The sequence below is a fragment of the Archangium lansingense genome, from assembly GCF_026626635.1.
Taxonomy (GTDB): Bacteria; Myxococcota; Myxococcia; order Myxococcales; family Myxococcaceae; genus Archangium; species Archangium lansingense.
This window is the reverse complement of the sequence record NZ_JAPNKA010000001.1, coordinates 12,572,380-12,626,441: the sequence shown is the minus strand read 5'-3', so window position 1 is coordinate 12,626,441 and position 54,062 is coordinate 12,572,380. Positions and strand designations below refer to the sequence as shown.

The 54,062-nt window shown below is 68.3% G+C and carries 56 protein-coding genes and 2 pseudogenes (2 of these 58 only partly in view); 28 read left to right on the top strand and 30 right to left on the bottom strand.

What is annotated here, in order from left to right:
* Together OV287_RS50710 and OV287_RS50705 are read right to left on the bottom strand one after the other, a co-directional pair.
* On the bottom strand, positions 1-699 hold the 5' portion of the coding sequence (locus OV287_RS50710) for a hypothetical protein (RefSeq protein WP_267541310.1). It extends 228 nt beyond the left edge of the window; 699 of the gene's 927 nt are visible here — the first part of the coding sequence; it begins with the start codon at positions 697-699; the stop codon falls past the left edge of the window.
* Between the two features lie 113 nt (positions 700-812).
* Positions 813-1,616, bottom strand: coding sequence for a LysM peptidoglycan-binding domain-containing protein (locus tag OV287_RS50705; RefSeq protein WP_267541309.1), 804 nt, complete (start codon positions 1,614-1,616; stop codon positions 813-815).
* 237 nt (positions 1,617-1,853) lie between these two features.
* Here OV287_RS50705 and OV287_RS50700 point away from each other — a divergent pair, with 237 nt between their 5' ends.
* The 3 genes from OV287_RS50700 to OV287_RS50690 are packed head-to-tail and all read left to right on the top strand — an operon-like array spanning position 1,854 to position 5,252.
* Complete coding sequence (locus OV287_RS50700) at positions 1,854-2,525, top strand: Isoquinoline 1-oxidoreductase subunit (protein ID WP_267541308.1); 672 nt, start codon at positions 1,854-1,856, stop codon at positions 2,523-2,525.
* A complete protein-coding gene (locus OV287_RS50695; protein WP_267541307.1) occupies positions 2,522-2,983 on the top strand; it encodes a (2Fe-2S)-binding protein in 462 nt (153 codons plus the stop codon). Before OV287_RS50700 ends, OV287_RS50695 begins: the two co-directional genes overlap by 4 nt.
* A complete protein-coding gene (locus tag OV287_RS50690; protein ID WP_267541306.1) occupies positions 2,976-5,252 on the top strand; it encodes a xanthine dehydrogenase family protein molybdopterin-binding subunit in 2,277 nt (758 codons plus the stop codon). The genes OV287_RS50695 and OV287_RS50690 overlap by 8 nt, the downstream gene beginning before the upstream one ends.
* Before the next feature lie 66 nt (positions 5,253-5,318).
* On the opposite strand, the gene OV287_RS50685 is transcribed toward OV287_RS50690, so the two are convergent.
* Both OV287_RS50685 and OV287_RS50680 read right to left on the bottom strand, forming a co-directional pair.
* Positions 5,319-6,128, bottom strand: a complete 810-nt coding sequence (locus tag OV287_RS50685) for a phytanoyl-CoA dioxygenase family protein (protein WP_267541305.1) — start codon at positions 6,126-6,128, stop codon at positions 5,319-5,321.
* Between the two features lie 29 nt (positions 6,129-6,157).
* Positions 6,158-7,204, bottom strand: coding sequence for a hypothetical protein (locus OV287_RS50680; protein WP_267541304.1), 1,047 nt, complete (start codon positions 7,202-7,204; stop codon positions 6,158-6,160).
* A 120-nt stretch (positions 7,205-7,324) separates the two neighbouring features.
* Here OV287_RS50680 and OV287_RS50675 point away from each other — a divergent pair, with 120 nt between their 5' ends.
* The gene (locus tag OV287_RS50675) at positions 7,325-8,191 is read left to right on the top strand and encodes a hypothetical protein (RefSeq protein WP_267541303.1); all 867 of its coding nucleotides are present in this window, start codon (positions 7,325-7,327) and stop codon (positions 8,189-8,191) included.
* A 14-nt stretch (positions 8,192-8,205) separates the two neighbouring features.
* Here OV287_RS50675 and OV287_RS50670 read toward each other — a convergent pair whose 3' ends face one another.
* Positions 8,206-8,556 carry a hypothetical protein gene (locus OV287_RS50670; protein WP_267541302.1) on the bottom strand — a complete coding sequence of 117 codons (351 nt, stop codon included), beginning with the start codon at positions 8,554-8,556 and terminating at the stop codon, positions 8,206-8,208.
* A 148-nt stretch (positions 8,557-8,704) separates the two neighbouring features.
* On the opposite strand from OV287_RS50670, the gene OV287_RS50665 reads away from it, so the two are divergent.
* Positions 8,705-9,586 (top strand): NAD(P)-dependent oxidoreductase, encoded by an 882-nt coding sequence (locus OV287_RS50665; RefSeq protein ID WP_267541301.1) that lies wholly within the window; start codon positions 8,705-8,707, stop codon positions 9,584-9,586.
* On the opposite strand, the gene OV287_RS50660 is transcribed toward OV287_RS50665, so the two are convergent.
* Both OV287_RS50660 and OV287_RS50655 read right to left on the bottom strand, forming a co-directional pair.
* Positions 9,579-10,448 (bottom strand): AraC family transcriptional regulator, encoded by an 870-nt coding sequence (locus OV287_RS50660; protein ID WP_267541300.1) that lies wholly within the window; start codon positions 10,446-10,448, stop codon positions 9,579-9,581. The genes OV287_RS50665 and OV287_RS50660 overlap by 8 nt on opposite strands.
* 40 nt (positions 10,449-10,488) lie before the next feature.
* Positions 10,489-11,445: a LysR family transcriptional regulator gene (locus OV287_RS50655; RefSeq protein WP_267541299.1), complete on the bottom strand. Its 957-nt coding sequence runs from the start codon at positions 11,443-11,445 to the stop codon at positions 10,489-10,491.
* 67 nt (positions 11,446-11,512) lie between these two features.
* On the opposite strand from OV287_RS50655, the gene OV287_RS50650 reads away from it, so the two are divergent.
* The 7 genes from OV287_RS50650 to OV287_RS50620 all read left to right on the top strand — a co-directional run bounded on the left by OV287_RS50650 (position 11,513) and on the right by OV287_RS50620 (position 21,248).
* Positions 11,513-12,502 carry an MBL fold metallo-hydrolase gene (locus OV287_RS50650; RefSeq protein ID WP_267541298.1) on the top strand — a complete coding sequence of 330 codons (990 nt, stop codon included), beginning with the start codon at positions 11,513-11,515 and terminating at the stop codon, positions 12,500-12,502.
* A 115-nt stretch (positions 12,503-12,617) separates the two neighbouring features.
* Complete coding sequence (locus tag OV287_RS50645) at positions 12,618-16,496, top strand: G8 domain-containing protein (RefSeq protein ID WP_267541297.1); 3,879 nt, start codon at positions 12,618-12,620, stop codon at positions 16,494-16,496.
* 182 nt (positions 16,497-16,678) lie between these two features.
* The gene (locus OV287_RS50640) at positions 16,679-17,716 is read left to right on the top strand and encodes a DUF6607 family protein (RefSeq protein ID WP_267541296.1); all 1,038 of its coding nucleotides are present in this window, start codon (positions 16,679-16,681) and stop codon (positions 17,714-17,716) included.
* A 36-nt stretch (positions 17,717-17,752) separates the two neighbouring features.
* Positions 17,753-18,148 (top strand): type II toxin-antitoxin system PemK/MazF family toxin, encoded by a 396-nt coding sequence (locus OV287_RS50635; protein WP_267541295.1) that lies wholly within the window; start codon positions 17,753-17,755, stop codon positions 18,146-18,148.
* 21 nt (positions 18,149-18,169) lie between these two features.
* Positions 18,170-18,985, top strand: a complete 816-nt coding sequence (locus OV287_RS50630; RefSeq protein WP_267541294.1) for a class I SAM-dependent methyltransferase — start codon at positions 18,170-18,172, stop codon at positions 18,983-18,985.
* Positions 18,986-19,230: 245 nt separating this feature from the next.
* Positions 19,231-20,574 (top strand): AAA family ATPase, encoded by a 1,344-nt coding sequence (locus OV287_RS50625; RefSeq protein ID WP_267541293.1) that lies wholly within the window; start codon positions 19,231-19,233, stop codon positions 20,572-20,574.
* A complete protein-coding gene (locus OV287_RS50620) occupies positions 20,571-21,248 on the top strand; it encodes an HNH endonuclease (protein WP_267541292.1) in 678 nt (225 codons plus the stop codon). The genes OV287_RS50625 and OV287_RS50620 overlap by 4 nt, the downstream gene beginning before the upstream one ends.
* Positions 21,249-21,303: 55 nt before the next feature.
* Here OV287_RS50620 and OV287_RS50615 read toward each other — a convergent pair whose 3' ends face one another.
* The 6 genes from OV287_RS50615 to OV287_RS50590 form a co-directional block, all read right to left on the bottom strand.
* Positions 21,304-22,047 carry a protein kinase gene (locus OV287_RS50615; RefSeq protein ID WP_267541291.1) on the bottom strand — a complete coding sequence of 248 codons (744 nt, stop codon included), beginning with the start codon at positions 22,045-22,047 and terminating at the stop codon, positions 21,304-21,306.
* A 72-nt stretch (positions 22,048-22,119) separates the two neighbouring features.
* Positions 22,120-23,085, bottom strand: a complete 966-nt coding sequence (locus tag OV287_RS50610) for a thrombospondin type 3 repeat-containing protein (protein WP_267541290.1) — start codon at positions 23,083-23,085, stop codon at positions 22,120-22,122.
* On the bottom strand, positions 23,085-24,062 hold the full coding sequence (locus OV287_RS50605) for an esterase/lipase family protein (RefSeq protein ID WP_267541289.1): 978 nt from the start codon (positions 24,060-24,062) through the stop codon (positions 23,085-23,087). The genes OV287_RS50610 and OV287_RS50605 overlap by 1 nt, the downstream gene beginning before the upstream one ends.
* Positions 24,063-24,173: 111 nt before the next feature.
* On the bottom strand, positions 24,174-25,508 hold the full coding sequence (locus OV287_RS50600) for a DUF1552 domain-containing protein (protein ID WP_267541288.1): 1,335 nt from the start codon (positions 25,506-25,508) through the stop codon (positions 24,174-24,176).
* A complete protein-coding gene (locus tag OV287_RS50595) occupies positions 25,505-27,202 on the bottom strand; it encodes a DUF1592 domain-containing protein (protein ID WP_267541287.1) in 1,698 nt (565 codons plus the stop codon). Before OV287_RS50595 ends, OV287_RS50600 begins: the two co-directional genes overlap by 4 nt.
* Positions 27,203-27,415: 213 nt before the next feature.
* Complete coding sequence (locus OV287_RS50590; RefSeq protein WP_267541286.1) at positions 27,416-28,801, bottom strand: hypothetical protein; 1,386 nt, start codon at positions 28,799-28,801, stop codon at positions 27,416-27,418.
* Positions 28,802-29,065: 264 nt separating this feature from the next.
* Between OV287_RS50590 and OV287_RS50585 the strand changes: the two genes are divergently transcribed.
* The 5 genes from OV287_RS50585 (at position 29,066) to OV287_RS50565 (ending at position 33,184) form a co-directional block, all read left to right on the top strand.
* On the top strand, positions 29,066-29,893 hold the full coding sequence (locus OV287_RS50585) for a CheR family methyltransferase (protein WP_267541285.1): 828 nt from the start codon (positions 29,066-29,068) through the stop codon (positions 29,891-29,893).
* A gap of 98 nt (positions 29,894-29,991) precedes the next feature.
* A complete protein-coding gene (locus OV287_RS50580) occupies positions 29,992-30,882 on the top strand; it encodes a hypothetical protein (protein ID WP_267541284.1) in 891 nt (296 codons plus the stop codon).
* Positions 30,882-31,268, top strand: coding sequence for a hypothetical protein (locus tag OV287_RS50575; RefSeq protein ID WP_267541283.1), 387 nt, complete (start codon positions 30,882-30,884; stop codon positions 31,266-31,268). The genes OV287_RS50580 and OV287_RS50575 overlap by 1 nt, the downstream gene beginning before the upstream one ends.
* Positions 31,269-31,310: 42 nt before the next feature.
* On the top strand, positions 31,311-31,877 hold the full coding sequence (locus OV287_RS50570; RefSeq protein ID WP_267541282.1) for a hypothetical protein: 567 nt from the start codon (positions 31,311-31,313) through the stop codon (positions 31,875-31,877).
* A gap of 227 nt (positions 31,878-32,104) precedes the next feature.
* A complete protein-coding gene (locus OV287_RS50565; protein ID WP_267541281.1) occupies positions 32,105-33,184 on the top strand; it encodes a S1 family peptidase in 1,080 nt (359 codons plus the stop codon).
* 4 nt (positions 33,185-33,188) lie between these two features.
* Here OV287_RS50565 and OV287_RS50560 read toward each other — a convergent pair whose 3' ends face one another.
* From OV287_RS50560 to OV287_RS50535, 6 genes are all read right to left on the bottom strand, one after another.
* A complete protein-coding gene (locus tag OV287_RS50560) occupies positions 33,189-33,692 on the bottom strand; it encodes a hypothetical protein (protein WP_267541280.1) in 504 nt (167 codons plus the stop codon).
* Positions 33,693-33,789: 97 nt separating this feature from the next.
* Entirely contained in the window at positions 33,790-34,065 is a 276-nt protein-coding gene (locus OV287_RS50555; RefSeq protein WP_267541279.1) for a hypothetical protein, read from the bottom strand.
* An 86-nt stretch (positions 34,066-34,151) separates the two neighbouring features.
* Positions 34,152-34,382, bottom strand: coding sequence for a hypothetical protein (locus OV287_RS50550; protein ID WP_267541278.1), 231 nt, complete (start codon positions 34,380-34,382; stop codon positions 34,152-34,154).
* Positions 34,379-34,819: a hypothetical protein gene (locus OV287_RS50545; protein ID WP_267541277.1), complete on the bottom strand. Its 441-nt coding sequence runs from the start codon at positions 34,817-34,819 to the stop codon at positions 34,379-34,381. The genes OV287_RS50550 and OV287_RS50545 overlap by 4 nt, the downstream gene beginning before the upstream one ends.
* A 56-nt stretch (positions 34,820-34,875) precedes the next feature.
* Positions 34,876-35,142 (bottom strand): hypothetical protein, encoded by a 267-nt coding sequence (locus tag OV287_RS50540; RefSeq protein WP_267541276.1) that lies wholly within the window; start codon positions 35,140-35,142, stop codon positions 34,876-34,878.
* A 150-nt stretch (positions 35,143-35,292) separates the two neighbouring features.
* Complete coding sequence (locus tag OV287_RS50535) at positions 35,293-35,817, bottom strand: hypothetical protein (protein WP_267541275.1); 525 nt, start codon at positions 35,815-35,817, stop codon at positions 35,293-35,295.
* Positions 35,818-36,015: 198 nt separating this feature from the next.
* Here OV287_RS50535 and OV287_RS50530 point away from each other — a divergent pair, with 198 nt between their 5' ends.
* Positions 36,016-36,471, top strand: coding sequence for a DUF2267 domain-containing protein (locus OV287_RS50530; RefSeq protein WP_267541274.1), 456 nt, complete (start codon positions 36,016-36,018; stop codon positions 36,469-36,471).
* A 97-nt stretch (positions 36,472-36,568) separates the two neighbouring features.
* Here the strand turns inward: OV287_RS50530 and OV287_RS50525 are convergent, their stop codons facing one another.
* Positions 36,569-38,065, bottom strand: coding sequence for an HAD-IG family 5'-nucleotidase (locus tag OV287_RS50525; protein WP_267541273.1), 1,497 nt, complete (start codon positions 38,063-38,065; stop codon positions 36,569-36,571).
* Between the two features lie 113 nt (positions 38,066-38,178).
* Here OV287_RS50525 and OV287_RS50520 point away from each other — a divergent pair, with 113 nt between their 5' ends.
* Positions 38,179-38,850 carry an SRPBCC family protein gene (locus tag OV287_RS50520; protein ID WP_267541272.1) on the top strand — a complete coding sequence of 224 codons (672 nt, stop codon included), beginning with the start codon at positions 38,179-38,181 and terminating at the stop codon, positions 38,848-38,850.
* Between the two features lie 24 nt (positions 38,851-38,874).
* Here OV287_RS50520 and OV287_RS50515 read toward each other — a convergent pair whose 3' ends face one another.
* Entirely contained in the window at positions 38,875-39,687 is an 813-nt protein-coding gene (locus OV287_RS50515; protein WP_267541271.1) for a YwiC-like family protein, read from the bottom strand.
* Between the two features lie 247 nt (positions 39,688-39,934).
* Here OV287_RS50515 and OV287_RS50510 point away from each other — a divergent pair, with 247 nt between their 5' ends.
* Positions 39,935-40,276 carry a TraR/DksA family transcriptional regulator gene (locus OV287_RS50510; protein ID WP_267541270.1) on the top strand — a complete coding sequence of 114 codons (342 nt, stop codon included), beginning with the start codon at positions 39,935-39,937 and terminating at the stop codon, positions 40,274-40,276.
* Positions 40,277-40,295: 19 nt separating this feature from the next.
* Here OV287_RS50510 and OV287_RS50505 read toward each other — a convergent pair whose 3' ends face one another.
* Complete coding sequence (locus OV287_RS50505) at positions 40,296-42,086, bottom strand: YCF48-related protein (protein WP_267541269.1); 1,791 nt, start codon at positions 42,084-42,086, stop codon at positions 40,296-40,298.
* 560 nt (positions 42,087-42,646) lie between these two features.
* On the opposite strand from OV287_RS50505, the gene OV287_RS50500 reads away from it, so the two are divergent.
* Positions 42,647-43,780: a serine/threonine protein kinase gene (locus OV287_RS50500; protein ID WP_267541268.1), complete on the top strand. Its 1,134-nt coding sequence runs from the start codon at positions 42,647-42,649 to the stop codon at positions 43,778-43,780.
* Between the two features lie 31 nt (positions 43,781-43,811).
* Here OV287_RS50500 and OV287_RS50495 read toward each other — a convergent pair whose 3' ends face one another.
* Complete coding sequence (locus OV287_RS50495) at positions 43,812-43,886, bottom strand: hypothetical protein (RefSeq protein WP_373371941.1); 75 nt, start codon at positions 43,884-43,886, stop codon at positions 43,812-43,814.
* A gap of 51 nt (positions 43,887-43,937) precedes the next feature.
* A pseudogene (locus OV287_RS56655) lies at positions 43,938-44,160 on the bottom strand (Imm52 family immunity protein); the annotation flags it as partial.
* A gap of 232 nt (positions 44,161-44,392) precedes the next feature.
* Between OV287_RS56655 and OV287_RS56765 the strand changes: the two are divergent.
* The 3 genes and pseudogenes from OV287_RS56765 to OV287_RS50480 form a co-directional block, all read left to right on the top strand.
* Positions 44,393-44,632, top strand: a pseudogene (locus tag OV287_RS56765) (AHH domain-containing protein); the annotation flags it as partial.
* Between the two features lie 102 nt (positions 44,633-44,734).
* Positions 44,735-45,022: a CdiA C-terminal domain-containing protein gene (locus OV287_RS50485; RefSeq protein WP_267541266.1), complete on the top strand. Its 288-nt coding sequence runs from the start codon at positions 44,735-44,737 to the stop codon at positions 45,020-45,022.
* 36 nt (positions 45,023-45,058) lie between these two features.
* Complete coding sequence (locus tag OV287_RS50480) at positions 45,059-45,517, top strand: SitI3 family protein (RefSeq protein WP_267541265.1); 459 nt, start codon at positions 45,059-45,061, stop codon at positions 45,515-45,517.
* Positions 45,518-45,525: 8 nt separating this feature from the next.
* Here the strand turns inward: OV287_RS50480 and OV287_RS50475 are convergent, their stop codons facing one another.
* Positions 45,526-45,849, bottom strand: a complete 324-nt coding sequence (locus OV287_RS50475) for a type I restriction-modification enzyme R subunit C-terminal domain-containing protein (RefSeq protein ID WP_267541264.1) — start codon at positions 45,847-45,849, stop codon at positions 45,526-45,528.
* Complete coding sequence (locus OV287_RS50470) at positions 45,846-46,115, bottom strand: hypothetical protein (protein WP_267541263.1); 270 nt, start codon at positions 46,113-46,115, stop codon at positions 45,846-45,848. The genes OV287_RS50475 and OV287_RS50470 overlap by 4 nt, the downstream gene beginning before the upstream one ends.
* Positions 46,116-46,315: 200 nt before the next feature.
* On the opposite strand from OV287_RS50470, the gene map reads away from it, so the two are divergent.
* The gene (gene map, locus OV287_RS50465) at positions 46,316-47,314 is read left to right on the top strand and encodes a type I methionyl aminopeptidase (protein ID WP_267541262.1); all 999 of its coding nucleotides are present in this window, start codon (positions 46,316-46,318) and stop codon (positions 47,312-47,314) included.
* Between the two features lie 38 nt (positions 47,315-47,352).
* Here map and OV287_RS50460 read toward each other — a convergent pair whose 3' ends face one another.
* Positions 47,353-48,492, bottom strand: coding sequence for an EamA family transporter (locus tag OV287_RS50460; RefSeq protein WP_267541261.1), 1,140 nt, complete (start codon positions 48,490-48,492; stop codon positions 47,353-47,355).
* Positions 48,493-48,688: 196 nt separating this feature from the next.
* Here OV287_RS50460 and OV287_RS50455 point away from each other — a divergent pair, with 196 nt between their 5' ends.
* Complete coding sequence (locus OV287_RS50455; protein WP_267541260.1) at positions 48,689-50,128, top strand: aminotransferase-like domain-containing protein; 1,440 nt, start codon at positions 48,689-48,691, stop codon at positions 50,126-50,128.
* On the opposite strand, the gene OV287_RS50450 is transcribed toward OV287_RS50455, so the two are convergent.
* Together OV287_RS50450 and OV287_RS50445 are read right to left on the bottom strand one after the other, a co-directional pair.
* Positions 50,069-51,178 (bottom strand): MBL fold metallo-hydrolase, encoded by a 1,110-nt coding sequence (locus OV287_RS50450; protein ID WP_267541259.1) that lies wholly within the window; start codon positions 51,176-51,178, stop codon positions 50,069-50,071. The genes OV287_RS50455 and OV287_RS50450 overlap by 60 nt on opposite strands.
* Before the next feature lie 93 nt (positions 51,179-51,271).
* Entirely contained in the window at positions 51,272-51,730 is a 459-nt protein-coding gene (locus OV287_RS50445; RefSeq protein WP_267541258.1) for an Imm26 family immunity protein, read from the bottom strand.
* A 253-nt stretch (positions 51,731-51,983) separates the two neighbouring features.
* Here OV287_RS50445 and OV287_RS50440 point away from each other — a divergent pair, with 253 nt between their 5' ends.
* The gene (locus tag OV287_RS50440; protein WP_267541257.1) at positions 51,984-53,012 is read left to right on the top strand and encodes a hypothetical protein; all 1,029 of its coding nucleotides are present in this window, start codon (positions 51,984-51,986) and stop codon (positions 53,010-53,012) included.
* Positions 53,013-53,102: 90 nt separating this feature from the next.
* Here OV287_RS50440 and OV287_RS50435 read toward each other — a convergent pair whose 3' ends face one another.
* Complete coding sequence (locus OV287_RS50435) at positions 53,103-53,741, bottom strand: energy transducer TonB (RefSeq protein ID WP_267541256.1); 639 nt, start codon at positions 53,739-53,741, stop codon at positions 53,103-53,105.
* Between the two features lie 126 nt (positions 53,742-53,867).
* Between OV287_RS50435 and OV287_RS50430 the strand changes: the two genes are divergently transcribed.
* Positions 53,868-54,062, top strand: partial view of a hypothetical protein gene (locus OV287_RS50430; protein WP_267541255.1) — the 5' portion only. Its footprint extends 267 nt past the window's final position; only the first 195 of its 462 coding nucleotides appear in the window; its start codon is at positions 53,868-53,870; its stop codon lies off the right edge, out of view.

Genomic DNA, 54,062 nt, shown 5'->3' with positions numbered 1-54,062 from the left:
TCGCTCCGCGCGAGAGCTGCTGGGTGCATGGTCGCTCGGAGTCATTCGCGAGAAGGAATGCGTGAGCTTCACCGCGAACACGAATCGGGACGACTCCACCTCGAACTCATAGGGGATGTACGCGCCGTCTCCTTTCCCCACGACGTTTCCGAACCTGGCCAGGGTGGGGAGCCAGCCCGAGGACTCCTTGGGGGTCGCGATGTGGAGGTACCGGCGGCGCCGCAGGAAGGGGAGCCGCTCATCCCAGCGGTCGATGTGAGCGAGGACCTCCTCCGCCGTCGCGGTGAACGGGCGCTCGACGGCGGGGCGTGTCCCGAGCCGATGCAGTGGCCGCTTCATCATCTCGCGGAGGAGCGGATCGAGGATCTCGTGCCGGTCTGGCTGGGCGACGCTGTAGCGCACCCGGAAGGGGCGGGGCATCGCGAGCCCGTCGTACCACTCGGAGTGATGGCCCTTGCCCAGGACCCGGCCCCGCTCGTCCCACGGCGTGTCGTAGAAAAAGCAGTGCTCGAGCGCTCCCACGGTGTAGCCGTAGAGGAACAGCGTCTCGTCGTAATACTCCATCCAGCCATGGAGGACCGCGTGGACCTCCCGCGTGGGCCCGGTGAGTGGCTCGGCGTGCTGGTAGGGCAGCTTGCTGTACCAGTCGTTGAGGTCCGCCAGGATTGTCCGCGTATCGGGCAGGGGGGGATGGCTCATGGGTGAGGTCCGTTCACGAGCAGTCTGGCTCCAGGCGTGCGGACACGACAACGCCCCCGGGCCAACAGCCCCGGAGGCGAGGGGTGCGACGGTGCTCCGCGGTGCGGCGGGAGTCAGATCGTCGGCATGAAGACCTTGAAGCCGGAGCGGCCACCAGCGCCGAGCGTGTTGCGCTCGATGAAGTCGCTCACGGACGAGCGGCCGTCGCCGGTGGTGATGGCGGTGTGGCCGTAGATGCTGCCCAGGCGCGACGAGGTCTTCTCCCAGGTGAGGACGAGGCCCGGAATCTTCAGCGCCTCCTCGAGCGACATGTTGACCTGCTTGAACTTGTCGCGAGGCAGGTTGTTGTCGATCTGGTTGCCGTTGCCCCAGACCTTGAAGCCGAAGGCGTTCTGGATGGCCCTGCTCACGCCGGTGGCGCACAGGCCCTGGCTGTTGTACCCACCCATGCCCAGAGCGGCCGCACGGCCCGCGGCCGCGAGCTTGTGCATCGCGGGAGTCGCGCTGCCCGGCTTCCCGACGCCATTGCTCCCCCCGACCTGTCCACCGCCGCCGGTGGGCTTGGGGGCGCTGGTGCCGCCCTGACCGGGGATGCGCAGGGTCCTGCCCGCGTGGATGAGGTTCGGGTTGGCGATGTTGTTGAGGCGTGCCAGCGCCGAGACGCTGGTGTTGAACCGGGAGGCAATCCCCGAGAGGGTGTCGCCCGGGCGGATGCGGTAGGTGGAACCGCTCCCGCCACCCCGGGAGGGCTCGAAGCTGTCGTTCCGGGCCTGGCCGGGGATGTTCAGGGTCTTGCCGGCATAGATGAGGTTCGGGTTGGCGATCTTGTTGGCGCGCGCCAGCTCCGAGACGCTGGTGTTGAACCGGGAGGCAAGCGCCGAGAGGGTGTCGCCCGGGCGGATGCGGTAGGTGGACATGGAAAATCTCCTGAAAATGGTTATCGCGGCATCCGTCACAGAGTTGCGTCCGGATTTCTCGGGCTCTTGGAATCGTGCAGGGGAAGCTGCGATGGAGGCGCTTCAACCCGTGGTGAGGTGAGTGCCGCGGACCGTGAAGTTTCTCTTCATGGTGCGTGCACAACATGGGGGTTTCGTAGAGCCCGTTCCGGGCGCACGATGCCTCTTCCCCCCATCTCTTCCAGAGGTCTCCTCGCCATGTCTCATCGCCCGGACGTCCTCGCCACCTCACTGGGCGCGGGTGCCCTGTGCGCCGTGCTCGCGCTGGCGTGCAGTTCTGGCCGCGGCGGCGTGAACGCGACCCCCGCCACGTCGCTGCCCCCCGTGACCGCCCAGCAATTGCGCACGCCGGACATGTTCGCGCGCATTGCGTCCCGCCCGGAGCGCTCGCGCGCCCTCTTCCTGGAGGCCAGCCGCGTGATGCTTCATCCGCGCTGCACCAACTGCCACCCCGCCGGAGATACGCCCGCGCAGGGTGAGCATGGGCTCGCGCATGACCCGCCTGTCTTGCGCGGTGACAAGGACCAAGGCGTGCCCGGATTGGAGTGCACGTCTTGCCATCAGGACAGGAACCTCGCGTACGCGCGGGTGCCGGGGGCTCCCAAGTGGCATCTCGCGCCGCGCTCGATGGCTTGGGCGGGAGTGACGCCTCTCGCACTGTGCGAGCAGCTCAAGGATCGCCAGCGCAACGGCAACAGGAGCCTGGAGGAGATCATCGAGCACTCCGCGCACGATGAGCTTGTCGGGTGGGGGTGGTCGCCGGGGTGGGATCGGGTTCCCGCGCCCGGGACACAAGACCAATTTGGGGCCCTCATCGCCGCATGGGTGAATGAGGGTGCCGAGTGTCCGGAGGAGGAGGCACGGCCATGACCATCCACCTGAAGTTGAACGGAATCGAGCGCGAGCTCGAGGTTGACCCGGAGATGCCGCTGCTCTGGGCCCTGAGGGACATCCTCGGCCTGACGGGCACCAAGTACGGGTGCGGCCAGGCGCTCTGCGGCGCATGCGTCGTGCACCTGGACGGCGAGGCCGTGCGCGCGTGTGTCACCCCGGTACGCAGCGCCGAGGGACGTCACGTCACCACCATCGAGGGCCTGTCCGCGGATGGCTCGCACCCGTTGCAGAAAGCCTGGGTGGAGCTGGCGGTGCCTCAATGCGGCTTCTGCCAGGCCGGGCAGATCATGACCGCGGCGGCGCTGCTCGCGAAGAAGCCCAAGCCCAGCGATACCGAGATCGACCAGTCGATGAGCGGCAATCTCTGCCGGTGTGGCACCTACACGCGCATTCGCTGCGCCATCAAGAAGGCAGCGGGGATTCCCCATGAGTGAGCACGCCATGGACGGCAACCCCATCCGCCTGTCGCGCCGGTCCTTCCTGGAAGGGGTTGGACTGGTCACCGCGGGCCTGGCTCTCGAGCTGATGCCCACGAGCGCGTGGGCGGCCATGCCCACCGCGTACCCGCCCCTGCCCGAGCAGGGCTTCCGGCCCAACGTCTACGTGCACGTGGCGCCTGATGGCCTGGTGACAATCGTCTGCCACCGCTCGGAGATGGGGCAGGGCGTGCGCAGCTCCCTGCCCGTGCTCATCGCGGATGAGCTCGGTGCCGACATGGCCCGGGTGAAGGTCACCCAGGGCGATGGGGACAAGGCGTACGGAGACCAGAACACCGACGGCTCCAGCAGCGTGCGCAAGATCTTCACGGACCTGCGCTACGTGGGCGCCACGGCGCGCACCATGCTCGTCTCCGTCGCGGCCCGGCGCTGGGGCGTGCCCGCCAACACCTGCGTGGCCCGGGACCATGCGGTGTTCCACCCAGCCAGCAAACGCTCCCTCGGCTTCGGCGAGCTGGCGAACGACGCCGCGAAGCTCTCGGTTCCCGCGAGGAAGGACGTCACGCTCCGGCCCCGCTCGGAGCTGCGCCACCTGGGCAAGGAGCTGCCGCTGCTCGATGGGCCGGACATCGTCACCGGCAAGGCCGTCTTCGGCGCGGACGTGGTGCTGCCCGGCATGCTCACCGCGATGGTCGTCCGGCCCCCCGTCGCCGGTGGCCGGGTCTCGCGCTACGACGCGACGCGCACGCTTGCGGTGCCGGGCGTCAAGCGAGTGGTGGAGCTGCCCGCCCCCAAGCTGCCCTTCGCCTTCCAGCCGCTCGGAGGGATTGCCGTGGTGGCGGAGCACACGTGGGCGGCGATGCGCGGGCGCGAGGTGCTCGACGTCACATGGGAGAACGGGGACAACGCGGGCTACGACTCGGCCGGGTATCGGCAGGAGCTTGTGAAGGCCATTGGCTCGGCGGGCAAGGTCGTGCGCAACGTGGGCGATGCCGACGCAGCGCTCGCGAGCGCGCAGCGGAAGCTGGAGGCCGACTATCACACGCCGCACCTGGCCCATGCGCCCATGGAGCCGCCGGCAGCGGTGGCGAGGGTGGAGGGAGGCCGGTGCGAGGTCTGGGCCTGCACCCAGAATCCACAGGCCGCCCGTACCGAGGTGGCGCGGGCGCTCGGCATCGACGAGAGCCAGGTCACCGTTCACGTGACGCTGCTCGGCGGTGGCTTCGGCCGCAAGTCGAAGCCGGACTACGTGGCGGAGGCCGCCCTGGTGTCGCGTGCCGTGGGAGCTCCCGTGCGGATGCAGTGGACGCGCGAGGATGACGTGCGTCACGACTACTACCACTCGACGTGCGCGCAGCGGTTGACGGCCGCGCTCGACGACTCGGGCAAGGTCGTGGCCTGGCGCCACCGCATCGCGTTTCCGCCCATCGGCTCCATCTTCTCGGGCGCCACGTTCGCGGGCGACGGCGAGCTGAATCAGGGCATCCTGGATCTGCCGCTCGCCATTCCCCACGTGCGCATGGAGAACTGCGAGGCTCGCGCGCACACCCGCATCGGCTGGATGCGCTCGGTCGCCAACATCTACCACGCGTTTTCCGTGCAGAGCTTCATCAACGAGCTTGCCCACGCGCGGGGGATGGATCCCCGCGACATGCTGCTCGAGCTGCTCGGTCCCCCGCGAATCGTGACGCCTCGGGAGTTGGGCGTGGAGAAGGTGCCCAACCACGGCCAGTCCCTGGAGGAACACCCGATCGACACCGGGCGCATGCGCCGTGTCATCGAGCGCGTGACGGCGCTGTCGCGCTGGGACTCCCGGAAGCAGGAGGGACGCGCGTTGGGGCTCGCAGCGCACCGCAGCTTCTTGTCGTATGTGGCGGTGGTGATGTCCGTGGTGAAGGATCCAGACGACCGCATCCGCGTGGACGAGGCGTGGATTGTCGCGGACGCGGGCACCATCATCAACGCGGAGCGCGTGCGCGCGCAGTTCGAGGGCGCGGTCATCTTCGGAATGAGCCTGGGGCTCTATGGCGCGATCACCATGAAGGACGGCGCCACCGAGCAGAGCAACTTCCGCGACTACCGCCTCGTGCGCATTGCGGAGACGCCCCGGCGCATCCATGTCGACGTGATTCCCAGTGAGGGCCCGCCGTGTGGTGTCGGAGAGCCGGGAGTGCCGCCCGTAGCCCCAGCGCTCGCCAATGCCATCTTCGCGCTCACTGGCACTCGCGTGCGTGAGTTGCCGTTCGTGCGTTCGGTTCGTGTCTGAGTCAGGCGCGGGGGCCTCGGCACCACTGGTGCTGGCCGAAGCCCCTGTTTCAGCGTCGTGGGCAGGTCACCCCTTGTGTTGCAGACCCAGGCGGATCGCGCTCTCGACAGGGCAAGGGTTGCCCTCTTCGCGGTGAAGCTGAATCGGCTCGGCCAGGAAGAGTGGCGGCTGCGCCAGGAAGCGTGGCGTCGAGCCCTGGTGAGGCTGCGCGGCGTGGACGAGGAACGGGTGACAGAGATAGACCGTCCCGGCCTCTCCCGTCGCCAGCGCCGTGGGCCGCTCCGCTGTGACGTCCAGCTTTCCGGCCAGCTCCATGAACGACAGGCCCGCGTCACCGGCGGGTTCCAGAAGCCGCGCCACATCCAGGTGAGAGCCGATCCGGATGCGTGTCGGTGCGTCCTTCTCGCCGACGTCTGAGAACAAGAAGAGCATCAGGAGCGCGCGACCGCGAGACGCCACGTTCACCCGCCATGCGAAGAAGTTGCTCGCGTCTTCCCCTGGAAAGCTCGCATCGACGTGCCAGCCGGTATCCCCCGGATCCTCCGGGCTCGGAAAGCGCACGGGGAAGCTGCCGAGACTCATTCTGGGTAGCCAGCGCCCCACGCCAACGAGCTGGTCGAAGGCCGCGTGCAGCAAGGGCGTATTCGCCGCCTTCCGGAACGGCTCGTGTGCGTATTCGCCGAGCCGGACGACCGGCCGGGTCCAGGTCTTCGGCTCGTCGGGATTGCATCCGGTCTCACGCCAGAGGATGGCGCGGCATTCATCGGCGAGCGTCCGGGGAAAGGCCCGGTCGAGCCGGACGAAGCCGTCCTGGATGAACTGGTGCACCTGCTCCTCACTGAGAGCACGTGCTCGCTCTGGGGGTCCATTCATCATGCTCCCAACCTCCGTTTCGTATGCGCCTGCTACGGGCTGTCCGCAGCTGGCGGGATAGCGGCCGCGTCGGGGACGACCTGACAGGGGAACATGTTTCCCCGGGGCCCAGTCGTGCATACCAGTCCGGGACGCGTTGGTGCACCGGGCTTGAGCGGCACGGTCTCCGAGTCCCATTCACAGAGTGGGGCATCCGCCCAAATCCAATGACAGGTTCCCCGGGGCGGCGCTTCCACGGGACCCCATGACACACGGCGCGTGGCCTTTTCATCGCAGAGAGCCTCCTCCTCGGAGGGGCCCGTACATGTGACACGGGCCCCATGCCCAGCGGGGTTGAGGGATAGCCGCTCACACCTCCGCTGGAGCACGCGCTGCTCGCACGCCTCCTTCGCTCCGAAGTCCGGCCGCTGCACGAGCTGGAACGCCCGCCCATCCTGGCCCACGCCGAAGAGCGCCCGCTCCTCCTGGGTCTTGTACCCCACCGCGCGCTCCCAGAAGGGGCGGCCCTCTCGCAGAGCGTCTTCCGAGGTCTTCCCTTCGCTCGGCTCACAAGGCGTCTTGTCACCGCACACCAGGGTTTGAGCCACGGCCTCCACGTCGCACCGGGTGCAACTCACATGCTGCCGCCGCATGGCCACGGGGCGGCGGGGGAGGGTGCCCGAGCGCAGGGACTCCATCTCGACGGATGCTCCCTGTGCTGGCTGGGTCCGCGAGCAGAGGGAGGCCGTGAGTCCCTTCTGCTCGTTTCCGTTCGCGTAGACGAGGTACTCGACACCCTTGTCGAAGTAGTACTCACAGCCTTCGAACAGGCGCAGGAACCGCTGGGGAGCGGCCTTCCCCTTGAACGTCTCTAGGACTGTGAACGTCACCTGGCCGGTGCGCGGGCCCTCGAAGTCCTTGCCGAAGTCCTCCTGGATGTCGTCGACCCGGCCGTGGAAGATGACAGCCGCCTCTTTGCGCGCCGTCTTCAGCGACTCCCGGACATCTGGCTGCATGGCACAGCTGCAAGCCCAGGACTCCGAGGGCCAGGCCAAGAGGCCGAAGACGAGCAGCACCGCGACACGTGGGAGCATGTGCATGGAGCCCACTCTACGCCCTCGCGCTGCTCCATAAAGCCTCAATACCTCCCTGGCTTCATGTCGTGCGTGTGGCGCCGCCGAGGCGTCACCTTCCTTCACCACGACAAGGGATTCCGGGACATGAAGAAGATTGCACTGTGCATGGGACTCGCTCTGTGGACGCTGACCGTCTCTCCGCCAGCGGCCGCGCAGTCGGCGGCGTGCACCACCACGGATGGCAGCAAGGTCGTCAATGGGCTGCTCAGCAGCCTCACGCCCGTCCTCAACAAGACGTGGCCCAGCCTGGCGGTGGATCTGGGCCTCGATCCCATGAAGGACGTGTACGAAGGCCCCATCAAGCTTGGGTGCAAGTACGGCGGGCACGAGATCTGCGCCGCCCAGGCCGCCTCGTGCGAGGACATGTGGGCCGACGTCGATGTCTCCTCCATCAACGGGCTGGCCTACATGCAGTTCGAGGACCTGGCGGTGACGAAGTTGCAAGCTGCGAGCGGCACTCAGGTCTGCCCCTTCAATTCGAAAGCCTCGGGGGGCAGCTACTCCTGCTCCTACTCTGGCATGGGGGCTGGCAATGCCTACCTCATCGACAACTCGCAGATCTCCGCCACCCTGAGCAAGATCAAGGTCAAGGTGAAGTGCAACCTCGGAGGCTTCGCCTACAAGTGGACCGAGACGGTCTACAGCGGCAAGGCGAAGTGCTACGGCAACAAGCCCAGCGGCAACGCGACCCTCAACTTCTGTGCTGGCACCTGCGCCTCGGGCTCCGCCCCCGCGACGCTGGCCTACAGCGCGGTGGACAAGCTCGACATCCAGCTCTCCGGCCTCTCCTGCGATGTCTCCCCAGACTACAACCCCGTGAGCTGGGTCGCCGAGGTGCTCGCCCCGGCGCTCGAGTCGACCATCGTCAAGAAGATCACCCCGCCCATCAAGGACGCGCTGAACGATCTGCTCAAGGACCAGCTGCCCTTCCCCACGAAGTGTGGCCCGTAGCCGGTGAGTGCCGATCATCCATTCTTTCGGGCTTCAATCAGGAAGCGAGTCGTGTGCGCGACGAAGGGGCCGTTGACCTGGATGTGCTCGTGGAGCGCTTTGAGCTCGGCACGGTATTGGCTGACCGTGAAGCCCGGGACCATCCAGACCAAGGGCGGCAACTTGGGGACCCCAGCGAGCACCTCTCCTCCACCGGTCTGGATGTCCAGCGCGGCAGCAGCACGTGCCAACCGCTCGCCCATCATGCGCTGGTAGCCCCACGAGGGGCGCTGCTCGGAGGCCCGCCCGTTCAGCCAGGAGAAGTCCCACCCGTCCACCGAGACCGACTCTGCCTCGGCGACCAGCTCTTCGAAGGTGCGCGACATGTCGCGCATCCTACGACCGACCCTTCCCCTTCCTGACAGGCGGGGCTCGTCCCACTCCCTTGCACAACCCTTCAAGGCAGCCCTCGCCTCCCTGGACTATGAGCGTTCCTGACCAGGCCGTCGGGTGCAGCGTCGGCTGGAGGTGCATATGGACATCGGCTTCATCGGTCTCGGGGTCATGGGACAACCCATGGCGCTCAATCTGGCCCGGGCAGGAAGGGCGCTCGTCGTCTGGAACCGCTCCGCGGACAAATGCGAGCCCTTGCGTGCAGCCGGTGCTCAGGTGGCGGCGAGTGCCGCCGAGGTCTTCAAGAAGGCCCGCGTCGTCATCCTCATGCTGGCCGACGGTGCCGCGATCGACTCTGTTCTAGGCCGTGGCACGCCGGACTTCGGCGCGAACGTCGCGCGGCACATGATCGTCCACATGGGGACGACGTCGGCCGAATACTCGCGCGGGCTCGAAGCTGACATTCGCGCCGCGGGAGGCAGCTATGTCGAAGCTCCCGTCTCCGGTTCGAGGAAGCCCGCCGAGGCTGGGCAACTCGTGGCGATGCTGGCCGGTGAGCCGGCGGCCCTGGAGGAGGTCCGCCCGCTGCTCCAACCGATGTGCCATGAGACCATCCTGTGCGGACCGGTCCCGAGCGCGCTGCTGATGAAGCTCTCGGTCAACCTGTTTCTGATCACCATGGTCACCGGTCTCGCGGAGGCGGCTCATTTCGCTGAGCGACATGGTCTGGACCTGCAACAGTTCCTTGCCGTGCTCGACGCCGGCCCGATGGCGAGCAGTGTGTCACGCGTGAAGGCACGCAAGCTGGTGGCCCGGGACTTCGCCGTCCAAGCCTCGATCTCCGATGTGCTGAAGAACAACCGGCTGATTGCCGAGGCCGCAAGAGAGTCCCACCTGGCTTCGCCCCTGCTGGATGTCTGCTACGCCCTGTACGGCGAGACCGAGGCCCTGGGGCATGGCCAGGCCGACATGGCGGCGGTTGTTCGCGCGATCGAGGCCCGGACCGACTCGGGTGCTAGATGAGCGCCGCGGCCCACTTCGCGGGCGTCAGGCCGTAGGTCCGCTTGAACATGCGCGACATGTGGCTCTGGTCGGCGAAGCCCGCCTCCAATGCAGCGTCGCAGAGCGGCAGGCCGCCGTTGATCATCCGGCGCACCAAATCCAGCTGCCGCATGGTGCGGAAGCGGGTCGGGCTCGTGCCAAACGCGGCACGAAACTGACGTGCGATCGTCCAGCGATCAAGGCCTGAAATACGTTCGAACTCCTTGACCGGACGCTGGACCTTCGGGTCGTCGGCGATGAGGTCACGCACGCGCAGGAGCGAGGCCAGGTGGAGGGGCGCCTGCTTCTGTCGGGGCGCGGAAGCGTGCTTCTCCAGCGCCCCCGCGATGACGAGCGCGATGTCGAGCCGCTCGAAGTCTCCGATTGGCTCGTCGAGGTCGTTCAAGCATGCGATCAGGGCTGGCTCCATGTCGCGACGTTTGATGACGGGATTGGCGACGAAAGGCAGGGGCCTTCCTCCCAGCGCCTGCTGAACGAGCGAGGGGTCGACGTAGATAATCCTGTAACCGAATCCTTCTTCGGTGCCCGCTCCGCCGTCATGGAGCTCGTCGGGGTGAAGGATGTGTCCCTCGCCGGCGAGACAGTGCCGCCGCTCGCCGCGATAGCGGAACGTCTGCACGCCCGTCAGCGTCATGCCGATCGCATAGGTATCGTGTCGGTGCGGAGAGAACGCCTGGCCGATGAACGACGCTTCGAGCCGTTCGAGCCCCTCCGCCCCACAGCCGACCCGTAGGACATGCCCGGCCGCGCCACCGTCAGCGGATGGGGATTGGCGCAGGCCTACGAGACGAGTCTGGGTGTCGTGACCTGGCTTCTTCCGCATCTCGATGAAGTTACTGGATTCGCGCCTGGCTCGGCCACCCTCAGCGTGACTGTGCTGTTGTGGAGTCTTCCTCCACGGGTGAGGCGCGCGCGGCGGCGAGCACCTGCTCACGGAGCCAGCGGTGCGCGGGGTCCTGCTGCCGATGCGGGTGCCAGAGCTGCTGCACGCGCAGTTGCTCGTGGGGGACCTCTACCGGCACCAGGGTGAGCGGGAAGGCCTCGGCGAAGCGGCGCGCCACCCGCTCCGGCAGCGCGGCGATGATGTCGGTGCTCGCCAGTATCCAGGGCGCCACGAGGTAGTGAGGGGTGTAGAGCACCACGTTGCGGCGGATCTTCGTCTTGCGCTCGAAGCCCCCCTCGGTGCCGCCGCGCGGTGAGACATGGAGCTGCGGCAGCGAGAGGTCGAAGCGCTGTGGCTTGCGCAGGGCGGGGTGGTGCCTGCGGCCGACGAGCATGAAGCGCTCGCGCACCAGCACCTGCCGCTGGAGCCCGCGCGGTGCACGGTCCCCCGGGGCGAGGTCGAAGACGCCGAGGACCAGATCGAGCTCGCCGGACTCCAGCTCGGGGATAGGGAAGTCTCGTGGGAGCGGCACCACGCGCAAGCGCACGCCGGGGTAGTTCGCGAGCTGCGCCGCGAGCTGAGGGAGCACGAGGAGCTGGGCGTGGTCGCTCGCGGCCAGCACGAAGGTGCGGCGCGCAGTCTCGGGCACGAAGTCCTCGGGTGGCACCAGGGCCTCCTGGAGCTGCCGCAGCGCAAGCGTGAGCGGTCCGCGCAGGGCCCGCGCCCGTTCGGTGGGAACCATGCCCTGGCGGCCTCGTACGAAGAGTGGGTCTCCGAGCGCGTCGCGCAGTCGAGCCAGCGCGTTGCTGGTGGCCGGCTGCGAGAGCCGCAAGCGTGCCGCGGCGCGTCCCACGCTCTGTTCGATGAAGAGCGCGTCGAGCACGCGGAGCAGGTTCAGGTCGAAGGTAGCGAGATTCACGCCGTGAATATCGCTCATTCTCACATCCAGAAGGCAAATGGAGGCGCGAGCGGGCACTTTACGGTCGAACCTCGAGAGGTGCCCTATGAAGAAGCTCATCGGACTGTCGTTGCTGTTCACCGCGTGCGCGTCGTTGCCCTCGGCCGGGCCCCACGCCTTCGTGACCCCGCCTGCCTCGGGCTCGCCGGTTCAGGTGTGCTGGGTCGACACGGGAGGCGTGACGGTGCCGGGAGGCTATGGGGCGGGCGGCTCCACCGTGGCCGCCACGTGGGAGGTCACTTCCGCGGCGCTCGTCATCCGCCACCCGAAGGGGGACCTCGTGCTCGACACCGGCATCTCTCCCCAGGCGCAAGAGGAGCAGCGGGAGCTGGGCGCTTGGAAGCGCTTCACCTTCTCGCAGACCGCGGGACGCAACGTGCCACGGCGGAACTTGAAGGATGCTCTCACCGCGCTCGGGGTGACCCAGCCGAAGGCGCTGCTGCTCTCTCACGTGCACGCCGACCACGCGGGCGGGGCGGCGCTGCTGCCGGGCGTGCCGGTGTGGCTGGCCGCCGAGGAGAAGCAGCTCGTCGAAGCGGAGCTGGAGCACCCGCGTGGGGTAGCGCTCCCCGCGCAGGCCCGGGCCTTGAAGGGCCGCATGGTGCCCATCCCCTTCGCGGCGGAGCCGTACGCGAACTACGAGGCTCGCTTCGACGTCTTCGGTGACGGCTCCGTGGTGGTGGTGCCGACCTTCGGGCACACGCCGGGCAGCGTGGCGACGTTCGTGAACGTGTCACCGTCCCAGCGCTTCGTGCACGTGGGTGACCTCATCAACCTGAGTGAATCCATCGAGCGGAACGTGGGGAAGTCGTGGCTGATGCGGCAGCTCACCGACGAAGACCTCGCTCGCACCGAGGCGGAGGTGGCGAAGCTGGTTCAGCTCCACGCGCAGGACCCGGAGCTGCTCATCCTGCCCGCCCACGATCGCCGAGCCTTCGTAAAGCTCTTCGGCGCAGACGACGGTGGAGTGCCGCCGTGCATCGGCACGCCGCCGCCATCTCAGTCTCATACGTCGAGCCTCACCACCGGAGACTGAACCGGTAGGCGCAGTCGAGCACCGTCTCTCCTGCGCGTGGTTGACGGCCCCCTGCCGTGAACGCAATAACCAGCTCATGCAGATTTCTCCGCCTAAGTGGATGCTCCTGTTTTCCATGGCCGCCCTGTCGTTCGCGGACAGGGCTACTGCCGCTAGCTTGAGCTCCGCCTCATCCAGCGCCTTCGCCGTTCCCAACGGGACGTTCGAGACGCCCGCTCTCCCGGCCTCGCCCGGGTACCAGTACGCCCCCTCCGGAACTGGATGGACGCTCGTCGATGGTGCGGGCCTCACCAGGAACGCCACCGCGTTCACCTCGAGCAACCCGAACGCTCCAGAAGGCGCTCAGGTGCTCTTCCTCCAGGGAGCGGGTTCCGCTTCACGGACCCTCAACTTCGCGGCGGGCTACTACATCTTCAGCTTCTCCGCGGCGCAGCGCGGAAACCCCACCAACACCCAGCGCGTCGAGCTCCGGATCGACGGGCAGGCCGTCCAGGGGTTCACCCCCGCCGGAACCGCCTACCAGCGCTTCAGCTCGGGCGCGGTGTTGCTGTCCTCCGGCTCCCACTCCATCGAGCTGCGCGGGCTCAACCCCCAGGGCGGCGACAACACCGCCCTCGTGGACGACTTCGGGGCTGTGCGCGTCAGGGATATCGGAATCAGTGGCTTCGAGTCTCCGGTCCTCCCCACCTCTCCCGGGTATGCCTATGCCCCGGCGGGCGGTCCGTGGACCTTCAACGGGCTCAGTGGTCTCAGCCGCAACGCCAGCGGATTCACTGCCTCCAATCCCGCCGCGCCGGAGGGCAGCCAGGTGCTTGTCCTCCAGGGCACCTCCACCGCCTCCACCACCGTTACTCTCCCTCGCGGCGGCTACTACCGGTTCCGCTTCAAGGCCGCCCTTCGCGCCAACAACCCAATCCAGCCGCCGGCCAAGAACGTCCGCATCAGCATCGGTGGCACCCAGGTTGGCGAGTTCCGCCTCGCCAGCACCCAGTACCTCGAGCAGAGCTCGACCGCGATCTACCTGAACGCGGGCGCCAGCACGCTGAGCCTGACGGGCGTGGACCCAGTGCCCGGAGACTACACGGGGCTGGTGGATGACCTCCGGATGGAGATGCTCCACGACTGGCAGGACCCGTACGTCTGGGGCGGCGCGGTACCCGGTGCGAACGACGACGCCACCGTGAGCGCCGGTAGCGCCGTCTGTCTGCAGGGGACCCTCGCTCCGAAGAGCATCACCGTGAGCGGCGAGCTGCTCGGCGTGCAGAACCGGAACGTGGCCGTCACCACCAGGTACGTGATGGTGATGGGGAGTGGCTCCCGGCTCGAGGTGGGACAGGAGCTCACGCCCTATCCGGGCTCTGCTTCCTTCACCCTCAACGCCACGCCGGCCGATCCCGACATCATGGGGATGGGCAACAAGTTCATCGGCGCGATGGGCACCGGCGTCATCCACCTCCATGGCCTGGAGCGCGTGAGCTGGACGCAGCTCGGCGCGAACGTGAGCGCGGGGAGCTCCACCATGGTCCTCAAGGAGCCCGTGGACTGGCGGTCGGGCGACAAGATCGTGATCGTCTCCAGCCACCTGAACTGGAACGAGGCCGAGCAGCGGACCCTCACGTCTGTCCTCTCGGGAAACACGACCCTCACGCTGGACAGCCCGCTCGCGTACTCGCACACCGGCGTGGTGAAGAGCTACACCGACGGCTCGCGCACTTGGACCGCGGATCTGCGCGCCCAGGTGGGGCTGCTCACGCACAACATCCTGGTGCAGGGCGATGCGGCGTCCGCGTCCTCCGGTGGGTTCGGCGGACACGTGATGATCATGGACAACTCGGCCGCGTACGTCAGCGGCGTCGAGCTCTTCAACATGGGCCAGAAGGCGCGCCTTGGGCGCTACCCCTTCCACTGGCACATGCTGGGCAGCGCGGGTTCGGGCCAGTACTTCAGGAACTCCAGCATTCACCGCTCCTACAACCGGGCCATCACCATCCACGGCACCGAGAGCACGCGGGTCGAGAACAACTTCTTCTTTGACCACATCGGGCATGGCGTGTTCCTGGAGGACGGCAGCGAGCGCTTCAACGTCATCAAGAAGAACGTGACCCTGCTCACCAAGCGCCCCGCGCCGGGCGAGGAGCTCACGCCGTCCGACAACCAGTTCAACCAGGTCCAGAACCGCAGCCCTGCCAGCTACTGGATTACCAACCCCCAGAACACGTTCGAGGACAACGTCGCGGCGGGCACCGAGGGAACCGGCTTCTGGTTCGCGCTCCCTGACCGTCCGATGGGATTGTCCGCGACCGACCCGCGCTTCTCGTCGATGCGACCCAACACGCTTCCGATGATCTCGTTCAAGGGGAACAGCGCTCACAGCACCATGACCGGGTTCGACGTCTTCGACGGGCTGGATGCCAACCACTCGATCCTCCCGAACGCGGGCTGGTCGGACACGGCTACCCACCTCATCGAGAACAGCACGTGGTACGCGAACGATATGGCCCTCTACACGGGGATTGGTGCCGGCGGTCCGTCCGACAACCTCATCTTCCGCAACAACGTCCTGGTCGAGAACACGGTCGGTACCATGATGGCCAGCTACAGCATCGTCGACCAGAGCGTGTTCGTGGCCAACTCCGGCGAGAACCTCGCCAGCGGCACCCGCTACGCCTACCGCGTGTATGACGGCGCGGGCCAGGTTCGGGACTCCCACTTCATCGGGTGGGACGCCGCCAACGCCAACTTCCTGCTCAACACGGGCGCGGCCATCAAGCACCCCAATCACATGTTCACTGGGAACACGATGTCTCCCGCCAGCCCTCCGCGCACGAGCCTGGAGGACTTCGATATCCGCCCTGTTCTGGGCACTCACGCCAACCACCCCGGGCACCCGCGCTACTGGTCCATCGTGCTCCGTGACGTCACCGGCGGCATCAGCGGCAAGGCCAACACCTCCATCGTGTCCAATCACCCGTTCCTGCGGGTCGGCGACGAGTACCGCCCGCCGAACTGGGAGCGCACGTACCGGAGCGACCACCGGTTCGTCCTGTCGCGGCTCACCTACAGCGTGCCGTTCGAGCAGACGCCCAACCTCACCTGCACGCGCGAGAAGGCGGGAACCGCCCCCGCCAGCGTCTTCTACATCGACGTCGACGGCTACCACGAGTGGCACCAGCTCCCGTTCCTCGTCAACGAAGGCTTTGAATACACCTATACCTACGAGTCCCTCCCCGCGGTGAAGGTGGTGTCGATGAACATGGAGGACGCCTTCGCGGGCGACAACTACCTCGCCCACTTCAAGGACTTCGGGAAGCTGGGGGGCGTTTCGCTCTCCTCGAGCCAGAGCAGCTTCTCCGCTCACTCCTCCCTCGCCAGTCTGCGCGCCTCCGCCACCTCGGGCTACTACGTGCAGCCGGGCGGCGACCTCTCCATCAAGGCGGTTGCCACCGGAAGGAACCAGTCCTTCACCATCACCTGGAGCACGAACTTCGCGGTGCCACCGCTCGACACGGACGGAGATCAGCTGCCGGACTCCGCAGAGGTCAGCTCGTCGCGGCATCCCTTCGACGCCGCCGACCTTGGAGCGGAGTTCGCCACGCCCGGTGGATTCGAGGGTTGGGCGGTGTCCGGCAACATCACCGGACAAGCCGTGTCTGGCGGCGTGCTGACCGGCACCTCCTCCGGCAACGGCGATGCGCAGCTGGTGAACAGCGCCTACAACTTCAGCGCCGGCCGCGTGCCGCAGCTCCAGATCCGTATGCGTGCCTCTCAGAACACTGGGGTGCAGATCTTCTTCGCCACCGGCACCCAGCCTGGTTTCTCAGGCACGCGAGTGGCCAGCGCGACCTATACCGGCAACGGTGGCTACCAGACGCTCACCTTCGACATGGCGGGCCAGGTCGATTGGGTTGGTACCATCACCGAGCTCCGCCTCGACCCCGTGTCGGGGGTGGGAATCCAGTTCGACATCGACTGGATTCGCGGGCCGGGGATGTAGCCACCCTGGCTGTACCTCCTCGCGTGACGCACCCGGGAGAACCCACGGGTTCTCCTCCACGGTGAATGGCCAACGGTGGCCAGAGGACCACCGTTCAGCGGGCGGCAGTCCATCTGGGCGTGGCGCGGTCCGCGGCCCCCTCGGCTTGACGGAGGGGGCCCCGGCATGTGAAGAACCTGCGAATGCAAATCATTCTCAAATTTGCGACATGGGGCCTTGCGGGTGTGCTGGCCATGGGGACGTGGGGTTGTGCGACGAGGGGGTCCGCGGGTTGGAAGGCGCCGCCGGAGCTGGCGGGGGACGCGGACTTCGCGCGGGGGCGGGAGGCCCTGGCGCGGATGGAGGGCTGCTTCCTGGTGGACTACAACTTCCACGAGACGAAGTCGCTGGCGCAGGGGTACTCGCGCGACGAGCGGGTCTACGACGTCAACCAGAAGAAGTCAGTGCTGGAGTGGATCTACCCGGTGGAGGAGGGGAAGAAGATCCGTCTGCAACACGTGCTCTTCGCCCTGGATGAGCAGGGCAAGTTCAATGAGGACTCCCTGCTGCGCCACCAGGCGGAGGACTGGGAGTACGCCCCGGCCTCCTACTTCGAATACCAGGGGCAGTCCCGTTGGAAGAAGGTGCGGGTCGAGAAGCCCCAGGGACAGTGGGCGCGGCGGGTGACCAACCTGGACGATGGGCTGCGCTACCAGTGCGTGGGCGCCTGGGTGGCGCACGGACAGCGGTTGGAGTGGGACTGCGGCGACAACTTCGCTCCCATCCCGGGACGGGAGACGCGGGACATGAAGCGCTCGGACTACCAGGCGCTGGTGCGTAGCACCCACCTGGTCTCTTTCCCTGAGCACTTCGTGGAGCGGCAGAAGAACGTCAAGACGGTGGTGACAGGAGACGAGCGCAAGTCGCTGGCGGAGGAAGTAGGTCGCAACTGGTACCTGCGGCTGCCGGAGAAGGAGTGTCAGCAGGCGGTGGACTTCGTGAAGCAGCGCCAGGCCTACTGGCGGCTCCTGCAAGAGACGTGGGCGGAGCTGTTCGAGCAGGTGGATGGCTTCACGGAGGTCACCCCGCCCGAAGCCCCTCCGCGTTTCATGAAGTTGATGGAGCTGGAGGACGAGGTGCTGCCCCGGTTGGCGGATCCGGCCGGGAAGGCCGAGGCCAAGAAGCGGATTCTGGAGATCATCCAGACCTACCGCCCCGCTGATTCGGTCCGGGCTCCCTGACCGGGGTATCCTTCGGGCCCATTTCGCGAGCGCACCATGACGACGAGTTCAGGAGAACCCACGGGCTCTCCTCCAGTGAGGATCAACCGCGGTGACCTGTTCTGGATCGCCCCAGATGACTCGCGAGGGCCTGCCCCGGCCTACTCCCATCCCCACGTCGTGGTTCAGGACGACGTCTTCAACCACTCGCGCATCACGACCGTGATTGTGTGCGCAGTGACGTCGAACCTGCACCGGGCGACCGAGCCGGGGAACGTCCTGCTCGAGGTGGGGGAGGGGAACCTTCCCAAGCAGAGCGTGGTGGTCGTGTCGCAGATCTCTTCGGTTGACAAGGCCCGCCTGGGTGAACGCATCGGGTCGTTGTCCAACGCGCGAGTGGAGCAGATTCTGGCGGGCCTGCGATTCCAGCAGGTGTCGTTTTTCGATCGGTAGCCTTATTCTGGAGGAACCCACGTGTCGATCGCATCGCCTCTCGCCGTTCCCGAGCCCTGGGACCTCGTCGCGCCCGAGTACGTGCGCGAGTTGATGCCCGTGTTCGAGACCTTCTCTCGTGATGCTCTTTCCCGGGCGGCCGTCGGGCGGGGCTCGCGTGTGGTGGACGTGGCAGCGGGGCCCGGCACACTCGCGCTCCTCGCGGCGCGGGGCGGTGCGCGGGTGACGGCGGTGGACTTCGCCCCCCGGATGATCGCGGCCCTGCGCGAGCGCGCTGCGGCCGAGGGGCTCGAGATCGAGTCGCTCGTTGGGGATGGCATGGCGTTGGCGCTGCCGGACCGTGCCTTCGACGCGGCATTCTCGATGTTCGGGTTGATGTTCTTCCCGGACCGCCCGCGCGGCTTCCGCGAGCTCCACCGGGTACTCGTGCCCGGCGGTCGTGCTGTCGTGTCGAGCTGGGTCCCGCTCGAGCGCTCGCCGGTGATGAACGTGGTCTACAAGAGCTTCGCCGAGCTCATGAGCGGGGGCGGTGGGGCTCCGCGCGACGGCATGATGCCGCTGTCGGAGCCGGAGACCTGCCAACGGGAGATGTCCGGGGCCGGCTTCGTCGACGTCGCCGTACACGAGGTGGCGGCCCGCGTCGAGTACGCGTCGACGGCCGCGCTGGTCGACGCGATGATCCGGTCGAGCGCACCCATCGTGCTTGCGCGGAGGGCGCTCGGTCAGAAGTGGAACGACGTCGCGCGGGCCCTGGTGGAGCGGGTGTCCGCGGAGCTGGGCAGCGGCCCACAGGTTTGCGCGTTCAACGCGTACCTCACGGTCGGCATGCGGAGGTGACTCGGCCCTCGCGCGGGCGAAGCACCAGCGCCGCACGAGGTGGAGCACGGGTATCGCTCCTTGGGATGCACGGGGGGCGCGCTGCCCGGGCTACGAATCGCCTGCGCAGGTGCATCACGGCCTCACGGCAGTCAGTTCGTTGGGCAGGGTGTGCGACAACGTGTCTTCGCTCCAGCCCCGTGAGATAAGGTCGCGCGCTCAGAGAGCGCACGCCGGAACACCGCAGTTGCTGGGGTCGAAACGCCATGTGGATCGAGGGCCTGGGCATCAGAAACATCCGCAGCTTCGAGGAAGAGACATTCATCTTCGAGCGTGCCAGAGGCCGTCCGTACAAATGGGTCACCCTGCTCGGTGAGAATGGTGGTGGCAAGAGCACCGTGCTTCAGACGCTCGGTCTTCTGCTGGCGGGGCCCGAGGGCGCGCAGACCCTGCTTCCTCGCCCGGTGGGATTGCTCCGGAATGAGTCTGAACCTGGTGTCATGCACATACGCTTTCGCCGAGGGAGGAACGACCCGGGGAGGACGAAGAGCAAGTTATTCAAGTACAACCTGGGCGTGACGGGTAGGAACCGGGTCACTGTGGGGAAGCAGGTCTATACCGAGCCTACGCTCGTGAGCTCGCCAGCAGTGTCAGGGTCGCAGTTGTCCTGGCTTCGCGAGAACGTCTTTGCCTCCAGGGGCGCTGGGTGGTTCGCAGCCGGATATGGTGCCTTTCGTCGGCTGACACGCTCCCATCAGGTCATCGTTCCGGCCCTAGAGCCGCAGGCGCGCTATACGAACTTCCTCACCCAGTTCAACGAGGATGAGCCTCTGGCGACGTTCGAGCGGTGGATGGTCTACCTCGACTACGTCATCGCCAAAGGTGGTGCTCATTCCAAGACAGCCGAGCGCCAGCGCACTTTGGGCATCGAGGTCATCAATCGGATGCTCCCGGGTGGTGCTCGTTTCGACAGTGTGACCAGCCAGGGAAGAATTCTCTTCGACATGGGGGGCCGGAAGGTGCCCACCCTCGCGATGAGCGACGGCTACCGGAGTGTCCTCGCGCTCACCGGCGATCTGGCCTGGCGGCTCATGCAGGCCTTCCCCCAGAGAGCCAACCCCCTTCACGAGGAAGGTGTGGTGCTCATCGACGAGCTGGACATCCACTTGCATCCTCGCTGGCAGCGGCACATCGCGGGCTGGTTGCGCGAACAGTTTCCGAATCTCCAGTTCTTCGTCGCGACACATAGCCCCCTCGTCGCCGCGGGTGCGGGAGATGATGCACTCACCTTGCGGCTGACGCTCGAGAAGGGGGTGACGAAGGTCGAGAGAGTCGAGACCCCCGTGGCCCTCAGCGTGGACCGCATCCTCCAGAGTGAGGCCTTCGGACAGGTGTCGCCCTATTCGCCTCCCACCCAGGAGGCCATCGATCGGTACGACATCCTCGCTCGTAAGAGGAAGCGCAGCCCGGCTGAGGAGAAGGAATTCGTGCAGCTGCGTGAGTTCATGCAGCAGGCCAGGCCCCTCGGGGGCCCACCCGAGCCCGGCTCGCTCGATGCGAAGCTGGACGACTACATCGAGAAGACGCTCCGGCGGGAGGGGCGGGGATGATCCGGGTGAAGCGTGGACGTGCACCGGACGTCCTGACCCGGAATCGAGCGCGGTGGTTGAGGGACCTCCAGCGGGCGAGGACACCGAAGGCGCGCAAGCGGGTCCTCGAACGCTACCGGCACAAGGAGGTGAAGGACGCACTCGTCGCGCTCTTCCACGGCAAGTGCGCCTACTGCGAGAGCTTCATCCGGCACGTCGACTACGGGCACATCGAGCACTACCGGCCGAAGGCGAAGTACCCGAGGCGGGTCTTCACCTGGTCGAACCTCGTCCTGGCCTGTGGCGTGTGCAACGGAAGCGAGTACAAGGGAGACGAGTTCCCGCTCAAGGCCCAGGGAGGCCCTCTCATCAACCCCTGTGCCGAGGATCCGGCGCCGCACCTCTCCTTCGAGTACGACCCGGTGGCGAAGCTCGCCAGCGTGCGTGGAAAGACGCCGCGGGGAGATACCACGGAGAGATTGCTCGGGCTCAATCGCCAGGACCTGCGCACGTATCGGTCGACGCACGTCAAACGTTTGTGGTTCATCGCCCAGAAGGCCGCGACCGAACCGGAAGCGCGGCAACTGCTCGACGAGGCCGCAGCTTCGACTCGTGAATATTCCGCATTCGCGCAGCTGCTTCGGAATGCTCTCTTGAACGGATTTTCGTTCGCGTCCATCCCACTGAAGAGCTGACCGCTTCGGAGTACGAACCGGCGCGCGAGCCCTCTCGTCTCTGCGCGGAGCCGCTTCAGGGGTTGATGGAGGTCGGTACAGGAGGCGCGGCTCTGACCGCGACGTAGCATCTGCCCTGGTACTCGGCCATTCCCTTGGAGCACGGCGGTTTTTCGGCCAGCTCAAGCCAGCACCCGCCGCGTATCTCCTTCTCGGCGCGCGTTGCATCGCACGGGGGCTTCTGCTGGTCCTTCACGGGCTTGTCGGGCATGGGGATGCCCATGATTGGTCCTCCCGATACTTCGCTTTTGTTGATGAGGTTGAGGGTTTCCTCCAGCGAGTCTTCAATTGGAGGGGGCGCGATAGGCCTTGGCCAGAGCAACACCGCGAGCGCGAGTAGCGCAGCCGCCGTCAGTCCTCCACCGAGCCAACGGAAATGGCCTCGAGGATGCTTGCGTGGTTCCTTCGCCCCTCCAGTCAGGTGGGCCTGCGCGGCGGGCCGCTCGTCGATGGTCTCCAGGGCCGTTGACCACCGGGCGAGCATCCACGTGAGCTCTTGGAGCTGTCCGTCCCCGGGTGATTTCTCTACCTCGAGCGAGAGGTAGGGAGGTGACACGCTGGAGGTGGCACGCACCTGCCAGTCATGCTTGGGACGCAGCTCGCCTTTCGGGCCCGGCATGAGCACCAGGGCCGGGTTGCCGTTCTCGTCGTTGCGTGCCTCGTACAGGCGTCCCACTCCGCCGCCGATACCCCGGTGGCGCAGCGTGACGTGATACGGCCCCAGTGGCTCTCCGTTCCAGGCGCCTTCTTCCTTCTTCATGGTTGTCCTCTCGCGGCCGGTCTTCTAGCACGGCGGCGCAAGGAATGACCATTCAAGTAGGGTGTTTCTGACTTACTTCGCCGGCGGTACGCCCAGGTCCTGGAGGACCTTGAAGTCGAACACCAGCATCCCGCCCCAGGAGAAGCCCAGCTCGTTGGCGACGTCGAACTGGACGAAGGGCATCACCGAGACGATGTCGAGGAAGCCCACCCGAGGCCCCACGCCGAGGTGAAGCGGGCGGTGCTCGAGGCCCTCCACGAGCTTGGACCAGAGGAGGTGTGCCCCGACGCCGAACTTGAAGTGCTTGGCCCACGAACGCGCGTAGGCCTCCCAATCCATCGGCCGGACATCGAGCGCCGCGTAGGGACCCAGGTGCTCGGCCTCGAAGAGGTTCACCGAATCGCCGTACACACCGGCGGACCAGTACCAGGAGGGCACCTTCAAGGCCGTGCCCTCGTCATCGAAGCGCCACTCGCCGATCGAGCCACCCATATGCAGCCCGAGCCCCGTCGAGCCGACCCAGCTCCCCTGGTATCGGTACGCCAGGGCCAGCGGGCGGATGAAGAACTGCAACCGCCGTCCGAGCGGATTGGGATCCTCCCACTTCGAGAAGGGCTGCTCCTCGTCGGGACACGGAGCCTGCTCGCCGCTCTCGTTCCGGGGATTGGGATGGCGGCAGTTGTCGCACTCGTCGCCGACCCCATCGCCGTCCGTGTCGGCGTGCAGGCCGTCCTGTACCGCCACCGACGGGCAGCGGTCACAGATGTCCCCCCTTCCATCCCCGTCGCTGTCCTCCTGGCCGGGATTCTTCTCGAGCTCGCAGTTGTCGACGCATCCCTCCGTCTGGCCGGTACGGCACGGGGGCGGCTCCGGGTCCTGCTGGCCAGGGTCCGGCAGGCCATCCTCGTCGGTGTCGGCGAGGGGCACCTCTTCGCTGTTGGTGGCGGGCGCGGCTCCGGTGGCCTGTGGCGGCTGGGCGGCGGCCGGAGACAGCGCGAGCAGGAAGACGGCGGTCAGGATGAGCGGAGTGGAGCGCATCAGAGGCAGAGCCCGAAGACGTTGGAGTCACTGCAGAGCAGCGAGTGCTCCGCCGAGGGGAGGCGGCGGATGGTGGCTTCGTCCTGCACCCACGAGGGGAGGTTGTCGCGGGTGAATTCGTCCGGGACGAGGCTGTCTCCATTCACCTGGACGACTTCCTGCGTGCTCGGGAACTGGGGGAGCCGGAAGGGGGTCTCGATGTTGTTGCCCTGGATGATGCGGATGAAGTCGAGCTCGCGCAGGGGCTCGAAGTAGCCCGTCTCGGTGGCCTGGTACAGGGCGCGCGCCCGCGCGAGCATGCCCCTGTCGATGTGCTGCGCGAGGTCCACGGGTGCATCGCGCGCGGGCAGGAGCCGGGCCTTCATCCAGGCGCCTTCGGCGAGCAGCTCCGGGCGGTTCGGTTTCTCCCGGGTGACGCTCCAGCGCGGCAGCATCTGGTAGATGGCGGGCCAGGTGCGCACCACCTCCTTCGGGATGGATTTGTTGAAGAAGGTTCCCTCCAACAGCGCGAGCAGCGCGTTCACCGTTCCGAAGAACGGGACGCCCACGAAGCACACGCTCTGGACGAGCCGGCCCATTTCCTTGGCGCCGAGGAGCCGGGCCGCCGCCAGGACCACGAGCCCTCCCTGCGAGTGCGCCACCAGCCTCCAGCGGTCCCCCAGCGAGGCCTGGGCCTGGAGATGCTCGGCGAGGCGCTTGCCGCTGTAGCGGATGTCGAGCCGCCAGTCGTAGTCGAAGAACTCCCACTTGGGGAACGCGTGGCCGAAGGGCTCGTAGGCGACCGTCATGTACCCGCGGGCGGTGAGCGGATTGCGGAGGGGCTCGAGCGCCTCCAGGTCCGGCCCGTACTCACAGCGGAGCGTCTTCGCGGCGTTGGCTCGGGTGAGGAGCTCGAAAATGGTCGCGGCCCGCGCTCCCGCGGCGGTCTGGTAGAGCACTCCCCCCGTTCCTGGCACCACCATCTGGCGGCGAGGCATATGGTCTCCCCCTGCTGCTCGGAGAATCCAATGCCAGACACACCCGGAGGGCAACAGCCCGTACGTCCGCAACGGCCAGCATCGGACAGACCGGGCTGGGCGGTTGAGCGCTCACTCCTTCAGCTGAGAGAGGGGTCCCGTGCCGTCATCGCCGAAGCGGTCCACGTCCACACCCACCGCGCCCAGCATGGAGATGAACAGGTTGGCGATGGGCCGCCCGCCGTAGCGCACATGCCTCCCCGGTGTCACCGCGCCCCCGCCGCGCCCCGCGAGCACCACCGGCATGTCCGAGTGCCCGTGCGAGTTGCCGTCCGCCACCTCGCTGCCGAAGTACACCAGCGAGTTGTCCAGCAGGGTCGCCTCTCCCTCCTGCACGGACTTCATCCGCTGCAGCAGGTAGCTGAACTGCTCCAGCTCCCAGCGGTCTATCTTCGCGAGCGCCGCGTGGTTCTCCGAATGGTGCTGGTGGTGCGAGTACGTGTGGTGTCCGCTCGTCAGCCCGAGAAAGTCATACACCCGGTCGCTGCGCCCGTTGCCGAGCATGAAGGTCGCCACCCGGGTCAGGTCGCACTGGAAGGCGAGCACCATCAGGTCGCACATCACCTTCGTCTTCTCGCGTACGTCCTGCGTCCGCTCGGGCCTCGGTCCCTTCGAGCACGTCGGCGCCTGCTGGTCGAGCGCCGCGACGCGCAGCTCCAGCTCGCGCACGCTGGTGAAGTACTCGTCCAGCTTGCGCTGGTCCCTCGTCCCCAGCTGCTGCTTGAGTGCCCGCGCGTCCTCGTTCACGAAGTCCAGGATGCTCTGCTCGTAGGCCTTGCGCCGCTCTATCTGTGCTCGCGTTGCGTCCGGGTCGAAGCTCGCGAAGAGCCGGTCGAACACCGCCTGCGGGTTCGTCTCCTTGGCTCGAGGGCTGGTGGGCCCCGCCCAGGAGATGTTGCGCGCATAGGCACAGCTGAAGTTGGCGTCGCACGAGCCCGTCCCATCGCCTCCGTCGTTGCCCAGCTCCAGCGAGGGCAGGCGCGTCTGGGTGCGCAGGGCCTTGGCGGCGATCTGGTCCATGGAGATGCCGGCGCGCACCTCGGACATCTCGTCCGTGTAGTTCACCTTCACGCACGAGAGGAAGGCGCCCGTGCCCGCGGCGTGGTGGCCGAAGCGGTCCGGTCGTCCCGGCTCGTGCGACAACCCGGAGAGCACCAGCAGGTCGTCCTTCACCGGCGCCAGGGGTTGCAGCGTGGGCGAGAGCGTCCAAGAGCGCCCAGTGCCCTTTGGCGTCCAGTTCGGCATGTAGATGCCGCAGGGCACGTAGAAGACGGCCAGTCGGCGCGGTACGGCTCCAGGCTCCGCCGCCCAGGCCACCGAGGGCTTCATCTGCTCCAGCACTGGCAGCGCCATCAGCGCCCCCATGCCCCGGAGCAACGTCCGTCGTGACAGCTTGAAGTTCTTCATCGAGAGCCCTCCACGTCCGAGCTCGGCGCCTCACCACGGCGATGGGTGAAGGCTTCGCTCCGGGTGAGGGAGAGGATGAGGTCCGACAGCCGGCCCCCGCCTACCCCGGCCTTCTTCGTGACGTCCTCCAGCGTGCAGGCATCCGCTTGCGTCGGCCCGCGCCCCAGTCCGTATGTCAGCAGGTGCTGGGCAATGCAGCGGTCCAGCGCTGGGTCGGACTGGAGCAGGGTGCGCAGCTCCACGCCGTCTTTGAAGTGGAGGCCTCCGGGCAGCTCGCCGCTCGGGTCCACTCGGGCGCCGCTGACTTCCTCCTTCTGCCGCCACGCGCCCACCACGTTGAAGTTCTCCAACCCGTAGCCGATGGGGTCCATCATCTGGTGGCACCCGGAGCAGGTTGGATCGCTGCTGTGCTGGGCCATGCGCTGCTTGATGCCCATGGTCGGGTCCACCGGCGGTGGCAGGCCCTCCACGTTGGGCGGAGGCGGGGGCGGTGCCTTGCACAGGAGTTGCTCGAGCACCCATAGCCCGCGCTTCACCGGCGAGGTGCGGTCCGGATGCGAGGTGACGGCGAGAATCGAGCCCTGTCCAAACAGGCCCGCGCGCTCCGGGTGTCCGGAGAGGTCCACCCGCGTCATCTGGCTGGTGCCCGGAGAGGGCAGGCCGTAGTGCTGGGCGAGCCGGTCGTTCACGTAGGTGAAGTCCGCGTCCAATAGTTTGCTCGCTGGGTGATTGCCGAGGAGGAACTCGCGGAAGACGAGCCGCGTCTCCTGGCGCATGGCCTCGCGCAGCGAGTCGTCGAAAGGGTAGAGGAGTGGGTCCGGGTGGAAGGTGTCGAGCGCCCGTGTGTAGAGCCACTGGCCGGCGAAGTTGTCCACCAGCGCCTCGGCCTTCGGGTCCGCGAGCATCCGGCGCACTTGCCGCTCCAGCTCCTCGGGAGTGCGCAGCGTTCCCGCGTCCGCCGTCGCCATCAGCGCCTCGTCCGGCATGCTGCTCCACAGGAAATAGGAGAGGCGGCTGGCCAGCTCGTGGTCGTTGAGCGGGTGCGGTGTCGTCGAAGTCGGGTCCGCATCCAGCTCCACGCGGTAGAGGAAGTGTGGCGAGAGGAGCACCGCCCGCAGGGCCAGCTTCATGCCCGCGTCGAAACCGTCACCGTGCGCGCGCGCGAGCGGGAGGAAGGCCAGGAGTCGATCCACCTCGGCCGGGGTGATGGGGCGGCGCCAGGCGCGGTGGGCGAAGCGCTCCAGGATGAGATGTGCGCAGGGCAGCGGATCCGCCAGGTCCGGCGTGCAGGTCCGCACCCGCGTCCAGGAGGCCTCGACGAGCTTCTCCGCCGCGGCCGAGTACTTCTCCATCAGCAGCGGCCCCAGGCTGAGCACGTCCGCGTTGTTGTCGAAGCCGTAGCCGTGGTCGTCGGCGGGAAAGTCGCGCGCCGGGCGTGTGGTGTCTCCCAGGAGGTCGCGCACCGTGTTGTCGTACTCGGCGCGGTTGAGCCGGTGCAGGGTGACGCGGCCGGGGTCCCTCGGGTCCTGACAGGCCGGGTTGCCGGGCTCTTCTTGGGTGGGTTCCGGCTGGGTGGGGGGGGGAGGCAAGACCGTCGCTCGCGGCAGCTCCTTACCGCTACAGCTGGCGAGCAGGAGCGCACAGGCCGTGCCTGCCAGCGCCTTTCGCCAGCCGCGTGAGACCACTTTGTACACGTCGGACCTCCTCCTCACGGGGGCACGAGGCGGTCCGGAGCAATTTCGCTACCAATTACTCGTTCCGTTGGCCTCTACACGGTAGGCCCCTCTGGTGGGGAGGAGCGGTGTCCGGAAGCCGTTGGGCACGTGGGAAGGCGGATGGCAGGACAGGGAAGCGGAGTTCCTCGCGTGGGCCGCCGCACGTGTCACAGTGGGGCGCGCGCGTTCACCTCAGCGCTTCAACTGCAAGAGGAAGGTGTTGGCGCCCGGCATCGGGCTCAGCGGGCCCGTGCCAAAGTCCACCGTGGCTCGGAAGGTGCCGGTGAGGGCGCTCTCTCCCCAGCGTGACACGGACAGGTCCACCGGCTGCGCCAGCGCGGATGGGTAGGTGTGGCTCCATTGGAGCTTCCCCGTGGGACGCTGAAGCCGCAGCACGTACACGTTGGTTGCGCCCGGGTAACCCTCCAGGGCTCCGAGGCCCAGTCCGAAGTCCTCGCCTCCCGTATAGCGGCCGGCCACCACCACGCCCGAGCCCTGGTCCATCTCCACCAGTCCCCAGGTGCTGCCGAGCAGGAAGCCCCAGCGTCCCTCTCCGTCGCTGCCGTAGTCGAGCGCGAAGCCGCGGCTGTTGGAAGCGGAGAGCTCCTGTCCGCGGAAGACGAAGGTCCCCGTGAAATAGCCAGACACCACCACCTGGCCCCCGTGCGCCGCGACGCTCATGGCCACGCCCGTGGCTCCCGCGAGCTGCCGTGTCCACTGGAGTGTGCCCTCGGAGGACACCCTCGAGAGGAAGGGCGTGAGGAGCGGCGAGGGCGGGACGAAGCGTCCGCCGGCCAGGTACAGGTCTCCCGCATCATCCTGGGCGAGGTCCATCGGCACGCCGCGTGAGGCGTCGACGAAGACCCAGCGCAGTGCGCCCCGGGTGTCGTACTGCACGAGGTAGGGGTTGTTGGCGCCGGTGACGGGCTGGCCGTTGCCGAAGTCCACCCGGCCCGTCAGGCTGCCCGCGAGGGTGATGTGGCCCCGCGTGTTGACGGCCAGCTCCGTGGCGGTGGTGGGCAGCGAGCGCGCCCAGAGTGTCTCCCCGTCCTCATCCAGCCGCGCCAGGAAGGCCCCAGGCGCCAGCACGTGCCCACTGAGCTCCAGCCCACCGCTCTGCACTCCCGTGAGGAGCACGGTGTCGTGTTTCTCGACCGCGAGCGCCAGGCCTCGCACATAGGGGCTGCCCGCGCTCGCGGGGACTGCGAGGAGCCGAACCCACATCCGCCTGCCATGGGGCGTGTACTTGGAGACGGCCAGGACGGAGGCTCCCGGGGGCGTGTCGAGGGGGTCTCCACCGAAGTGGATGGGCGTGCGGTGATTGCTCAGGGTGAGGACGTTGCCCCAGGAGTCGTGCGCGATGGCCACCGGCGCGTCGGTGTCTCCGGAGCTGCGCACCGTGTTCACCCAGCGGGTCTCGCCTTTGGCGTCGTTGTATCGGGACTCGTCCTCCGCCGAGCGCTCCTTGGGGGAAATTCCCTCGGACACCAGTTCGTCGCCGACTCCACAGCCTGCGAGCACGACCATTGCGAGCAAGAGACCGGGCCGCAGGTGTGCTCGCTTTGTGACTCGGGGCATGACTGCCTCCTGCCGGCAGTTGCCGGCGCTCGTCGGGCGGAAGTGGGGGTTGCCCGCCGAGACCTCAACAGTGAAGACGGTCGCCGGTTCGAGCCTCTTGTCCGGAAGGGCATGGCGCCCGTCGGGCCTTCAACAGCTCAGGGCGCGGAGGCACTTCCAGCTTCTGGAGAACCTGCTCTCCTGTTCGCTCCATTGGACCGCGGAATGTGGGGGGCCCGGAGCGCCGGTGGTGAAATGGCGGGAGTCCCGGAGCGGAGGTGCCGCGTGACGGATGCCGAGTGTCTGGAATTGCTGCGGTGGGCCGCGTCGCACCTGGACCTGCGCTACGAGGGTTTCCGCCGTGTGCGCGGGCAGGTGTGCAAGCGCGTGGGCCGGAGGATGAAGGCGCTCGGCGTGCCGGGGTTGGCCGCCTACCTCGCACGGCTGGAGGCGGACCCGGCCGAGCGGGCCGTGCTGGATGCGCTGTGCCGCGTCACCGTCTCGCGCTTCTACCGGGACCAGGGCGTGTTCGACGCGCTCGGCGAATCGTTGCTGCCGCGAGTATTGGAGGCTGCACGCGCTCGGGGCGAGTCCGTCTTCCGGGTGTGGAGCGCGGGGTGTGCGTCGGGAGAGGAGCCCTACACCGTGGCCGTGCTCTTCCGGCTGGGCCTGCAGCCGCGCTTCCCGGACTTCCGCCTGGAGCTGGTGGCCACCGATGCGGATGCCTCGCTGCTGGAGCGGGCCCGTCGCGGTTGCTACCGGCGTGCCACGTTGCGAGAGCTGCCCTCCAGGTGGGTGGACCAGGCCTTCTCCTCCCAGGGCGAGGAGCTGTGCCTGCGGCCCGAGTACCGCGAGGGGCTCGACTTCCGCTGCGAGGATCTGCGCCAGGAGATGCCCAGCGGCCCCTTCCACCTGGTGCTCTGCCGCAACGTGGCCTTCACCTACTTCGCGCGGCCCGTACAGCGCGAGGTGCTGGCGCGGCTGTTGGCGCGGCTGGTGCCCGGGGGAGTGCTCGCCATCGGCGCCCACGAGTCCCTCCCCGAGGATGCTCAGGGCCTCGTCCGCGCCTCGGGGGCGCTGCCCCTGTTCCACCCGGCCGGCCCGCGGCATTGACGCACCTCGACTTGATGGAATGTAACAATTCCTTTAATCGCATTAATTCTCGTTTTCTGCGGATCCGGAAAGTTCCGGAGCAGGAGGGGTGCGAGCCAATGCGGAAGATTTTGGGAGCAGTCGCGGCAGTGATGCTGTTTGGCTGTGGAGGCAGCGCGCGCACGGAGGATGCGCGGCCGGTGGACGGCCTGGAGCTGAAGCAGGAGTCGGGCGTGGTGTCCGGCCGCTTCGCGCAGGCGGGCACCGTGGCTCAGTTCTCCTCGCGAGAGGTGGAGCCCGGCGTCTACCGGATTGAGGTGCGGCAGAACGGCATGACGCTGGCGGGCCTGGTGGACGCGGCCAACGGCGTGTCGGACCTGGACGGCTTCGCGGAGGAGACGGGACAGGACACGCAGATGCTGGACGGGGACCGCGAGGCGCTGTCTGCCCTGTACGCGGCGCTCAACGCGCAGATTCCGGCGGGTGACGCGGCGGCGCCCGAGGCCAGGTACCTGCGGCGCGCGGTGAGCCTCTGGTCTCAGCACCCCAGCTCGGTGGAGCTGCAGCGCACGGTGATGGGCGAGCAGGGCCGTGGCTACACCATGCTGTGCAGCTACGCGAAGTGTAACGGCGCCTGGACGGGCAGCTGCGGCGGCTCCTACAACTGGTACTCGTACGCCAAGCACGACTGCCAGCACGGTGGCTTCGACCTGGCGAAGAACCAGCAGATTGCCCAGCTCGGCGACCACACCTCGTGCAGCGGCGACGAGTACTACCTGAACGGCAGCACGTGGGTGTGCGGTGAGCCGGACCACTGGAGCCGCCCGAAGGTGATGGGCATCTGCTTCGGCCGCTGCGGCGGTGGCTGCGGTGGTGACACCCAGTACACGCTGGACGCCACCAACCACGACGGCTGCGTGCGCAACGGCCACGCGCTGGCGAGCGCCTACTGCGACGACCAGTTCGTCTCCGCGAGCGACGACGAGATGTTCGCTGGCAACTGCTACTGATGATGCGCTGGCTGAACAGGAGGGCGGTGCCGAGCGCCGCGTTGTGGCTGGGCCTGGTGGCCGCCCTCGGCTGTAACACGGAGTCTCGGAAGACCGAGGCCGCGCGGGCCACGGTGCAGAGCTTCTTCGAGGCGCTGCCCGCTGGGGACTGCGCGGTGCTCGGCCCCTTGCTGACTGGCAAGGCGGGCGACACCTGCCAGGCGACCGTGGAGGAGATGAACGAGCACGGCCTCTCCCTGGTGGAGGTGCTGGACGCCCGGGTGGACGGGCGGGACTCGAGCGCGGTGGTGGTGCGCGCGCGGGTGGCTCGGGATGGGCAGGTGCGTGAGGAGCCGATGCTGCTGCGCGTGGAGCAGCACCCGGAGGGCTGGAAGCTGCGCTTGTAGAGGGCGGCGTGCCGGGCCCTTTTGGGAGAGAATGGACGAGCGATGAACAACCGGTTCCGTTTCCTTCTGCCTCTCGGCGCGGCCCTGCTGTTGGGGGCCGCGTTGATGCTGCATTTCCTGCCGACTGGGCCCCAGCCCACGACCCCGGGCGGGACGCCGCCGTCGCCGTCGGTGTCCGCGGCCTCTACGTCCACAGCGGTGTCTACGCCCGCGGCTGTGCGGGCGCAGCGGCCCGAGCCGATGAAGTCCGAGCCGCAGGCGGTGGTGTCGGAAGGGCGTGGGGCGACGGTGGTGCCGATCGGCCCTGGGGACGTGGTGCCGGAGCCCGAGGTGGCGAATCCGTTGCCGCAGCAGAACGAGCCCATCGAGCCGGAGAAGCCGCAGACGGCGGAGTGGAAGCACGGGAAGCTGGTGCGCATCACGGAGCTGATGGCGCGGGACGTGGAGCGGCTGGAGGAGGAGCGGCAGGCGGCGGAGGCGAGTGGAAACAAGGAGGAGGCGAAGAGGCTGGCGGTGCAGCTCTCGCGTCACCGGGCGAGGCTGGAGAGGCTGCACGAGCAGAAGGCGGCGTTGACGGGGCAGGCGAGCCACGAGAAGGTGACGCAGTAAGCGCTACCCACGCGAGAGGGTGAGCACGTCCCCCGCGCACGAACTTCCCCTCTCCCACCGGGAGAGGGACGGGGTGAGGGTATCGGATGAACCCGGGTTGCGATCACCCTCTCCCTCTGGGAGAGGGCAGGGGTGAGGGTCTACGCACTGCTCCCGTACTCCTGAGCCTCGTGCTGTGGACACTCTGTGGTGCCTGTGCCCCGACCCCGTCGGCGCCACAGACGCCCATGAACCGGACGGACGCCGTGGTCTTCGGCACCGAGGCTCCGGATGACGCGGCGGTGGTGGCCCTCCTGGCCCGGCGAGCGCGCTGCACGGGAGAGCCCCTGACGCTGTTGTGCACGGGGGCGCTGATCGCTCCGGACGTGGTGCTGACGGCGGCGCACTGCCTGGAGATCTTCGGGACGGACGGGGCTTACGAGGTCTTCCTTGGAGCGAGGCTATTACCGGAGCCAGAGCCCCAGGGCCGCTTCGTGCGAGTCGCGCGAGCGGTGCGGCATCCGGGGTACGACCGGACGACACACGCCAACGATGCGGCGCTGCTGCGCCTGTCGCGTCCGGTGGACGTGTCTCCGCTCCCACTCGCCGAGCCCGGGAAGGTCTCCCTGGAGGCGGGCCTGCCCGCGCGAGTCGTCGGCTTTGGCGAAACGAGGGACGCGAGTGCACCGCCGGGCCAGAGGCGCCAGGGAGAGCTACAGCTGACGGAAGTGGAGGCGGGCGCGTTCCGTGCCGGAGCCTCGCCAGCGATGAGCTGCGTGGGTGACAGCGGTGGGCCGGTGCTGGTGCGGGGAGTGGAGGGGCAGGAGATGCTGGCGGGAATCACGGCGAGCGGCGACGTGGCTTGCCGGGAGGAGGCCTTCAACGTCCGGGTGGACGCGCTGCTCGAGGACTTCATCCACCCCTTCCTCGCCGAGCCGCTGGAGCCCCAGGGTCCGCACCTCGCGCTCGAGTCGCTCTGCACGGCCTCGTGCACGAGCGATGCACAGTGCCCAGCGGGGCTGGCCTGTGAGTCGGTGGCGGGAGGGGAAGCGGCGCGTTGCCTCCAGCCAGCGTTGCAGGAGGGGAACTACGGCGCCGTCTGCTCCGAGGATGCGCAGTGCGGAACGGGCGGCGTGTGCGCGCGCCTGGAGCCCGAAGGCGAGGACGCGTGCCGCTGCTTCACTCCTTGCGGCCAACCCCCACCACCGCCCCCCGAGGAGGCGAGCGGTTGCACGGGGGCGCCGGGCGCAGGCCTGTGGGCGTGGCTCGCGTGTGCTTGGGTGCTCGTGGGCCCCCTCGTGGCGAGGAGGCCCGGTAGGAGGTCGTGAGCGCTCAGCCGCCGTGGATGGGCAGGCGCTTGCGAGGACCCCCGCGGTGGGTGATGTCCATCTCGCTCGGGGCCTTCTTGCGGCCCTGCACGGGCGAGCCGCGTTTGCTGCGCGTCTCCTGCCGCTGCTTGGCCTCGTTGCGGGGATTCTTCGGACGCTCCTCGCGGCGGTAGGCGGCGGCCGCCTCGGTGGGGACCGTCTTGCTGTGCGGCCCGTGGCGGTACTGGGTGGCGGCCTCGTTTGGAATCGTCTTGCGGCGCGAGGTGGTGCTACCGGTCTCGGGCAGGGGCAGCTTGAGGCTCTGGGCCGTCTTGCCCTCACCGGGCGGGCGGCGCCGGCTGACGGAGCGCTCGTTGCTGCGGGCGGTGCCGACGATGCCGCGGCTCTTCTTGAGGGCGTGGGCGCTCTTTCCGGCGGGAACATCGCCGACGTCCGAGGCCTTCACCGTCACGGTCGTGCCCTTGGCCTTGGCGCGCTTGGCACGCGACTGCTGGGTCTTCTCTGGCATGAGTTCTTCCCCCACGTGTAGGTAGGGATGACCGGCCGGAATGACCAGGGGGGCCGGTCCATCTGTCGGGTATGGGTTGTCGGTTCTGGCGGTCGCACTACACGTTGCCGCGCTTCGTCTTGCGCCGGGTGACGGTCCGCTTGCCGGGCCGTACCTCGGTGGTGGCGGGCCCCAGTCCCACGGGCTCCGTCATGGCCGGGCCAGGGGTGGCCTTGCGCATCAGCTTCTGCCGCCGCAGGGCCGCTGCCTGGTCGCGGGGCACCGTCTTCTTCCCCTTGCTGACGCCCTGGGACTGAAGGTTGGGCTGCGCCTCGTCGGCGCTCGTCACCCGCCGCTTGTTCTTGATGCCTGCTACCCGGGTCCTGACTGCCATGAGTGACCTCCTGCATCGGAGGTAAGGACACCCGGGCCGTTTTTCCATCCCCCGCGGGTTGACCCGTACGCCGGGCGCCTGCTGGCTCAGCGCCCCATCTCGGCCGAGGCCTTCGGGCAGTCCTTCACCACGGCCTGGGCCTGCGCGTCTCCGTCCTCCGCATCGCTCGCCGCGCGCGACACCGACGTGGAGCACTTGAAGGGGGAGGGCGTTGCCCTGCCGTGGCAGCAGCGCCACCCGTCCAGCTTCTTCAGGTAGGTGAGCGCCTCGCGCCGGGTGGGCATCACCATGAACCACACCGAGGCGAACACCATCACCAGCCAGAAGCCCTGCCAGCCCAGGCCGCGCTGCCACTCTTGGTGAACGGCGGCACCGCCTCCGGCTGTACCTTCTGGAGCCGGTCGCAGTAGCGCCGCTGCAGGAAGGGCGAGATGACCAGGTCCACTGGGAGGAGGACGGCTCGGAACAGGCCTCGACCGAGACCCGGCGCACTCCCATCCACCACCAGCCGCAGGCTCATCACGCCGCGCCACAGCGTCCACCCGCTCAGCCCGCCCGCCGCGGACATGAGGAGCCACGTCACCACCCCAGCCACGACGAGCGTGCCCGGCGTCCGGTCCACGTCCATGGCCCGCAGCGCCCCCCAACCCAGCAGCACCGAGGTGGCCAGGTCCAGCAGGTCCGCGAACCACAGCCGCCACAGGTAGCGCGTGTCGGCCGGTTCAAACTCCGAGGAGAACAGCGCGTCGCTCATTCGTTCCCAGCATAGTCCGCGAAACGCGCCCGTCTCTGATTTGTTGCGCCCGATTGCTACCCGCCGCTGCGCTTGAGGTGCATCTGGCTGGGTGGCTTCTTGCGCCCGCGCACGGGGGCCTCCGGGTGCGGTGTCTTCGGCAGGCGGGGCTCCGAGGCCGGGCCCAGCCGTGCTCGAGCCATGAGCCGCTCGCGCCGCAGCAGCGGGAGCTCATCCCGGAAGGGAATGGGTTTGCCTTTGCTCGTCTGGGGGCCATGTTGCACGGCGTGTGTCGCCGCGTGGCGCCGGTTCTTGATGCCCACCGTGTCCGTTCGAACCGCCATGGGTGTCTCCCTCCTCGCAAGGTGAGGAATGAGCGCGTGGGGCGGTACCGGCATCTCAGCGGGGAGCGGACGAGGGCGCTGATCGGCTGCTCGCGCAGGGGAGGGCCGGAGGAGGCCAGGGGCCTGCCCTCGAGCCTGGCGCGGGGGTGCTCAGGAGGTGCGGCGCTTGCCGCGGAAGATGACCTCGGCGGGGAACAGCAGGCCGTCTTTGGGGGGATTTTGGGAAGCGACCGGGGAGGCGTCCGAGCGGCGCCGCGCCTTCGCGGGCTTCTCGTTAGCCGTCTCCACCATCGTGGCCTTCACCTCATGGTTCGAGAGGTTGGGCAGGGCCTTGAGCGGAGGCAGGTGCTCCTTGCGGCAGCTCCGGCACCAGGACTGCGGCCGACGCTCGCCCCGGATGATGCGGGTGCCGAAGTCCTGCTCCGTCGGGCCCACGTGGCTGCAGCGGGGGCAGCGCGACAGCGCCGTCTTGCCGAGCTCCTTCGCGAGCTGCCGCCCGTGCTGCACCACCAACGCCAGCGCCGTGGCGAAGCCCAGCTTCTTGGGCGCCGACCCCGACTTGCGAGCTCTCTTCTTCCGCCCGCTTCCGCTCTGGACAGGCATCTGGTCCGCCCCGTCGAGAAGGTTGCCCTGCTCAAGGACTCGCAACGCGCCGCTGGTGGTCGAGTGGCTCACGGCTCTACTCATACTAGGGGGGTCTGACACGCCCTGCTGATCGGCCAGGTCGCCTGGCTGCCCCCCTGGTTCCCGGCCCTCCCCGTCCTGGCTCGCCTGCCCTCCCCCGGTCCCCAGCGCCCCCTTTCTGATCGCCCGCCTCCCTCCACCCCCCGGCCCGTGCCCACCTTCCAGGAAACGACACTCCAGGAGAGCGACATGGCCGACACGCCCACCGGCGGCCCCCTCAGCCGCAGCGAGAAGCGTCACCAGTCCCACCTCGGTTCCTCCTACGCCGCCTTCATCAAGCACCTGGCGGAGGCGGGAAAGTTGGAGGCAGGGGTAGTGGAATGTGCGGCGGTGTCGGTGGTCAACGCACTGCTGCACCGCATCCAGCCGGACGAGGCGAAGGATCTGCAAGCGCAGCTGCCGCGCAAGCTGTTGGAGTTCCTGCCCAAGGAGGGTGGGGAGAAGCCGGCGCGGAGCTACGGAAGGACGCGGGACGACTTCCTGAAGGTGGTGGCGGAGGATCTGGGCAAGGACGTCTCCGAGGTGGAGCCCATCGTGCGCGCCGTCTTCCTGGGCCTGCGCGAGCACATCTCCGAGGGCGAGGCCCAGGACGTGGAGAGCAACCTGCCCAGGGACTTGCAGGACCTGTGGCGGCGCACGCAGTAACGCACACTACTCCCTCTCCCTTCGGGAGAGGGGAAATGGCCGCGGGGAATGCATCAGTGTCCCAGGGGCACTCCTTCGCGGACCTGCTTGAAAGGGCTCAAGGCGCGCCCGTGTCGCCCCCGGTGGTGCTGGGAGGGAACACGGGCGTGCCGCCCGGCGTGGTGGGGTCGTGCGGGAGGCTGCCGCGCGGGCTGCGCAGGTAGACGAAGGGCGTGGCGAAGAGGAAGTTGCTCACCCGCGACGTATAGATGTCCGCGTAGCGCTCCACCTGGCGGGCCAGGTGGCTCTTGTCGTTGCCCGCCCGCGTCAGCAGGCCCCAGATGGGGTTGGACAGCTCGCTGGCGGCGCGGGCCATGGGGCCCAGCTCCGTGTCGAGCGCCTCCAGTTGCAGGCGCAGCTCGGCGGCGCGCGCGTGGAGCTGCTCATCCGGGGGCGAGGGCTCGCGCGGGCCGTAGCCGATCCGCCTCCGCTGCAGCTCCAGCCGAACCTGGCAGGCCTCGGCCTCCAGCCGCTCCTTTTGCACCATCCGCTCCTCCAGCCGCGCCTCGGTGGCCCGGAAGGCGCTGATGGCGCGGATCTCATCCTCTAGCTCGCGGATGACGAGCGCGGTGCGCCAGCGCAGCACGCTCTTGGTGACGTGCACGTCGCCGAACATGTGATCGCCCACGTAGAGAATCTCATCCCCGCTCATGCCCAGCGAGCGCTCCACCTCCAGGGCGCTGCCGCCGAAGTAGGGCACCCCCGGCCGGAGCGGCCCCGAGTGCGGACGCAGCAGGCCCTCCTGGCCTGGTGCCGTCACCACCTCGAAGAGCGAGGAGCGCGTGGTGAAGAACTCGGGCTTGCGCGCGCTGACGATGACCACGTCGAACAGCTCACGCCACGTCATCCCCTTCAGGTACGGGTCGAACGCCGCGTGCATCATCGGCAGCGTGTAGGCCCACTCGCTGTTGGTGATGAGCAGCAGCTTCTTGCCCGCGTTCTTCTGATCCAACAGCGCCAGGGCCGTTTCCGGCTCGGCCAGCACGTAGCGCCCCGGGTCGGCGATGATCTCCGCCTTGAGGAACCCCTCCATATGGGTGGCATCCAGGCTGCGGCGCACGTGCTCGTAGACGTCCGTGTAGCCCATGGGGCCGGGGAGCTTGCCGGCATCCAGCAGATCCACCACCTGGGCGTAGAGACACGCCTCGGAGAGTGAGAACAAGGTGTTGAGAAAGACCCAGCGGCGCTCGGCCAGGTCGACGATGGTGCGGGCGTACTCGTTGCGCTGGGCCTCGAAGTCCATGGGCCGGGTGCCATGGAGGGCCTTCTTCACGAAACCGAAGCGGTTGGCCTTGAGGAGGTTGCCTTTTTCGGTGTCGATGATCAGGCCGCGCATGGCCAGCATTGGATCAAAGGTGAGGTGGCCTACGGGCCAGCCCTGCGCCACGAGCCGATTGCGCATGTGCTCGTAGGCTCTCTGTTCCCACGCTTCCACTTTGTAGTGGATGAGCGTGTAGTCCATGTCATAGCCGATGGCCTTGATGGCCCTCATGTTGAGGGTGCGATTACAGAAGAGCCCGCGCTCGGGTGGGGGGGCTGTCAGGTTGCCGGTCATATGCCTACCTTCGTGCCCTGGCCGGTGCCAAAAGTCGATCCTTACTGGCGGTGGTGGTGTTGGTGGAGGGCGGGGAGCTGGCCGGGACCCGTCCTGAGTGAGGGGAGTCGAACATGAGGAGTCTTCCGGGACTCGCGGTTCTGGTGGTGGCGTTGGTGTCGGGCGGGGCGAGTGCCGAGGAGGAGTGGGAGACGCTCTCCGATGGAGAGGTGAAGATCCGGGTGCGTGAGCGCTCGGACATCCCCGGGGGCCGCGAGGTCTGGGCAGAGGGAGTGCTGGGCGTCGGCATCCAGGACATCCAGTCGGTGCTGAGAGACCACGAGAGCTTCCGGCACTGGATGCCGTACGTGACGGAGTCGCGAGTGCTGTCCGTGGGGCCGGAGGGGACGCGCGTGACGTACACGCGGCTGAACCTGCCCGTCATCTCCAACCGGGACTACGTGCTGCGCGTGGTGGACGAGCAGCTGCTGGAGGCGGACGGGACGGGGCAGTTCCGCCAGAAGTGGGGCTCGGAGAACCAGGCGCTGGCGGAGCGAGAGGGCGTGGTGCGGCTGCGCCACAACCAGGGCAGCTGGGTCTTCACTCCGCGCGGAGAGGGCAAGGCGCACTTCGTCTATCGCTTCACGGTGGAGCCCGGAGGCGCCATCCCTGGCTTCCTGGCGGGCTTCGGCCAGAAGGACGCGGTGATGGACACGGTGCGCGCGGTGGAGAAGCGGGCGCGCAAGCTGGCCTCGGAGCGGGTCGCGGCGAGCCAGACGTCCTCGGGGGCGCCCCGGCCGCTGTGAGGAGTGTGCTGGGCGTGGTGCACCTCAGGACAGCCCCACGCCGAGCAGCACCAGGGTGAGGGTGCCGGCCACGCCCAGCGTCCAGCCGATGGAGTGCAACCGCCGGGGCGAGGGCAGCGCCACGCACAGCCCAAGCGCCACGAGGCTCACTGGCAGCAGCGCCAGCACGCGCAGCGGGTGCAGCCCAGAGGTGAGCGCCCAGAGGACGGCGGTGACGAGGACGGCGGCGACCAGGGCCGCGCCCATGCACCGCAGCCGCTCGCGATGGGCGTGGGGCCGATGGCTGGCGATGACGGTGCGCACCGCCAGGGTGGCCAGTCCAAAGGACAGCCCGTAGGTGCCCCAGAGCGTCAGCGCGGTGGGCGCCGGCAGTCCCCCGGCCATGGCGATGGGCACAGCCCACGCTCCGAGCGCGAGAGCCGCGAGCACCTCGCCCGAGAGGGTGCGCTCCTGCCGATTCCAAGCGAGCAGGAGCACCTCACCGCCCAGGATGAGGGGCATCATGAGGAAGGGCCGGGCCTCGGGTGGCAGGGAGACGGCGCCGAGCACGAAGGCCAGCGCTCCCAGCCCCCCCACGGCGAGACCCCACCACCGGGCGCGGGTTCCATCCCGCTCGCCGCGGCGTGCGCCCCGGTGTCCGAGCAACAGCAGCAAGGGCTCGTGGGCGAGCAGACAGGCGAGGGCGGCGGCCGACAGCCAGAGGGCACTGGCGGGAGCACCGGAGACGAAGAGGGCGGTGGCCAGGGGCAGGCCGAGCTGGAACCAGACGCCGTGCTCGCGCGGGAGGAGCCCCTGGAGGAGAGCGCCCGGAGTGGGGTGAGTGGAGAGGGAAGTCATCGAAGGTCCTCGCGCGATGGGGCCCTGGGTGAGGCCCGCCGGCACTCGGAGCAAGGGGTGTTCCAGCCCGGTTGCGGGGGAGCGCGAGGTTGCGTGCGCAAGGGGTGCACAGGGCTTCGGGGCGGCCCGCAAAGCTTGCGCGCGGCAGGCCTCTCCCAGGGGACGGAGCGGGAGGCACGTTTCCTGAAATGGGCCGGACCTACTGACCGGCTGCCCCTGGGGCGCGCCGGAGAAGTGGGGAAGCACCATGGACATGCTGACGATCGAGGCCCGGACGGCGCTGTTGCAGCGGCGGAGCAGCCTGCGAGGCCTGCTGCGGCTCAACCTGACGGAGGCCGAGAGGCAGCACAGCAGGCAGGAGCCGGACCTGGTGGACGAGGCGGCGGAGGAGAGCGCGGAAGAGGTGCTCGTACGTCTGTCGGAACGGGAGGAGCGGGAGCTGCGCGACATTGATGACGCGCTGGTGCGCATCGAGCAGGGCCGGTTCGGGCACTGCGCGCGCTGCGGCGGGGCGATCGGCCGGCACCGGCTGCGGGCCATTCCCGAGGCTCGTCACTGCATGGAGTGCAGCGCGCAGGAGAGGCGCTGAGGCCTCTCCCGAGGGGTCCTCAGTGTGACGCGCTCTTGAACTCCTCGGACGCGGCCTGATGGAGGCCCAGGGCGCGCGCGTAGCTGCCGGGCGCGTTGGAGCCCCAGGTCGTCGCGCTCCCGTAGGTGAGCGCTCCACAGCCAGGGGCGCGGAAGCGCACCGTCCCCTCCTTGACGTGGCCCGAGGGACAGGACCACTCGAGGATGGCCGTGTACTTGGTGGTGGAGTCACAGCCGAGCGGCGTCTCCTGCCGGGTGGCAGCCGCCACCAGCTCGCGAACGATGCGCTCCCCTTCCGCGCGGGAGAGCTTCTTCGACCCCAGCTTGACGGGCTTGTTGTCGAGGCTCTTGCCCGAGAGCTCGGCTCCGTCCGAAGACAGCTTCACGGAGAGCTGGCCCTCGACCTGGTGGAAGCAGCCCAGGTTATCGAGGTGGAGCTTCATCGATGCGGGCGCGGTGGTGAGCACGCAGTCGAAGGGGGTCTCGGGGGATGCAGTGCGGCCCGAGGCCACCGCGAAGTCGTAGGCATCCAGGGGACTCGTGCTCGGTTCCCAGAGGCGCCCGAAGTCCTTCGAGCGCAGCAGCTCTCCCGTGCCGAGCTCGGCGAGCACCGTGTCCTCCTTCAGGAAGGCCAGTGCGCGGATGGGCGTCTGGGGAACGCGACCCAGTTGGAACCAGGTCCGGCCCTCATCGTGGGAGGCGGCGAGCTGCTCGCCGGCCCACCCCAGCCACGTCTCGGGTGACTTCCGGACAAGGCCTTCGAGCGGGGTGAGGACGCCCGAGCCCTGGCTGACAGGGGGACCCTTGCGCACGAGCTGGCCCGAGACGGAGAGGGCCAGCCGCATCTCGCGCTGGTCCGCGACGACCAGGGCCACGACGGTGTCCCCTCCCGGGCTGGTCGCGTGCTCGGCCTCTCCGAGGAAGGGAACCCACTGCTCCACCGGGACGCCCTCGCCAACGGGTCCGACGGTGATGAGGTGCCGGCCATCGGGAGTCCGCGCGGCGGCCAGGGGCGTGTTCAGCTCGTCCTCGGTCCACGGCCTGGCGTGCCACGTCTTCCCGGCGTCGGTCGTGAGGTACCGCTCGCGGTGGCCCCCGACCCAGGCTGCCTGGGGGGTGAGCCGCACCACGCGGCGCAGGTACTTCAGGGGCTGCTCGAAGGGCACGTGCTGCCAGCTCGTCCCGCCGTCCTCGGTGGCCCAGACGGACCCATTCATGCCCACGGCCCACCCGCTCTCCGGGGAGAGAAAGGACATATCCATGCAGCGGTCATCGCGATTGAACGGTGAGTCCTTCAGCTCGTGCCAGCTCGCCCCGGCGTCGTCGCTGCGGAAGAGCTTCCCGGACGAGCCACAGAGCCATGCCCGCTCACCCACTCGCTCCACCGCATAGACATAGAGGTCGTCCGTGAGCGGAATGGACTGCCAGGAGAGCCCCGCGTCCGTCGTGCGCAGTACCCGTGCGCCAATGGAACCGGCGGCGATGCCAATCTCGGGAGTGAACCAGACGAGGGTGTCGAGGGTGATGCTCGAACCGGCGAGGAGGGACTTGCGCAGGGCCCAGCTGGCCGTTGCGTCCAGTTGCCACGAGCGGCCGGCGTCCGCGCTCCGCAACACCTGGTTGGCCGAGCCCCTGCCATTCGCGAGGAGCCACACGTCCTCCGGTGTCCGGCTGGAGACGACTTCTGGACGGAAGATGAGCTCGCGGATGCCCAGGTCCACCGAGGGCAGCGGCGGCGGGACCTGAGCCGGGGCGGGAAGAGCCAGCAGCAGCGCGGCGAGCACGGCAGGCATCAGAGAGACAGGTCGCATGGCGAGGAACCCCGGGCATCAGCGTAGCCCAGCCCGCTGGCCAGGGTCACGGGGCTGACCGGGCCCGTCAGGGACTCGCGGGCGTTGGAGCCATGGACGCACCGCCGGTCGCCGTGGCTGATTGCGCGGAGGCGGGAGGGGACGCAGGACGCTTGGCGGGGTGGGGCCGGTGGAGACCGGGCAGGAGCCCCGGGAGCGGGGCGCGTGTGGCACAACCCCCGAGCAGCAGTAGGAGCATCACGCCGAGGACGCCTTGGACGGAGCGACTCCAGGTGACCCGGCGTGGAGAGCCCGTGGAATCGGCGCGCATGGAACACCCCCCTGGAGATCCGGCGTGTTCCTCGAGCATCCGGAAGCCCCGGACGTCTCGTCAACGCGGGCCGGACTCCTTCGTTGGAAAAGCAGCGGACGCGATGGCAGATGTCATCTCGGGAGTCATTCATGGGGGGATGACCGCAGAAGTGGTTTTCCGCTTGCCTTCATGAGAACGCCCCACATAGGTTGTTCGAGTGCGTCCTGTCGGCCGCAGCCTTCACGCGGGCAGGAGGGCCAGCGCTCCCATGAACCCGCCGCGCCACCCCAACGAGCTCTTCGAGGGAAACCTGGTGCGGGGTTTCCGCATCGTGCGCTGGCTGGGGGCCGGAAGCTTTGCCTTCATGTTCCTGGTGGAGCGTGGCGGCAGCCGCTACTCGCTGAAGATGTCGACCCGGCCTTCCTCGCCAGCGGACGAGGACAAGGTGGAGGCCTGGAGGCGCCGCGAGGTGGCTTCGTGGGAGCACCTGGAGCACCCCAATTTGTTGCCGGTGCTCGAGTGGGGGCGGTGGCCCGACCCGGAGACGGGCTACTCCTACTTCGTGACGCCTTACGTCTGTGGAAGCACCTTCCATGCGTGGCGTCAGCAGAAACGCGCGTCCCTCGACCGCAGCGTGAGCGTGCTGTGCGAGTTCCTGAAGGTGCTGGAGGCGCTCCACGAGCGAGGGGTGTGTCACGGCGACATCAAGGCGGAGAACATCCTGGTGCGATGGGCGGACGACAGGCCGTTCCTCATCGACTTCAGCTCGGTGCCTCTGCCTTGGGTTCGCGTGCCGGTGGAGGCACATCCTGTTGCGGACCTGTATGTCTTTGGAGTGCTGCTGTACGAGACGCTCACCCAGTGCCGTCCCTTCGGCACCCGGCTGCCGCTGGAGCAGATGCTGTGCGCCATCGCCTCCGTGACGCCGCCCAGACCCCGGGAGCTCGAGCCCAGGGTTCCCGAGGCCTTGAGTGCACTGGCCATGCGGCTGCTGGAGAAGGAGCCCCAGAAGCGTCCCACGGGCGCCAGGGCCGTCCGCATGGAGTTGCAGCGGATACAGAAAGAGGAGGGACACACCTGGGTCTGGCGGCAGCCGGCGAGACGGCCCGGCGAGGCTGCTCGGTCGCGGGCGCTGTCGGCGGGCGTGGAGCCGTTGGCGGCGGTGATGGAGGAGTTTCCGGTGCCGGACCCTCCGCGGCTGCAAGTCGCACCCGTGCCGGCGGAGAGCCCTCCGTCCGATCCTCCGAGACGGGCAGGAGGGCGGCCGGGGTGGTTCGCTGCCCTGGTCTTGGCTCTGGGGGCGCTCGGGATGGGGTGGATGTTGCACCGCGTGGTGTATTTCCCACCTCGGCAGGATTGCTCGTGCGCGGAGCCCGCCATGCCGGCTCCTCGCACTCGGTGAGCCGCACCCGCTCGGGCTTGGTGTCGGTTGTTCACCCTGGCTCGAGGGGCTGCAAGGGCCGCAACAGACCCGCTTCGTGGAGCAGCTCCTGGACGCGAGCGGCCAGGGCGACGTGTTCCGGGTTGGAGGCGGTGAAGCGCTCGGCCCGCCCATAGCCAGAAGCGGAAACCGTCTTGACCCTGTCGGTGCTCCTTTCTTTCGAACATCCGTGTGAACGTCACCGCATCCGGGTTGATGAGGGGGGCTCGTCTCTTCCCGTCGTCTGCTGTGTCATTCCAGCGATTCCACGCCGGGTCGCAGCGTCCGAGGCGCTGGACCCGGCATTTGCATCGCTCAAAGCTGGCTGCCCGACCCCAATGATTCGATGGCCTGACGTGCACACGTCCTATGGGCCCCCGTCCGCCGGAAGACCTGCATCCGCTGGCAGGCCTGCGTCCACAGGGGATGGACGGGAGCGCTCAGCACGGACATGCAGTTGTCCGGCGGTCTTTCCTCCGAGTGCGTAGAACACGAGGTCGCCTTCGATGCACTCCGGGCCCTGCGGCCTGCCGGGAATGTCCGCGAACAGGGGAAGCCGGATGTCTTTTCCGTACCAATGGCCCGGGGTGTCAGGCGACAGCGGCCATCGGGGGGCAGACGCGCTTCGTGGGCAGAGGACCCGGGTTGCCCGGATTTGGTCAGGCGGCGTTGGCTTCTCCGGCGCGCACACGGGTGAGCCTGGAGGCGGCGGGGCAGGTGAGGACGGTGGTGCTGGGGTCCAGGGAGTTGGTGGTGGGATTGGCGCCCACGGCGGTGGCATCCCGTGCCATGGGGCCTGGCGGCGGAGCTTCATCCCAGAAGGGCAGCCTCACCGGGCGGCCCTCTCGGCTTGACCCGAGTGCCGACGATGAGACCAAGAGGGGAATCAAGCGTGAGAATGAGTCCGCACGGATCCTCGCGGACAACGGCTACCACGTGGAGCAGAACCCCCCACGCAGGAGCAATGGCAAGGAACCTGATTACAAGATCGGCGGAGAGTACGCGGACTGCATGGCTCCTTCCACGTCGAACGCACGCAACATTGCTTCGCGCATCAAAGAGGAAAAGGTAGATCCGGGACAAGCTGACACAATCATCCTGAACCTCGATGACAGCAACGTGGCGATTGAAGCGATGATGAAGCAGCTATTGGACTGGCCCATTCCTGGCCTCAAGCAGGTCATCGCCATCAAAGATGGGAAGATCATCCTGCTCTTTCCTTGAGCGGCCTGGGTGGACATCATCCCGAAGGAAAAACACATGGGCCTCGATTACAGCCTCAAGCTTGCGACGGACATGAAGCGGATTCAGGCGCTCGGTCTGCTCGCCGAGCGCATTCCGGAACTCCAGTGGAGCGAGGAGCACACCTCCCTCTATGCTCCAGATATCATCATCACGGTGGTGGAAATGGACGGGATGGGCCAGTCCATCATCGAAGAAGGATTTGGCTTCAGGCCCAGTGTGTCCGTGGGATTCCGCTACCCCTCCAACCGTGATTACGAGAACTTCGCCAAGACGATGCTGCGGGGAGCCTTGCCGTTGTTGGAGCAAGGGCGCGACGGGGTCCTGCTCTTCAACGGGGAGATCATCGTCCTGCAGCGAATAGGGGGACGGCTCGTTTTCAATGCGGACTACCGCCTCTACCGTGACGAGCGCTGGCTGACGGACAACGTCCCCGTGCCCTTCGAGCGCCGTCCTCTGCCCTCACCGCTGCGCTAGCGCCCCCGTCAGGCCGCGGGGCTCCAGACGTGGTCCGCTAGCTCCCCGAGCACCTGCTCCAGCTTCCCCTCCAAAGCCTTGTCCATCGCGGCCCAGCCGCCGTGGTCCTTGAAGGCCCCCGAGTCGAAGGACTGCCGGTCCAGCACTACGTTCGCCGTGAGCTGGTGGCCGATGCGCTCCAGCCACTTCTTCTGTGGCGGAGTCCACGGGCGGCTCGCCAGCACCTTCTTCAGGGCGCGCTGCACCCGGTCGGCGTAGGGCACCAGCGGCTCGCCCAGCGCCTGCTGCCGCACGAAGCCGATGATGGTGGAGGCGATGTCCTCGTTCTTCACGTCCCGCCACGCCGACTGGAGCTGCGGCTCGGTGTAGCCCGCCGTGTGCGCAGCTCATGGAACAGGCTCCGCACCTCGGCGGAGAGCGCGTTATGAGGGGGCGAGGCGAGCTTCTCGATGAGCTCGTACTGCTTGAGGTTGTCCGAGCGGACGTTGAGATGGGCCGCCGCCCGCTGGGCCAGCCGCTCGCCGAACTGGCGCAGCTTCATCAGGCTGGTGACAGGGTCCTCGACGAAGTAGCGCTCAGCCTGGGCACCGAGTGCCACGAGCAGCGTGTCGTGGGCTGAGAGGAACTAGAAGTTCGACGAGGTGGGTGTGGCCATGGACGGGCGTGCAGCCTATCCGAAAGGCAGGAGCAGGGCAGGTGCCCAGCCGACCTGACGCGGTGTGTCCTGGCTGGCGGACCTGCGGGGTGACGGCCGAGAAGGCGTGCGCGGTTCGGCCTCAGCAGCTATAGGTCGAGGGTATGAACGACGTCTCCCCTGTGCGGGTCGCACCCGCGGTGTTGCCAAAGCCGAACGACCCGTGCTGGTGCGGTAGTGGCACGAAGTACAAGAAGTGCCACCGGGGCGTGGATGCCGTAGAGGCTCGCAAGCGGGGGCCCGAGGCCCGCTCGCCTGGCATCCGGCCGGGTGTCATCAGCCCCATGCGCACCGTGCCTCAGCACATCCCGCGTCCGGACTACGCGGTGTCGGGGCGGCCCGCCCGCATCTTCCCTCCCTCCGAGGTGAAGAGCCCGGATGTCATCGCCCGCATGCGCCGCGCCTGCAAGGCCGCCGCCGAGGTGATGAATGCCACGGCCGCCCACCTGCGCCCCGGCATCACCACGGACGAGCTCGATGCCATCGCGCATGAGGAGTACGTGCGCCGCGGTGGCTACCCCAGTCCGCTCAACTACCACGGCTTCCCCAAGTCCATCTGCACCTCGGTCAACGAGGTCATCTGCCACGGGATCCCCGACAACCGGGCGCTCGAGGACGGCGACATCGTCAACCTCGACATCACCATCTACCTGGACGGCGTGCACGGGGACACCTCGGCCACCTACCTGGTGGGCTCGGTGGACTCGGACAGCGAGCGCCTGGTGCGTGTCACGCGCGAGTGCCTCATGCATGGCATCGAGGCGGTGAAGCCCGGCCGGCCTATCAACGACATCGGCAAGGCCATCGAGGCGCATGCGACGAAGCACAACATGGGCGTGGTGCGCGCCTACTGCGGCCACGGCATCGGCGAGCGCTTCCATACCGCGCTCCAGATTCCGCACCACTTCGACCCCGCGGCGACGACGATCATGGAGCCCGGGATGACGTTCACCATCGAGCCGATGATTACCCTCGGCCATTGGCACCACCGGGTGTGGGACGACGGGTGGACGGCGGTGACCGCGGACGGCAGCCGCACGGCCCAGTTCGAGCACACCCTCCTGGTGACGGACCAGGGCGCGGAAATCCTCACCGTGGCCTGACGCCCCCTCTCCCTTTGGGAGAGGGCGGGGGTGAGGGTCTACGCCCCCGCGCGCCGCACGCGGCTGCGCACGCCGGCGAACACGCACATCAGCACGAGCACGGCGGCGCCCAAGGTGCCGTGTCCCACCGGCTCGCCGAGCAGCAGCGCGCACCACATCAGGGTGAGCAGCGGCTGGGCGAGCTGGAGCTGGCTGATGCGCGCCACGCCCCCGAGCGCCAGCCCGCGGTACCAGGCGAAGAAGCCGAGGAACATGCTCACCGCGGAGACGTAGCCCATGCCGAGCCACGCACGGGGGCTGGCGGAGAGCACCTCGGGGCCTACGGAGAGCGCCACCACGGGGGCGAGGAAGGGCGCGGCGAGCACCAGGGCCCAGCAGATGACGCGCCAGCTTCCCAGCTCGCGCGCGAGCACCGCGCCCTCGGCGTAGCCCACCGCGGCCGCGGCCACGGCCAGCAGCACCAGCCCATCCGCCCCGGTGGGCCGCCCCGCGCCTTGGGCCAGTGCGAAGCCCAGCACACAGCCGAGCCCCGCCAGCGCCGACAGCCAGAAGCCCCACGAGGGGCGCTCGCGCGCACGGAAGACGGCTGCCACGGCGGTGGCCGCGGGCAGCAGGCCCACCAGCACCGCGCTGTGCGAGGCGGGCATGTGGCGCAGGGCCAGCGCGGACAGCAGCGGGAAGCCCACCACCACGCCCCCGGCCACCAGCGCGAGGCGAGGCCAGTGACGGCGCTCGGGGATCCGCTCACGGCGCACGGCCAGCAGCAGCCCCGCGAGGAGCGCCGCCACCAGCGCGCGGCCCAGGCCCACCATGGTGCTGCCCAGCTCTGGTACGGCCACGCGGGTGGCGGGCAGGGTGAGGCTGAAGGCCACCACGCCGAGCGCGCCGAGCAGCAGCCCCTCCATCGTTTGCGCGGACTCGGAACGCGGCATGGGCGCGAAGCACAGGCGCGCGGGGCGCAGCGCCTGCACCACCACCCGGCCGTGTCCCTCCACCTGGAGCGCGTCGCCGGGCCTCAACACGTGGTCCTCGCGGTCTCCCTCTCGGGTGAGCCACACCGTTCCCTCGCAGCACGAGAGCATCATCCCTCCCATGCGCGGCAGGTACGTCCACAGCGCGCCCTGTGCGAGCGCCAGGCCCGCCGGCTCCTCTCCGGCAATGAGCGATTTCGAGGTCATCTCTCCACCTCCTCTGGTCCGCTCAACATGTGCCCTTCGTGGCGAGCAGAACAGATTCAGCGGATTGCGTTTGTAACCAGTACAGTTTGCCTGGGATGAACTGTGCTGGTTCTCGCGGAGGCTAGCTGTACCTGGGCCCGGAGACGCCTCCTCGTTAATGGAGGAGGTGGCCCTGCGGGCCGGAGTGGAGGGCGCGATGAGACAGGCGAGCGCGGTACACAAGCCGAAGCTGTACGAGCAGGTGGCCGAGCGGCTGGGCGAGGCCATCTCCGCGGGCACGCTGCGGGCGGGGGACCGGATGCCCTCGGTGCGCCAGCTCAGCGCGAGCGAGCGGGTGAGCGTGTCCACGGTGCTGCAGGCGTATGTGCACCTGGAGTCGATGGGGCTCATCGAGACGCGGCCGCAGTCCGGGCACTACGTGCGTCGGCGCGAGCGCCCTCTGCCCGCAGAGCCCCAGGTGTCCCAACCAGCGGCCTCAGCCACACCGGTGAGTGTGAGCGCGCTGGTGGCCCGGGTGTACCGCGCGGCGAGCGACGCGCGCATCGTCTCCTTCGGGGCGGCGTTTCCCTCTCCGGCGCTGCTGCCCACCCGGCGCCTCAACCGCGAGCTGGCCCTGCTGGCTCGCGAGGCCGGCGAGGTGGCGATTGAGTACGACATGCCCCCGGGGTGCCTGGTGCTGCGGCAGCAGGTGGCGCGCCGCTCGCTGGACTGGGGTTGTCCACTCGCGCCGGAGGACTTCGTCATCACCTGTGGAGCCTCGGAGGCGATCCACCTGAGCCTGTCCACGGTGGCGCGCACCGGCGACACCGTGGCCATCGAGTCCCCGGCCTACTACGGCACGCTGCAGGCCATTGAGGCGCAGGGACTGCGAGCGCTGGAGATTCCGAGCCACCCTCGCCATGGCATGGAGCTGGACGCGCTGGAGTCGGCGCTGAAGAAGCGCAAGGTGGCCGTGGTGCTGGTGGTGCCCAGCTTCAGCAACCCGCTGGGAAGCTGCATGCCGGAGGAGAACCGCCAGCGGCTGGTGCGGATGCTCGCCGAGCGCGGGATTCCGCTCATCGAGGATGACCTCTACGGAGATCTGCACTTCGGCCCGCAGCGGCCGAGGCCCGCGAAGGCGCATGACACGGAGGGGTTGGTACTGCTGTGCGGCTCCTTCTCCAAGACGCTGGCGCCGGGCTACCGGGTGGGCTGGGTTGCGCCGGGGCGCTTCCGGGAGAAGGTGGAGCTGCTCAAGTTCGCGCAGACGGTGGCCACGCCCACGCTGCCCCAGCTCGCCATTGCCGCCTTCCTGCGCAACGGGGGCTATGACAGACACCTGCGCTCGCTGCGCCGGCAGCTCGCGTCGCAGGTGCAGCGGATGGTGGAGGCCATTGGCGAGCACTTCCCGGAGGGCACACGCGTGACGCGGCCCGAGGGAGGCCAGCTCGTCTGGGTGGAGCTGCCGCGCAAGGTGGACGCGCTGGTGCTGCACGAGCGGGCGCTGGAGGCGGGCATCAGCATCGCGCCCGGTCCCATCTTCTCGGCGCAGAAGCGCTACGGGAACTTCATCCGCCTGAGCTGCGGTTTCCCATGGTCACCGCGGCTGGAGGGCGCTCTGGCCACTCTGGGAAGCCTCGCTCGCAGCCTGGCCTGAGCGGACGGACTGCCACCACGGCTCCACGCTCTCCACCCGCGATGGCTCCACCGGGGCTCCCAGCCTCGGCATCACCAGGCGCACCCGCTGCTCCTGCCCCAGTCGTACGAGCGTCTCCGCCGGGTCATCCCACGCGTGGATGGCGAGGTTGAACGTGCCCCAGTGCACCGGCAGGAACGCGCCGCCGCCGAGCAGCTCCAGCGCCTTCAGGGCGTTCTCCGGCCCGAGGTGGATGTCGCCCCATGCTGGGTGGAACGCGCCCACCTCCAGCATGACGAGGTCGAACGGCCCGAGCTTCTGGCGGATGTCCGCGTACTCCGGCGTGAGCCCCGTGTCGCCGCTGAAGAAGACCTTGTGCCTCGGGCTCTCGATGACGAACGACGACCAGAGCGTGCGGTTGCGATCTCCCAGTCCTCGGCCGGAGAAGTGCTGCGATGGAGCGGCGGTGATGCGCAGCTCGCCTCGCGGCAGCGTGGCGGACTCCCACCAGTCCAGCTCGGTGATGCGCTCGGGCAGTATGCCCCAGGCCTCCAGGTGTGCGCCCACGCCGAGGGACGTGTAGAAGGGCACCTCCGTGCGCGCCAGCTCGAGGATGGTCGGGTAGTCGAGGTGGTCGTAGTGGTCGTGCGAGACGATGACCGCATCCAGCGGGGGAAGCTGGGAGATCGTCACCGGCACCGGATGGAAGCGCTTGGGCCCCGCGAAGGACCAGGGGGACACGCGCTCGCCCCAGACGGGGTCCGTGAGCACGCGCAGTCCGTCCACCTCGAGCAGCACCGTCGAGTGTCCGAGCCACGTCGCGCGCAGTCCCGTGTCCACCGGCTGGGCCCACGTGGCGAGCGGGCTCTCGAAGGGAAGAGGTCCGGGTGGCGTCCGCTCCTTCCCGCCGAGGAAGAACTCGCCCATCGTCGAGAACCTGGTGCCCGGCTTGAGTCCGGGGCCCACTCCCGCGGTGTTCTTGAAGAACCCATCCAGGAAGCGGGGAGAGGAGCGCATGCGCTCGAGACGGAGGCCGTGGGCCTTCCCACCGAAGACGGAACCCTTGGGCATGCGGCAGGTTTAACGCGGGGCTGCCTCGCGTGCCACTTCCCCCCATGTTGATAGAGGAAGCGGACAGGCGCCCCGCCGGGCGGGTGGCCCGGGTCAATGCAGACGTACCTTCAGGTGCTCCTCATCGGCGTTGGGCCGTCCCAGGAAGGTGTCCAGCAGGCGTTCCTCAACGGAATCCCGTTCCCAGACCGCGGCCCGCTCGAGACCTACACACTCCTGGGGCTCGGCGGCTCGCTCATGACCAGCGGTGTCGAAGATGGTGCAGCGCCGGAAGTCTCCCAGGTCCTGCATGAACTGAACGACAGGCTGGGTCAGCTGCTCCTCGAGCGTCCTTCGCCCGATGCCCTCCCACGCGTCCAGGGCCAGATGGCGGACAGCGATCCTGAAAAGGATGGGGCTTGCGGCGATCCTGTCCAGATCCGCGTCCGGACTTGTGGTTCTGTAGTTGTAGAAGGCCGCATACGGTGACTCAAGCAGCCGTGCATAGCCGAAGGAGCCATCGGAGAGGGCAATCCTGATGAAGGTTCCTGTCGTGTGCTTCTGCCTGCGCATCGCTCAAGCTCCGGTGTAGGGATGGAGTTGGCCCCATTTCTTCGTGGCGGCGGCGTGGAACAGCCTGCCCAGCGGATTGTCTTTTGCCACGCCACGCTGGACGTTTGGCGTGTCACGCGCTGTGTTGGACGCGTCGTGACTGAGCGTGTCCGGGGAACCACGCTCTACGTGTCCGGCCGGAGGCGAGGTCACCCAAAGCCCTGAGAATCCAAGCCCTTGCGCATGGGCTCGCTGCTTGCAGTCGTGAGCATCCATGTCCAACCCACTTCATCCCGAGTTGCTTCATCCGTGTCCTGGTGCTCGCGCCGCTGCCGGTCTCGAAGGGGCCGGTGCGGCCCTGGTCCGAGGCTTCCTGATGATGGTGCTCGTTGTCGGTAGCGCCTACGGCGGGCCGGCGACGGCACGGGAGTCATCCGCACCGCGCTCCAAGCTCCACTTCGTGGTCCCGGCCGACGACACCTCCTACCTGGTGCTGGCCAATGTCGAGAAGGCAGAGGAGCTGCTGCCGCACGGGCCGTTGCGCCTGACGGGCGATGAGTCGAACCCGCGCGTGATCGCCGAGGTCTCCGAGGCCCACCTCCCGGCGGACCTGCGCGCGTGGAGCAAGCGCAAGGTGTTCGTCGACGAGCGCTGTCATGCGACCGTGTCTGGTTTTGCCATCGTGGCCCGCCTGGTTGGTGACGTTGGTGACCCGAGCTACTCCCTTGGCGACAACGGTTCCAAGTCGCCCGCCGACAGTGTCTTCTCCCTCGGCCACAAGGTGCTGGCCGCTCGCCTCGATCGCTGCAAGGGCTCCTTCGCGCGCGCGGCCAGCGCCGAACCGATCCAGGTTCTGCAACCGGCCGTGAACAAGGAGGCCGTGGCCGCGGCTCGTGCCGATTTCCTCAAGTCCAAGGTCGTCGCCAAGGCCAGGAAGGAGTGGGTCGGAGCCGACGCCGAGGGTGCGCGCGAGCAGGTGAATGCGCCGCGCGTGGTGACGGTCCGGCACCCCACGACCGGCGAGACCTGGATTTCGCTCCACCTGCGCTTCGGGGACGGGCCGTGCGAAGACCCGCCGGACGACGTGTGGGGCCTCTACCGCGTCACCGAGCAGGGCGTCGAGCGGACGCGGCTCCTCCGTCTCGGTCAGTTCCAGTCCATCGACGCCTTGCTCGATGTCGAGGGGGACGGGCAGCTCGAGCTCCTCCTCCAAGGTGATTTCGGCACCACCCGCGAGCTTCGCTCCGGTGAGGGCAAGGTCATCCGCCGCATCACGATGCCGATCTCCGTCTGCATGTGTTGACGCGGGCGGATGTGCTCGAGCGGGGACGAGGCGGCGTCCGCCCCGTGCTGCTCCCGGGCCATCTACGGGTGGGCGATCGCGAACCGCGGCTCACCCCGTGGGGATGCGCACGACGAAGGTGTAGTCCACGTCCAGCGCCTTGCCCTGGGACGTGATGGGCGTGACCCGCCAGGTGGACAGCGCCTCGAGCAGCTCCTGCTCCATATAGGGCAGGCCATTGAGCAGCCGGCAGTTGGTCACCCGTCCCTCACGCGTCACCACGCAGCGCACCAGCGCGGTGCCGCGCACGCGCTCGGCTCGGGCCTCCGCGGTGAGCTGTGGCTCCCTTCCGCTCACCCGCTGGGGACGTGTCATCGCCGAGGGCTCGAACGCCACGGGCTCTCCCGCTCCGAGCGACTCCGGCTGGGGCCTCCTCAGCTCGGGCGCCCTCGCCGCGACGGGCGTCCTCGCCTCGGGCTTTGCCTCGGTCTTCACCTCGGGAGTGGACGCGGGCCGGGCGGCGGTGCGCTTCGCGGCCTTGGGGCGTGCGGCCTTGGCCACAGGGGCTGGCGCGGGCTCAGACTCAGGCGCGGGGGTCGGAGCCGTCTCGGCGATGGGCTCGGACGCGGGCAGCGTCGAGGTAGTTGCCCGTGAGGCCGTGGCGCACCCAGTACCACCCAGGGCGATACAGGCGGCCAGCAGGCAGGAGAGGGCAAGGCGGGGCTGCACGGAGAGGGGTGAGCCAATCATGGCGTAATTTTACATCAAAACGGGCAAGTGTGCTGCGAGATCGCCTGATCATCCCGGAAATCCCGTGGAGCCACTGTATGGGATTCGGAGCCCAGGTGGGTGTTATTGAAAGAGAGGAGGTGGCCTATGCCGCTCAGACGAGACATCCCCCTGTTTCAGCTCGCGACCGAGGATGGGCACGAGCGCGGCACGCGCAAGGCCTGGCAGCGGCGGGAGATGGTGGTGGCGTTGCTGCATGCCAATTGTGAGGCCTGTCAGCGGCTGCATGCGGAACTGGTGGCGCGAGCGCCCGGGTGGCACCAGGAGGAGGTCGAGGCCTTC

Bases quoted from the DNA above. Each gene is read 5' to 3' on its own strand.
- OV287_RS50685 (WP_267541305.1), bottom strand. From the start codon at position 6,128: ATGATGAATGGACCCCCAGAGCGAGCACGTGCTCTCAGTGAGGAGCAG.
- OV287_RS50450 (WP_267541259.1), bottom strand. From the start codon at position 51,178: ATGCCCAAGGGTTCCGTCTTCGGTGGGAAGGCCCACGGCCTCCGTCTC.
- map (WP_267541262.1), top strand. From the start codon at position 46,316: ATGAACGACGTCTCCCCTGTGCGGGTCGCACCCGCGGTGTTGCCAAAG.
- OV287_RS50675 (WP_267541303.1), top strand. From the start codon at position 7,325: ATGAAGAAGATTGCACTGTGCATGGGACTCGCTCTGTGGACGCTGACC.
- OV287_RS50600 (WP_267541288.1), bottom strand. From the start codon at position 25,508: ATGAAGAACTTCAAGCTGTCACGACGGACGTTGCTCCGGGGCATGGGG.
- OV287_RS50440 (WP_267541257.1), top strand. From the start codon at position 51,984: ATGTCCAACCCACTTCATCCCGAGTTGCTTCATCCGTGTCCTGGTGCT.
- OV287_RS50480 (WP_267541265.1), top strand. From the start codon at position 45,059: ATGGGCCTCGATTACAGCCTCAAGCTTGCGACGGACATGAAGCGGATT.
- OV287_RS50635 (WP_267541295.1), top strand. From the start codon at position 17,753: ATGACGACGAGTTCAGGAGAACCCACGGGCTCTCCTCCAGTGAGGATC.
- OV287_RS50580 (WP_267541284.1), top strand. From the start codon at position 29,992: ATGCGGAAGATTTTGGGAGCAGTCGCGGCAGTGATGCTGTTTGGCTGT.
- OV287_RS50555 (WP_267541279.1), bottom strand. From the start codon at position 34,065: ATGGCAGTCAGGACCCGGGTAGCAGGCATCAAGAACAAGCGGCGGGTG.
- OV287_RS50610 (WP_267541290.1), bottom strand. From the start codon at position 23,085: ATGCGCTCCACTCCGCTCATCCTGACCGCCGTCTTCCTGCTCGCGCTG.
- OV287_RS50615 (WP_267541291.1), bottom strand. From the start codon at position 22,047: ATGAAGAAGGAAGAAGGCGCCTGGAACGGAGAGCCACTGGGGCCGTAT.
- OV287_RS50670 (WP_267541302.1), bottom strand. From the start codon at position 8,556: ATGTCGCGCACCTTCGAAGAGCTGGTCGCCGAGGCAGAGTCGGTCTCG.
- OV287_RS50570 (WP_267541282.1), top strand. From the start codon at position 31,311: ATGAACAACCGGTTCCGTTTCCTTCTGCCTCTCGGCGCGGCCCTGCTG.
- OV287_RS50680 (WP_267541304.1), bottom strand. From the start codon at position 7,204: ATGCACATGCTCCCACGTGTCGCGGTGCTGCTCGTCTTCGGCCTCTTG.
- OV287_RS50525 (WP_267541273.1), bottom strand. From the start codon at position 38,065: ATGACCGGCAACCTGACAGCCCCCCCACCCGAGCGCGGGCTCTTCTGT.
- OV287_RS50605 (WP_267541289.1), bottom strand. From the start codon at position 24,062: ATGCCTCGCCGCCAGATGGTGGTGCCAGGAACGGGGGGAGTGCTCTAC.
- OV287_RS50500 (WP_267541268.1), top strand. From the start codon at position 42,647: ATGAACCCGCCGCGCCACCCCAACGAGCTCTTCGAGGGAAACCTGGTG.
- OV287_RS50695 (WP_267541307.1), top strand. From the start codon at position 2,522: ATGACCATCCACCTGAAGTTGAACGGAATCGAGCGCGAGCTCGAGGTT.
- OV287_RS50445 (WP_267541258.1), bottom strand. From the start codon at position 51,730: ATGCGCAGGCAGAAGCACACGACAGGAACCTTCATCAGGATTGCCCTC.
- OV287_RS50455 (WP_267541260.1), top strand. From the start codon at position 48,689: ATGAGACAGGCGAGCGCGGTACACAAGCCGAAGCTGTACGAGCAGGTG.
- OV287_RS50545 (WP_267541277.1), bottom strand. From the start codon at position 34,819: ATGAGCGACGCGCTGTTCTCCTCGGAGTTTGAACCGGCCGACACGCGC.
- OV287_RS50705 (WP_267541309.1), bottom strand. From the start codon at position 1,616: ATGTCCACCTACCGCATCCGCCCGGGCGACACCCTCTCGGCGCTTGCC.
- OV287_RS50460 (WP_267541261.1), bottom strand. From the start codon at position 48,492: ATGACCTCGAAATCGCTCATTGCCGGAGAGGAGCCGGCGGGCCTGGCG.
- OV287_RS50655 (WP_267541299.1), bottom strand. From the start codon at position 11,445: ATGAGCGATATTCACGGCGTGAATCTCGCTACCTTCGACCTGAACCTG.
- OV287_RS50575 (WP_267541283.1), top strand. From the start codon at position 30,882: ATGATGCGCTGGCTGAACAGGAGGGCGGTGCCGAGCGCCGCGTTGTGG.
- OV287_RS50515 (WP_267541271.1), bottom strand. From the start codon at position 39,687: ATGACTTCCCTCTCCACTCACCCCACTCCGGGCGCTCTCCTCCAGGGG.
- OV287_RS50650 (WP_267541298.1), top strand. From the start codon at position 11,513: ATGAAGAAGCTCATCGGACTGTCGTTGCTGTTCACCGCGTGCGCGTCG.
- OV287_RS50690 (WP_267541306.1), top strand. From the start codon at position 2,976: ATGAGTGAGCACGCCATGGACGGCAACCCCATCCGCCTGTCGCGCCGG.
- OV287_RS50520 (WP_267541272.1), top strand. From the start codon at position 38,179: ATGAGGAGTCTTCCGGGACTCGCGGTTCTGGTGGTGGCGTTGGTGTCG.
- OV287_RS50620 (WP_267541292.1), top strand. From the start codon at position 20,571: ATGATCCGGGTGAAGCGTGGACGTGCACCGGACGTCCTGACCCGGAAT.
- OV287_RS50590 (WP_267541286.1), bottom strand. From the start codon at position 28,801: ATGCCCCGAGTCACAAAGCGAGCACACCTGCGGCCCGGTCTCTTGCTC.
- OV287_RS50700 (WP_267541308.1), top strand. From the start codon at position 1,854: ATGTCTCATCGCCCGGACGTCCTCGCCACCTCACTGGGCGCGGGTGCC.
- OV287_RS50625 (WP_267541293.1), top strand. From the start codon at position 19,231: ATGTGGATCGAGGGCCTGGGCATCAGAAACATCCGCAGCTTCGAGGAA.
- OV287_RS50530 (WP_267541274.1), top strand. From the start codon at position 36,016: ATGGCCGACACGCCCACCGGCGGCCCCCTCAGCCGCAGCGAGAAGCGT.
- OV287_RS50540 (WP_267541276.1), bottom strand. From the start codon at position 35,142: ATGGCGGTTCGAACGGACACGGTGGGCATCAAGAACCGGCGCCACGCG.
- OV287_RS50505 (WP_267541269.1), bottom strand. From the start codon at position 42,086: ATGCGACCTGTCTCTCTGATGCCTGCCGTGCTCGCCGCGCTGCTGCTG.
- OV287_RS50640 (WP_267541296.1), top strand. From the start codon at position 16,679: ATGCAAATCATTCTCAAATTTGCGACATGGGGCCTTGCGGGTGTGCTG.
- OV287_RS50665 (WP_267541301.1), top strand. From the start codon at position 8,705: ATGGACATCGGCTTCATCGGTCTCGGGGTCATGGGACAACCCATGGCG.
- OV287_RS50435 (WP_267541256.1), bottom strand. From the start codon at position 53,741: ATGATTGGCTCACCCCTCTCCGTGCAGCCCCGCCTTGCCCTCTCCTGC.
- OV287_RS50560 (WP_267541280.1), bottom strand. From the start codon at position 33,692: ATGCCAGAGAAGACCCAGCAGTCGCGTGCCAAGCGCGCCAAGGCCAAG.
- OV287_RS50510 (WP_267541270.1), top strand. From the start codon at position 39,935: ATGGACATGCTGACGATCGAGGCCCGGACGGCGCTGTTGCAGCGGCGG.
- OV287_RS50645 (WP_267541297.1), top strand. From the start codon at position 12,618: ATGGCCGCCCTGTCGTTCGCGGACAGGGCTACTGCCGCTAGCTTGAGC.
- OV287_RS50660 (WP_267541300.1), bottom strand. From the start codon at position 10,448: ATGCGGAAGAAGCCAGGTCACGACACCCAGACTCGTCTCGTAGGCCTG.
- OV287_RS50565 (WP_267541281.1), top strand. From the start codon at position 32,105: ATGAACCGGACGGACGCCGTGGTCTTCGGCACCGAGGCTCCGGATGAC.